Here is a 57671-nt window from a genome sequence, read left to right on the forward strand (position 1 = left end):
GCTGGGAGGAGGGATTTCTGCTTTACTTACGCCCATAGGCGGATGGCAGGCCATTTTTTATTTTGGCGGTATTATTCCGTTGGTCATCTTCTTTATCATGCTGTTTAAATTACCAGAATCATTATATTTCTTAAGCGAAAATAAAAAGAATGAGCAAACGATTCTATTCTGGCTGAAGAAGTTTTATCCGGCATTGGTACTCAACACAGCAACTCAAATAATTGGCAATAGCGGCCCTAAAATCAAAAAATCACCATTAGAGTTATTTAAAAATAAGCGTGCTTTTTTTACCTACTCGATCTGGGTGATCAGTATCTTGAATATGATCAGTCTGTATTTCCTTGCCAACTGGTTACCGACCTTATCCAAAGAGTCAGGACTCTCCTTGAACCATGCCCTGATGATTGGTTCAACCTTGCAACTGGGCGGGACCATTGGCAGTATTGTGATGGGCTTAAAAATTGACAAGATCGGTTTTTATAAGGTTTTAGTTCCAGCCTTTCTGGTCGCCGCTGTCAGTGTGGCCTTGATTGGTTATTCGGTTACTCATATTGCCTTACTCTATGTGGTTATTTTCATTGCTGGTTTTGCCATTGTCGGCGGACAACCTGCCATTAATGCCTTGTCTGCCAGCTATTATCCAGTTTCATTACGCACTACAGGTGTGGGCTGGAGTATTGGCATTGCCCGTTTAGGTTCAGTGATCGGGCCTTTATTCGGTGGATATCTGGCTAAATCACTGATCATCACTCATTTATTTGTGATTGCAGCCGTTCCATCTGTCTGTGTGATTATGATGTTACTGGTTCAAGCCAAATATCGGGTAGAGGTCTGAATTTTGAGGCCGCCTTGTGCGACTTTTTGTTTCCCAACTGAATCCGGTTATTTGGAGCAGGGTTAAATCTTTATCACTCATAAGCAATATTCAACGTTCTGTAGCTCATGGTTGAGTGGTGATTGTTTTGGTGGAAGTCATCTTATAAAACAAGGTGAATAAAAAACGATCACTATTTTGTAGTGGATGCAAGTAATCTTTACAAATTTAGTCAACAATACGCTGAAAAAAATAACTTTAGGTTGATTTTTGATCAAATTTATTTCATTTGTTTACCATCGCTAATTTGTCATGTTTTTTTGGTTAACCTAAGGAACGCAAGAACAAAACAAAGGAGTAAAGATGCTGATTTTTCACGATTATCCTGTTCAGGGAGCACTTTTTGATATGGATGGCACAATGTTTGATACTGAGCGATTACGCTTTCAGACATTGAAACAGGCCTCTCAAGAGCTCATTGGACAGGAATTTTCCGATGAATATTTAATGCAGTGTCTTGGACTCAGTGCACAAACAGCCGAACAGCTTGCCCAGCGCTTTTATGGTGAAGATGTTCCATATAAAGCCATCCGAAAACGAGCAGATGAACTTGAACTGGAATCGGTTCGTCATAACGGTGTACCTATTAAGAAAGGTCTGATTCAGGTACTGGAACGACTACGCAAATCTGGCCTGCGTATGGCTGTAGCGACATCCAGTCGCCGGGCAATTGCCGAAGAATACCTGATCAATGCCAATGTCTATAAATTTTTTGATCTGCTGGTCTGTGGTGATGAAGTCGAAAAAGGCAAACCGCATCCTGAAATTTTTATCAAAGCCGCACAAAAATTAAATTTGCAACCGCAACAATGTTTGATGTTCGAGGATTCGGAAAACGGGATCTGTTCAGCCTGTGATGCGGGCGGCATCACCATTTTATTTAAAGACATCAAAGAACCGAATGACAGCATGCTGGCCAAGGCAAATTTCTATTATCAGGATATGTATGAATGTCTGAATGCGCTGGACCAGTATATTCCTGAAATGGGCATGCCGCAGTTGCAAGAACCATTTCCGCAAAGTATCAATCAACTCACTGTCGGGATTCATGGTTTTGGCGCCATTGGTGGCGGATATATCGCACAGGTATTGTCACATTGGGATGGGTTTACCCGACCCCAGCGTATTCTCGCTTCGACCAGAAACCGGCTATATCTGGAATCGGTCAACAGCTTTGGCAGTTACAGTATTCGTTATGGACAATCCTCTTATGATGAACGGATTGAAAACCTCACGGTGATTGATGCTGACAATGAACAGCACATGCTGGAGATGTATATGCATTCCAGCCTGATCGCGCTGTGTTTGCCTGAACAGGCTATTGCATCCGAAGCCAGAACAATTGCGAGGGGGTTATTGGCACGCTTCATGTCGCAGGATACGCAGCAGCATGAGCCGATTACCTTTTTGATTATTCTGAATAAAGTCTGTGCAAAATATCTGGTCCTGAAAAATATCCGTGAAGCCTTACTTGAAATTACCGATGAGGATATAGCAGAGCACATCCTTAGTGAGCATTACTTTTGCGATACCGTGGTCAACCGAATGGTTGCCAAGCTTTCCGACCAAGCCCTGTATCGTCAGCTGAATATCAAGCATCGTTTATTCAAACAATACCAATCTGACCTGAATGAAGAAGCCATCGAGCTTTCAGATGAAACCGCATTGACCGAGAAACAGGAACAGCAAATGACTGACTGTTTATCGGATATGCGTGGACAGTTTCAGGCGGGGCAGTTTTTGCAGAATATGGATCTGATCCTATTCCATAGCGAAACCGATATGCCGATTTATGTGGAAAACCGTAGTCCGATCTTGAGTAAAATGCGGCAAATGATTCTGGTAGAGCAAATTTCTGATATCCAGATCATTAAAAACCGCTTATGGAACGGTTGCCATGCCATGACCGCCTGGTATGCCAGCATGCATGGCCATGACATGATCGGGATTGCACTGGCCGATGCCAAGATCAAAAAATATGTAGAACAGCTGGTTGAGGAAGTCAAACTCGGTTTAGCCAATATTGTGCCCAATCAGGCCAAAGAGCTGGACCGGATGGCGGAAAGCTTTCTGCATTCATGTCGCTCAGCCTATAAAGATACCTGTGAACGGGTGGCACGCGATCCGCTTAGAAAACTAAGCTTTAATGAGCGCGTATTCGGTAGTCTGGAAAATCATATTCAGCAGCAATTGCCTTATCAAAAGATTGTGCAAGGTGCAATCTATGGATATGTCTATGCCTTAAAACAGCTAGAAATTGAGGAGCTGGAGATTGTGCAGCATATTCGTAAAAATATTGAAATGATGGATATAAATACCAGTCAAAAGAAAGCAGTATTAGATATGCTGTATCAAGGTATTCAGGCAGAATTGCATGACGATACCTTTCGCTATGATCTGAATGAAAACCAAGCCAAGTCTGCGCTGGTTTAGCATTGCAATCCATAGACATGGACAAGCCAAGATCGTGAGCCCTAACACAGCTTTAAACCTATAAAGTTGTGTTAGCTTTACGGCACTAGCTTTGTCAAGTTGAACGTTGGGCCAGATCATTCAACTGACCGCGTATGCAGATATGCTTGATTGACGTTATTCCTAATAAAAAACTTGGACAATATTGAAAGAGATGCACAAATATTCCATTTTTTCCTATGCTTATGTTTTAATCCTAAACTCTATATTCTTGACTGCATATTGTTGTGTTATTGCAATCCGCTACCCAAATGTGTCCGACCATAGTTCGGGATTATCCTGAATGGCATCTGGGACGTTCAGACTATGCACTTTGGTATATTGAAGTTGATCAGCCTGAGCTGATTCAATATTTAGATGAAATTCAAACCCGGTTTTCAGACCTGCTTCTGCCGAAACAACAACGCCAATATCATATTACCTTATTCGTCTGCGGTTTCTTGCAGCCTGCTGTTAAACAATACGATGACGATTTTCAGATACAACAATTACAACAGCAGATTAAACTGCTTGAAGCATTACAGCTCACAGCTTTTCAGCTGGAAATCGCACAGATCGATAGCTTTAGCAGTGCTTTGTTCTTACAGATCCAAGATCAGCAGGGCGTACTGGCCCAAATTCGCCAACAATTTGCTCAAGTCTCCGCAGAGATTGCAGCACTTGAATATTGTCCGCATATCACTTTAGGTTTGTATCGTGAAGCATGGTCGGGTGATATCGTATTGCAGCGGATACAACAACTTCCACTCAAAAGCATTAAGATTCAGGTCAAAAAAATGACTTTCGGCTATTATAAGGCACAGATTTTACAAGGATTACTGTATCCTTATCAGCAAATTGAACTAGGTTAGATATGTTGCAACTGATTTTAGGTGGGGCACGTTCAGGTAAAAGTCGTTTGGCAGAACAAATCGCCAAGGATTCGGGGTTATCCGTCATTTATATGGCGACGGCGCAAGCCTTAGACGAAGAAATGCAGCAGCGGATTGCCCATCATCAACAACAACGTCCAGCTCATTGGCAAGTGCTTGAAGAACCGATTTATCTTGCCGACCGGCTTTTGCAATTGGACCAGCCCAATCAACTGATTCTGGTGGATTGTCTGACTTTATGGTTGAGCAATCTGTTGTTGGCTGAAGACCCAGCCTTACAGCAACAACAGGTGCAAAAATTGTTCGAGGTTTTACCGCAACTCCACTCGCAAATTATTCTGGTCAGTAATGAAACCGGGCTTGGAGTGGTACCGATGGGGGAAATCAGCCGCCGTTTTGTCGATGAAGCAGGGCGTCTGCATCAGACTCTGGGTCAACTCGCCCACAAAGTCATGTTCTGTGTCGCAGGCTTTCCAATGATTTTAAAAGATGAGAAATAACATGACTGAACAAGTGCAATGGTTTTTAGCAGCAGTACTGCAGCCCGACCTAGAGGCGAAATTACAGGCTGAACAACGTCAACTGCAATTGACCAAACCTACAGGGGCGCTAGGACTGCTTGAGCAGCTCGCCATTCAACTGGCAGGCTTACAGGGCACAGTACATCCACAGATTCAACAGCCTTGGATTACAATTTTTGCAGGCGATCATGGGGTGGTTGCAGAAAATATTTCGGCTTATCCGCAAGCGGTAACCCGTCAGATGCTTCAGAATTTTGCTTCAGGCGGTGCAGCCATCAGTGTCATTGCCAAACATCATCATGCACATTTACAGGTGGTGGATTGTGGTACGGTGGGTGAAGCCTATGAGTATGCCGGTGTTGAGCGGCATTGTATTCGTGCAGGCACTGCCAATTTTGCCCAGCAGACTGCAATGACGGAACAGGAATGCTTAGCAGCCTTGCAACTGGGTAAAGACAGCGTTGACCGCGCCAAAGCTCAAGCTGCCGATATTTTTATTGCAGGTGAAATGGGGATTGGAAATACCTGTTCAGCTTCAGCACTGGCGTGTTTATTGTTGAATGAAGATGCTGCCCAACTCACGGGAGTGGGTACAGGCATTACGAATCAACAGCTGCAACATAAAATCTCGGTCATTGATCAAGCAGTGAAGCGGCATCAAGTAAATGTTACCGGCGATGCTTTAAAAATCTTGGCTGCAGTTGGTGGTCTGGAAATTGCTGCAATGACGGGGGCTTATATCCGTTGTGCACAACTTGGTTTGCCAATCGTGGTGGATGGTTTTATCAGCTCGGTTGCCGCTTTATGCGCGGTACGCATCCAACCGCAAAGTCGAGCATGGATGTTGTTTGGACATCAATCGGCTGAATATGGTCATCAGCGTGTGCTAAAAGCCTTAGAAGCTCAGCCTATTTTAAATATGAATTTGCGTCTTGGCGAAGGTAGCGGTGCAGGAGCTGCATTGTCGATGCTGCAGCTGGCTTGCGTGTTGCATAACCAAATGGCGACCTTTGCTGAAGCTGCTGTGACCGGTGATAAAGTTGCACCTTGATTTATTGAGGCATGGTGAAACCACACTGAGCCATACCTTGCGTGGGCATCTCGATGATGCCTTGACCGAACATGGTTGGTTGCAAATGCAATCCACCATTCAGCAGTATCTCGATGCTCAGGTACACTGGGATGTAATTATCAGCTCGCCCTTGCAACGCTGCCAAAACTTTGCGGCAGCATTCGCCAAACAACTCGAATTGCCTTTATTACTCAATGCTGAAATCAAGGAAATGTATTTTGGTGATTGGGAAGGCGTTTCTACCCAAACTATTTATGAAAATGAGCCTGAGTTATTGGCAAATTTCTGGCAATTTCCAACACAATATCATGCACCGAATGGAGAGTCGTTGCATCAATTCCAGCAACGTGCCCTGCATGGTTTTAATGAAATTTATGTTCAAATGCAGCAACACAACTGGAACAAGGCATTGATTGTGACACATGGCGGGGGGATTAAGTTGCTGACTTGTCTGGCCCGTCAGCAAAAGCTGGATGATCTATTAACCATGCCCGCAGAGTTAGGCAAATTGTATGCTTTAAATCTAACTCAGGTTGATGCTCAACTTCATTTTTCTGAACGGACAGCAACTTAGTAGTCATAAAATCTTATTTTATTTCCAGTATTTGCTTGGTTGATGTAATCGAACTGTCATTGCCACTGCCTATGATACAGGACAATTTCTTGAGCAATAAATCGATCATCCATGAAGATATTATTAAAAAGCAGTATGTTATGTGCGAGTATTTTATTGGCAGCCTGCAATAACGATGACCAGCAACACCACCTGACATCCCCTGAAACCAGTACCCCATCAAAATATTATCAAACTAAAACCCCTTATCAGCCTCAGCAAGACCTAAACAAATACGAAGCGACTCCACCAGGCTTTCAGCCGGTATTTACAGAACTGGTGGCTCGTCATGGCTCACGCGGTTTATCCAGCATGAAATATGATTTAGCGCTCTATAACCTGTGGAAACAGGCTAAAGCTGAACAGGCACTCACACCTTTGGGCGAAAAGCTGGGCGCAGATTTAGAAAGCATGATGAAAGCCAATATTCTGCTGGGTTATGGGGTAGAGGGCATTCGTCAGTTTGGCTATGGTAACGAATCCATGACCGGTATTCAGGAGCATCGTGGAATTGCAGATCGCTTATTAAAACGCTTACCCGATCTATTTAAAGCTGCCTCGACCCAACCAGCTTCAATTTTAGTGCAAAGTTCAGGCGTAGACCGTGCGGTGGACAGTGCAAAGTTCTTTACTGCTGAACTGATTCAACAGCAACCACAATTAAAGACCCACATCACCCCAATTTCATACACCAGTTTAGCCAGTAGTAGTGTGCCATCGATTGAAGATGGTGGGGTGGATCGTTTTAAGCTTTATTTTCATAGTTTGAACAAAGATCAAGATTTAGCACAGCCTTTATTAGCACAACAACAGGCCATTTACGATGCCAGTCAGGCGTATCAGCATTTTGAAGAAGAGGATACAGATCTGGCCAATAAGCTGGATGAACTTGCGAAAAATAGTCGTGCTGAACAAGTGGCAAAGAGCGTATTGAATCCACTGTTCAAAGCAGAATTTATTCAAAAACTGGGAAGCACTGGCTATGTGTTTAGTAATACCGGTTCATATAGCGTCATTTCACCTAAAGGTGAAACCATCACTGAAAAAGGCAAGGGCAAAAATAGTATTGCCAGTGCGGTGGATGCTGCAGCCTATGTCTATGAGTTATATTCAATCTCAGGTGGTATGAAAACCGAATTGAAAGGTGTAGATTTTGATCGGTATATGCCTGTAGATGCAGCAAAATTTTATGCTGAATTTAACGATGCCAATGATTTTTATAGTAAAGGGCCAAGTTTTACCGAGTCGAACAACGTCACCAGTGCAATTGCGCAAGGTCTAAAGCAGGACTTATTTAAACAGGTTGATGCGATTGTAGATCAGCAGCAAGCACATCGTGCGGTATTACGTTTTGCTCATGCCGAAATCATCATTCCATTGGCGACCAGTTTAGAGTTGCTCGATATGATGCAGCCTTTACCTTTACGTCAAACGTATAGTTACACCGGCAGCGCTTGGCGAGGTGAGGTGGTGTCACCCATGGCAGCGAATTTACAATGGGATATCTATCAAAACAAGCAAGGTACCATCTTGGTGAAAATGTTCTATAACGAGAAAGAAACCTTGTTTAAGCCAAGTTGTAACTACGCACGTTATAGCACGAACAGTTTTTATTATGACTATTTGAAGCTTAAACAATGTTATCAAATTCAATAAACTAAGATATTCAGCCTTTTCATTTGGGAATCGCTTGCTATTCCCAATTTTATTTCTTCATAATCCATGCATGAAAACCCGTTGTCATTGAGAGGTTGCATGACGCCTTTTTGGATTGCCTTGCAGTTTTTGGCTGTTTTACCCATTGAACTCAAAACGATGCCAAGCGCAAAGCAGAATGGTCAGGCCATGCTGTTTTATCCTTTAGTGGGTTTATTGCTTGGTTTCATTTTGTTTACATCTGCCATGTTATTGACAAAGCTTCCGATCATATTGAGTGCAGCCTTGATTTTAGTGTTATGGATTTGGCTGACTGGTGGATTACATCTGGATGGTTTAGCGGATACGGCAGATGCATGGGTCGGTGGATTTGGTGATCCTGAACGAACCTTGAATATCATGAAAGACCCTGCATGTGGCCCAATCGGGGTGCTGAGTTTAGTTGTGATCTGCTTGCTAAAATTTGTGGCCTTATACGTTTTGCTTGAACAACAGATAGCTGCCTTTTTAATTGTCTTGCCCATGCTTGGGCGCAGTGTGCCACTGTTTTTATTCCTTACTACGCCTTATGTACGTACTCAAGGCTTAGGGCGTTCTATGACAGATTTCATGCCAAAAAAGCGACTTTGGATGGTTTTTGTCATTACAATTGCATTACTTTGTATGTTTAAATGGCTTGGTTTAATTGCCTTGCTGGTTTTTTTAGTGATGCTCTTTTATATGCGATCATTATTTATTAAACGAATCGGCGGGATTACTGGGGATACTGTAGGCGCTGCAATTGAGCTGGCTGAAACAGGTGTGCTCCTCAGTGCTGTGATTGCTTCGTTCTATATCATTTAAAAAATTAATTGCCTGAGGTGGCGTGATCCTCCCTAAAAAAGAAGGATCACTTGAGTAATGTTAGCGTTTACGCAATTGAACTCGGAAACCAAGTACAGCGAGTAAGGCAACCAGTGCCGCAATCGTGCCCAAGATGATATCTCTCAGCGTTTTATCTATCGGCAACCATGTCCATTTATGCAAATAAGCAAAACTAAAGCCTTCTAAAGCATCTTGTTGTGTGACTTGAGCGGCAATCATGCCGCTGCTCGGTTCAATATACAGTCTGAGTTGATTCTCTAACTGAGTTTCAACCTTGATCACTGGTAGCCGTTTGTTGATAAACCCATATTCTCCAGCAAAACTTGTCACCCATGAGGCTTGTTGAACCTGTTGTGGTTGTAAAGCTAAATAGCTAGCAGCTAATTGTTTGCTTTGTTCGAGAATATCAAGCGCTTTACCATTACCTGCATCTGCAAACTCAATCGCAGGAGCTACTGTTTTAGTCGCGTGATGATCATGCACTTTGCTTGCCGCCGTCATGCTGCCTTGTAAAGGGCTTTGTCCAATGGCTTGAATCATCCATGCAGCACGAGTATGTGTCTGGCTAAAGGTGATTGGAACCAGATCCAGACGTTGAATGGGCTGCTGAGTGATCTGCTGCCAAACCTCAGTACTTAAATCGGCAGTATGGAACATAGGTTGAATATTTTTTATATCAGGCTTTTTTTGCCAGATATGATAGAAACCACTGAGCACCCAAAGAAGAATAAAGACACTTAAACTGATGCCTAAATAGCGATGTAGAAAGCGGATCGGTTTTTGCCCTAGACGGTGATTGCGGCGATTATGAATCTTAAAGAATAAGCCAATCCCCATAAAAATTATGCACAGTATGCCAATCAAGGCGATCTGCATGAGAATAGCTTGGCCCGTCCAGGCCTGATCACCCCAGGTCCAGGTATGACCTAAGCGGAATATTTTTGCCATCCACATCTTTTGATCATTAGACAGCGTGGCCAGTCGTGCTTGTGCAGGGTCTATATAGGCACGTAAACCGTTCTGAAAATCAACACGCCAAACCGGCAGTAAACGATTCACGCTCGGATAATCATCACTAAATCCAGTGATCAGCTGACTGGATACAATTTCCTGTTGAGAGAGCCCCGTGTACCAGCGTGCCAAACGCTCGGCATCGTGTTGTTCGGCATCAATCAGCAATTGGCCGGTCTGACTATCATAGTATTCCGCCATCTTTTGATTGGGCTGTAATATGCGATAGGCAATCTGCTGATTTTCTAATTCAATCACCTGTAAGGCTGAAAATTGTGTTATGTGATGTAGCTTCAGAACATCTGTTGCCGCTAAGGCCTGTGTTAAATCCAGTTGTTGGGGTGGAGGCATTCGTTTCACAGGCTGAGGTTGTGTTGCACTCATCATCGGATGCAACACACCTGTTAAAGACCAAAGTAAAACGAGAACGCCCAACACCATCCCAAAACTACGGTGCAATGACAGTAGTTTTTTCAGTTGTTTGGCATTCATTGCTTATTTCCCAAAATAGTAACGTAAACCTAATAAATAGGTGCGTGGTGCAGCCGGGGTATAACTGACCTGGTTATTACTAAATGAGGTATTTTCCGCATAATGCTGATCTGTGGCATTCAGGATTTGCCCATAGATTTCATAAGCATTTTTACGGTAGTTAGCACGTAGATTCAGCAAAGTATGGCCATCATACTTTTCCGTATTGGCATCGTTAATCCAGTAAGCGCCGACATAAACCGCTTCCGCAGAGAGTAATAGCGCAGGTATTGGTTTGATCTGGTATTCAAGCGTGCCAAATGTTTTCGGCGCACTTGGCATGGTGTTGCCGCTATAATCTAAAACACTCGAAGGTTGAAACTGCTGATACTCATGTTTGGCCACACTGCCTGAGAGTTTTAAGCGCTGATCATATAAATCACTGAGCTTCCAGGTTCCTCCAATTTCAATTCCTTGATGTAAGGTTTTACCAGTATTGCGTGGCTCGCGTGTGTTATCTGGCTTGGTATAGCTCATCACTTCATCTTCACCTTCTAAGCGATATAAGGTGATTTCACCATCTAAGCGATCATCCAGTAATTTAAAGCGCAGACCTGCATCGATATTATTAAATGTGGCTTCTTTCAGGTCCGGTGTCACCAGATTCGCCCCGTATAAACTGCTGACTTCGGGTGGTACAAAACCTTGTGACCAATTGCTATAAAGGTCAATCGCAGGCGTCAGGTTCCAGACAAAACCGAGTTGAGGACTGGCTTTATGAAAATCGCGTTTCTCATTCGGTGCGCCCGTGGTTTTTGACGGAGTTAATTTGTTTTCATAGTCATAACTGATCCAGTCATAGCGTGCACCACCGACGAGATTTAAAGTCGGTAACACTTGCCAATTGGCTTGTGCATAGACCGCCTGATTATTGACGTCTACATTAAAGTCACGTAAGCGCTGGCGTTGTTGATAACCGGTATAAACCAAGCTATTCGGGTCACGAAATACTTGGATATCATTGGTTCTGGCTTGGTTGGGAGAATGCTCAGCCATCGCCCCAACAATCAGTTTGACCTGATCCAATGTTGCCGAATGCTGGGCATTTAAACCATAGGACTGAAAGGCGTTATAGGTGGTTTGTCCGCTATAGGTACCCGTCGGTTTGCCATTTTTAACATCGGTACGGATGTTATAACTTGGATTCTGTTCGGTAGTATTGTCTCGATAATACAAGGTAACTTGGCTTTGTTGCTGATCATTCCATTGATGGTTAATTTGAGAAGAAAGCCGCGTGGCATCCACTTCACGATAGGTATAGGTTTGGTAGCTGTATCCTGGACGTTTGCGGTAATCATCCAGATTTAAGCTACCGGTCATATCCGCTTTTAAATGATTATAGCTGAAGATATTTTTGATTTGGGTGGCATCAGAGATGCGCCAGTCATGTCTGAGCGTCACACTCTGTTTATTGCTTTCAGCATGATCTTGCCAGCTATCACCACGATCACTGGCATAGGCTGAAACTCTTAAACCATGCTCGCCCCAGTCGCTATCAAAGGTATTGGATGCACCGATATCGACACGGCGATATCCTTCAGAACTGGCGCTGATACCAAGATCGGCCGTGGGCGTAGCACTTGGAGCCTTGGTCAGAAAATTAAGGGTTCCGCCAATCGCATTGCTGCCATATAAGCTACTGGCAGGGCCGCGTAAAATTTCGATGCTATCAATGCCCGCCAGATTCACTTCATATAAGGCATTGTGGTTAAACACACCCACGGGGCGAATTGAGACACCATCTTCTAGATATTGATAAACGGCTGCTGTAGTCATCGGTTGGCGAATGGACATCATATGCTGTTCATTGCCCAAGTCGTTCATTAACACACCTGGAGTTTGATTCAGCACCTGTCCAATAAAGGTTGCATGTTTATCTTCGATGTCCTTGCTGTTAATTTTACTAATCGCAGCAGGGGTATTATTAATCGATTCACCTTCACGACTTGCGGTGACCACAATGGTGGCTAAGGTTTTGGTCGTATCAGGCGGTGCAGTTTCAGCAAAAGCAGCGGAACTATAGCCAACAGACAGGCACGCAGCCGTTAATACAGACAAACGGAATTGAGTATTCATGTTGAACTCTATAAAAAGCAAGAACTAAGGACGTACCAACGTTATTTACGGGGCACGAAGTAAAATTTGCGATTTATAAAGCCAGTGGCGGGGCTTGTTTGATTGGAAAAATATAGAAGATGCGGGCGATGTGCAGATCTTCTGTCCAAGAATGGCACAGGCAGCGAACGCGACTGAACCAAGCCAGTAGAAATATAATAATGAATGCAATCAGCGGGACGATCGCAGCAGCATCGAGGCCATGGGAACATAAAGGACAATGCTTCATGATCTGGCTTGCAAGCGCAAAAACTTGCTGTGCATATTCACTCAGTTGGGCATGTTTGGCATGCTGGAGCTGCGATCCGTGATGCATGTCATGCATGCCGTGTTGATGATGACCGGAATGGGTTTGAGACATCAACGAGACATGTTGAATTTCAGTGACCTGGCAATGGCTTGGCATTGCATAAAGTGCAGGTACGACGCCTGTATGGACCATCGTTGGTAAGAAGATATGCCAGAGTAAACATAGCAAAGTCACCGCGCCAAAATAGGCACGCCACTTAAGCAAATGTTGACGAAAACTGGACTTCATATCAGCGATACGTCGTAGGAGAAATGTGGCAGCAGTATAATGAAAATAAGAGTTTAGTTCAAAACATATCCGTGTAGTTCAAAACAAAAAACAGGCTCATAAGAGCCTGTTTTACATCTATTTAAAGATTAACGATTAGGTAAAACATCTTTTAATGCTTCATGCATTTCGAGTAGGGCTTTTTCTGTAGTTTCCCAGTCAATACAGCCATCAGTCACTGATTTACCATATTCAAGGTCAGATAGGTTTTCAGGAATATCCTGACGACCACCTTTTAAGTGACTCTCCACCATGATCCCAACAATTGATTTATTGCCATCAAGGATTTGTTCCGTGATGTTTTTCAAAACCAAAGGTTGTAAGTACGGGTCTTTGTTTGAATTGGCATGGCTGGTATCAATCATGATCTTGTTGCTGACTTTGGCTTTTGCCAACGCTGCTTCAGCTTCTGCAACTGAAGTGGCATCATAGTTCGGCTTACCGTTACCACCACGTAATACCACGTGTGCGTACGGGTTGCCTTTGGTATTGATAATCGCAACCTGACCATTTTCATTCAGGCCCAAGAAGCTGTGACCATGTTTAACTGACTGCATCGCATTGGTTGCAACGGTTAAGCCGCCATCAGTACCATTTTTGAAGCCGACAGGAGATGAAAGACCAGAAGACATTTCACGGTGAGTCTGGCTTTCAGTGGTACGTGCGCCAATCGCAGACCATGAAATCAAGTCTTGATAATATTGTGGTGAGTTCGGATCAAGTGCTTCAGTGGCACATGGCAAACCTTTTTCATTCAAATCAATCAATAAGCCGCGACCAATATGCAAGCCTTTTTCAATATTGAAAGAGTCATTCATGTCAGGGTCATTGATTAAACCTTTCCAACCTACTGTGGTACGTGGTTTTTCAAAATAAACACGCATCACCAGATATAAAGTATCTTTTACTTTTTCGCTCAGGACTTTCAGGCGATCAGCATATTCATGTGCAGCTTTAGGATCGTGGATTGAGCATGGGCCAATCACGACAAACAAACGTTTGTCATTGCCATCTAAAATGTTGCGTACAGTTGCACGTCCTTGTAACACAGTTTGAGACGCAGCCTCAGATAATGGAAGATCAGCTTTCAATTCTGCTGGTGTAATCAGCGTTTGAATGCTTTTAATGTTTACATCATCGATATCGGGCTGAGAAACTGGATTTGACTGTAGAGTATTCATTGCTGTCACAAATTCAATCGAAAAAAGAGGTTATTTTGTCTGCGAATATAGCATGAAATGCCGACCGGTTAACTAGCAATAACGATAATTTATGCAGAAAGCAGCGGCATTTGTTCGCTTAAACAATTGTTGTTGAATGACTTGTCTGCTGTACAACGACAGCCTGATGCGTCTCAACTGGCTTCGGTTTGGCTTTTACTGGGTTCACAATAAAGTTCACACCCAAAGCAAATAAGGTAATCCCTAAAATTTTACGAATCAGTCTTTCTGGCATACGTGAGCTGATTAAAGTCCCGACAATAATGGCCGGGATAGAACCGACCAGTAACCACATCAACAAGCTAAAGTCGACATTCCCTGAAGACATATGGCTAAGACCTGCAACTGCTGTCAGTAATACCGCATGAACCACATCAGAACCAATGATACGGATCATGGGTAAATTCGGGAACATCAGGACCAATGCCATGATACCAAAGGCACCGGCACCCACGGATGACAGGGTAACAAAGATACCTAATACGATTCCCATAATGACAATGTAATGACGTTTGTGTTGCAAAGCATGTTGCTCGCTTTCCATATTCGCTTGCTCACGGTTACGGAAACGGTCAAACAGCTTTTCAATTTTTGCACGGAAAACAATTGAAATACCCGTCAACGTCAACATAAAGCCCAAGACCATGGTCAGCACAGCTTTATAATGCGTTGATTGGCTTAAGTAATGTTCGAGTACCCAAGACGTTGCAAATGATGCAGGAATACTGCCTAAGGCAAGCCAGAGGACAATAGGCCAGACAATATTCAGTTTTTTGGCATGAACAACTGAACCGCAGAATTTAGAGATTGAGGCATAAAGCAGATCGGTACCAATGGCAATATGAGGTTCGATCTTAAACAGACTGATCAGGATAGGGGTCATGAGTGAACCACCGCCGACACCTGTGATACCGACACAGAAGCCAACCAATACCCCAGCCATAATAAATTCTATAGGACCAAACATCGACAATATGCCTAAATATGCAAAAATCAGCATATCTTATGCTTTTTTGAGATAACTCGTTGTGATGAATAATGATTTGCTTATGCAAAAAAAAGCTAAAGGAAGCTAATTTTCTGGTTTTTAGCCCGTCTTTATGCTGATCAGCTTGCGTTCTGAACTGCGAGTGGTTTATTTTGAGAGTTATACACGGATTGTATGTTTGATCATTTCGCTTATGTCTATTTTCATTCGAAGTCTTATTTCATTGCTAATTACTATGGGTTTAATCACCAATAGCTATGCGATGGCCGTGTCTACAGTTACAGTGCGTCAACCTGTTGTCGCGCAAGTCATTGCAAATCATGCGGCAATGTCTGATTGTGGTATGTCGATCAAGAATAAGCGTGACCATGCGGACAGCGCAAAAATGGATACATCGCACTGTCAAAAAAGTCTATGCTGCGTGGCACTAAACGTTGAAGAAAAACATGCTGATCTTGGGCGAAGCATACAATTTGTTAGAACCGAAAATTCAGTTTACATGGAGCAGTTGAGCTTAGGTATTTACAGCCTACCTTATCGCCCTCCAAATCATGTCCTGTTTTTATAAATTCAAATTTCTTATTTTTATTTCAAGGACATGACCATGTTTAATATTAAAACCGTATTGCTTTCAACACTATTATTGGCCACGACTGTACCCGCCTTTGCTGCAACTGATTGCTGTAAAGAAAAACAGGCCACCACAAAAAAAGACTGTTGTGAAAAGATGAAATGTTGTGATGACAAAGACAAAACTGCTTCTCAGGAAGAGCATAGCCATCACGGGCATTAATTTCTAAGTAATAAAGCTATCCTTGGCAGAAGTCGAGGATAGCTGTTGAATCAACATCATTTTAGTTTTTAGTCGGTTTAAGCTCATTCACAGATAACACCAATAAAAAGGTCACTGGTGTGGCGAAGATCCACCAACTGATAAAGCCAATGGAACTGCCATAGGCAAAGCAGAGCAAACTACCTGCAGTCAAGAAGCAGGCATAAGCTAAAGTTTTCAACTGTGTTTTAAAGCGTATGAAAGCTTGTTGTTTGGCTTTGTTGATTTGCTTGGCACTACATTTATATAGCAACAACATCCCGATCAGGGTCAATATAAGGCTCAACTGAATCATGCATTGACCTCTTGTTGTTTCGCTAACTTGGTCTTGATTTTCTGGGCAGATTTGGCTTGAATCGGCTGAATATTCCTAAAAATAAACACCGCAAATAGGGCGCAGACCAGTAGGAACAAATCAATCCGTAGAAATAGCCAGTAACTTGGCCAATCCTTAATGAGCTGGTGATTGATTAGATAAATCAGGTTATAGATCGGTAAAAGCAAAGCCACTAATCCAAACATGAAAATCTGTGATTTCCATAAATATTGCTTTTGGGTGAATAAGGCGATGATAAAGCTTAATCCCCATACGCTAAAAAACGTATAAATTTCATAATTGGGTGAGGTATCGCTCACCTGTACAAAGCGATTGGCAAATAGATAGCCCAGCATTGCGGTTGGAAGACCGACAAAAGCTGCAATATTTAAGCGGTCCACCAGATAGTAGCCCAAATGGAATTGATCCGATTTATTTTGGATCTGACGTTTTAAGCTCCATAACAAGAGGCCAGACGCAATCATCAAACAACCTAAAATGCCTGAACAGAAGAAAGCCAAGCGTAATAACGGTTGTGCAAACGTCGCCATATGCAGGCCATAAACACCTGCATTTAAGGTCGCAACTGCACTTTCATTTCGGGTATTGGCCAATATCTTACCCTGTCCATCAAAGGTAATTTGTGCCTGATTCAAGGTAATCGAACGATCTTCCAATTGTTTAAAGGTAATGATGGCCTGGTCTGTATTTGGATTTTTGACCTCGATGGATGCTAAGGCTTGATCTCCCCATTGTTGTTTGACTTGTTCTAATAAAGTGCCAATGGGTAACATCTCCGCTTTTTGCGGTTCAGCTTGATGAGGCGTACTTTTTTCCGTGGTTCGAATCTCGGTAAAGTATTGAAAAGGATTGTCTGGATAAAGTTTCTGCATGCCCCACGGCAGATACAGATAAAAGAAAATCGCCAATCCGGTAAAGGTAATGGTCAGGAAAAAGGGCAGTGCCAGTACCGAACACACATTATGAAAGTCCAGCCAGGAACGCTGCGATTTAAAGGTTCTGAGGGTAAAGAAATCGGTAAAGATCTTTTTATGGGTAATGATGCCAGAGACCAAAGCGATCAGCATAATAAAGGCAGCAAGACAGGCAATCAGCCGTCCGGCCATAATAGGAACGCCATACAGTTGAAAATGGAAGTTATAGAAGAAATCGCCGCCTTGGGTTGCCGACAATTTTAACTCTTGCCCTGTATTGGCATCCAGACTACGGCTTTCATAAGTCCCACTGGCTTGTTGCCAGTACATTTTATTGACCGGTTCTTCGTGATTGGCCACCTTGAGATACCATGATTTGGCATCTCCCGCATGCGTTTGCAGATAATTGGCCGCTGTGGTGATGGCGGTATCCTGATTGACTTGAACCTGCGCCAGTTGCGGTTGCATCCACAAATTAATCTGGTGACGATAGTACGAACTAGTTCCCATTAAAAAAATAGCAAACAAAAGCCAGCCAAAAATCAGACCCGTCCACGCATGTAACCATGCCATTGATTGGCGAACACCTTTATTTTGCATTTTTAATTTAAACCCACAGATAAGCCAAACACGGCGCCGGTCAACACCAGACTGGTCAAGCTGAGTTTCCACAGTGAATGTGCGCAAAAACTCAGAATGATAAAGCCCAGATAAAACAGAATCGAAATAAATGCGGCTAGATAGATTGCTTCTGCCTTGTCTAATATGTGGCTAAATAATGAGCTGAGTCCGAGGTTTAAATACATCATGCACAGATAACCCCCTACAAAGCTCAGTACAAAGCGATAAAAAATGCTCAGTCGGTAGACAAGCGAAACAGATGCAGATTTAGCCATAACGGGTCTTGAAGCAAAAGGAGAGAGAAATAAATCACATATGGAAATGATTCTTGTTTATATTAAGTCTTCGTTCCATCTCAATCAATTCTTCATTCATCGTAAATCTAGATTGTGTTTTTAATAATAAATGTCATCTTAGATCAGAATTGATTTTCACCAATCATGAACAATTTGCATGGTTTGGGGTGATTCGATGTAAAATCATTCTGTTAGAATCTTTTAAACATTTCTGTGGGGCGTGGGTCTTGTTAAAGCAAAAACTAAAAATTGGTATCGTGGTGGGGGAAGTTTCTGGAGATACTCTAGGCGTGAAACTCATGCGCAGTTTTCGCGAACAAGGCATTGATGTTGAATTTGAAGGGATTGGCGGCCCACAAATGATTGCGGAAGGTTTCCATAGCTATTATCCCATGGAAATCCTGTCGGTCATGGGAATTGTGGAAGTTCTCAAAGACCTGAAAAAATTATTTGCTGTGCGTGATGGTCTGGTCGAACGCTGGACCGAGCATCCGGTTGATATATTTATTGGTATTGATGCGCCAGATTTTAATTTACGTTTGTCCAAAACCATTAAAGAAAAGAATTTACCGATAAAAACTGTGCAATATGTCAGTCCATCGGTATGGGCATGGCGGCAAGGCCGTGTACATGGCATTAAACGCAGTATTGATCTGGTCCTATGTTTATTTCCATTTGAAAAAACCTTTTATGAAAATTATGAGGTTGCCGCTGCATTCGTCGGGCATCCTTTGGCGAAACAATTACCGTTAAAAAATCCAATTGCAGAAGCCAAACATCAACTGGGATTATCGGCACATATTACTCACATTGCGTTATTACCGGGTAGCCGCCGTGGTGAAATTGAACGATTACTGCCGCTATTGACGGGTGCTGCAGAAATCCTGCATCGCAAGCATCCTGAGCTCGAGTTTTTAATTCCTGCAATTAATGATGCGCGCAAGCATCAGATTGAACAGGGCATTCAAAATCTGGATGCGAGCCTGAAAGCTAAAATTCATGTGCTGGAAAATAGCGATGCAGAATCCAAGATTGGCCGTATGGTCATGAATGCTAGTGATATCGTGGCATTGGCTTCTGGTACGGCAACACTTGAAGCAATGCTATTGCATCGTCCAATGGTGACTTTTTATAAGTTGAACTGGTTGACCTATATCATTGCCAAATTGCTGGTCAAAATTCCCTATTATTCTTTGCCCAACATTATTGCCGGCAAAAAAGTGATTGAGGAGCTGATTCAGGCCGACGCAACACCTCAGCATTTAGCCACTGAAATTGAACGTCTTATGGATCATGAAACGGCGCATATTCAGATGATGCAACATTTAAGCATGCATAAGCAGTTGATCTCGGGGAATACCGAGGATCCGGTACAGGCAATTTTGAATTGTTTAACAACTGGATAAACAAAAAAGGTGGCAATTAAGCCACCTTTTTATGATTCGGATTATGCGCGAAGAATCAGCTCATAGCCTGTGTACTTACGGATATTGATCACCCCAATATCCATTAATAAATACTGGCCTTTAATGCCTTGCAACACACCACGAATTTTAGGCGTTTTATCCAGATTCAGCGATTTAATCTTTTCAGGATAAGCTTCGACTGGATAAATGAATTCCTGCTGTTTTTCGTTCTCCAAAAACTCCAGATTTTCGTTAAATTCAAGATTCTGGTTAAACTCTTCACGAATGCTCTGAATCTTTGGTGCAAACTCTTCCAGAATCTGATCACGTTTTTCAATCAGGTTTAAGGGTTCAGCTTCACCCTTAAGAAGTTTACGCCAGTCGGTTTTATCTGCAATCTGGGTACCAAACAAGGTTTCCAGATGCCCTGACAGACGGCGCGATCCGACTTTTAAAATCGGTAGCGCCTGAGTTGCACCTTGATCCAGCCAGCGGGTCGGCATATTCACGATACGAGTGATGCCGATTTTCAAGGCGCTGGAATTGGCTAAATAGACAATATGCGGCTGGAAGCAAACGCTATGGGCAAACTCATCTTCACGGCAGGTGCCCAAGTGATAATGGCAGGGTTCTGGCTTCATAATGCACAGGTCGCATTCGGCCTTGGTTTTAAAACATTTAAAACAATGCCCTTGTGAATAAGACTTCGGTGTTTTTGCGCCGCACGAGGTACAAAAGATATTACCGGTCCATTCGATCTCGATTTCCTGTCCTAATACAAATGGCAGGTCAGTTTCTGTACGATCTAATATAAATTTATATTCAACATTTGCCTTGCTTGTTGATTGATCAGTTACACTATGCGTTTTGAGCGCTGCATGCATTTTATGACAAATGCCTTGTAGTTCCATGAATAAACTCTCATCTTTCTCAATCAAGGGTTGCAGTTATGGCTGAACAAAATGTCATCACTTCTATGCTAGACGATTTATCTCAAGAACAGCCCATTCATACTGCACTTTGTATCGGTCAGCAGATTGACCAAAATGCTTCAATTCAATGGCATTATTTTAACGTAACTGACTTTTTAAGTCTGCCATTTACGCAACGTTATGATTTAGGTTTTGTATTATTTGATACAGAAGAAATGCAAAATCTGACTGAAACGCAAAAAGCACAGCTGTTGGTGAAGTTACGTGATCTGATGGCAAAGCGAATCGTGGTGGTGAGCAAGCGTGAAGATGAAAAGCTGTTACGTTCGCTCGGGTTTACCCAACTGATTGATAAGACGACGCATGACAGTGACTTTGCACTGTGGCAGTTTAATATTTTGACTTATAAGCATGTGCCGGACTGGTTCAATTCCAAATTCTGGGCCAATCCGGAAAACTGGGATAAATTCCGCTGGTAAATGACCAAAGCCGAACTTTCAATCCGATTGATATTTCAGAGCAAAGATCAGCGGCAAAGCCTTGCAAAATTTAACAATTTATCTTTGTGCTGTATTTTCAAAGCAGCGTATGCTTTTGGGATAAATAATTCCAAAAGGAACGTTTAGGTTATGACAGATTTAACCAATATTGTTGAAATTTTAGCAAAGCAAGCTTTAGGCGGTGGTCAGCAACAGTCAGGTCAGGCTGGTGGTTTAGGTGGAATTTTAGGTTCGGTACTCGGTCAACTGGGTGGACAACAGCAGAATACGCAAAATCAGCAAGGGGGCCTAGGCGGTATCTTAGGTTCGGTGCTGGGTCAATTGGGCGGTACGTCAGGTTCAACCCAAAGCAATGCAACCGGTGGCGGTAGTACAGCGCAAACTTTATTGATTGCCGTGTTACCTCTGGTTTTAGCCTGGATTCAAAAACAAGGTGGCTTACAAGGTGCCTTGGATAAGCTGAAAAATGCCGGTTTAAGCAATCAGGTACAAAGCTGGGTCGATCCACAACAGCAAAATGCCGAAGATGTTCCTGCGCAGAATATTCAAAGCTTATTTGATGATCAGGATGTTGAGCAGGTTGCTCAGCAAACCCAAGCGCCTAAACAGGCTATTTACGGTGCGATCGCTTCGGTTTTGCCACAAGTGATTGATTCATTGACGCCTCAAGGCAGCAATACCAACCCTCAAGAAGCCAATCAGGATATTCAGCAAGTGCTGAATCTGGTCAGTGGTTTTTTAAAGAAATAATTCTTCCTTCAAAAAAGCCTGCTTAAACTAAGCAGGCTTTTTTCTGGCGAAAAGTTTATGAATTCAGCTTCTATATCCAGCCAAAAATGACTTAGTTTGAAATAAATGATGAATGACATTGCTGCTTTGAACTGTCAATTGCGAATGTGGGGTCATATACCGAGCTTGGTTCCGGGAACAGTTTGAGCAGTAAAGTATAAAGGAGTGCTGCAAGTACAATACTAATGGGTAGACTGAGATCCAGACCGTTGAATAAATTCCCCCAGATCCCAATAAACTGATCCGGTAAATGCACAAAGCATAAGCCAATCAGGGCACTTGGAATCCATGCAATGATGCCACGCCAGTTCCAGCCATGATGAAACCAATAGGCACCGCCTTTTATACCAGTTGCAAATACATGTAAATCATCATTTTTATAATACCCTCGACGCGATATAAATCCGATAATCATAATGATGATCCATGGACTGGTACACACCACAATCAGCGTGGCAAAAGTCATGACGCTTTGAGTCAGATTGGCTGCAAAGCGGCCTATAAAAATAAACAGGATCGAGAGCAAGCCAACACAGATGGTCGCTTTAACACGGCTAAGGGTTTTTGGAAAAATACTCGACATATCCAAACCTGTACCATAGAGCGCCGTGGTGCCTGTAGATAAACCGCCAATCAACGCAATCAGACATAAGGGGATAAAATACCAGGCCGGTGCAATCTGAATCAGCCCGCCAATGTAATTATTCTGCTGCATAAACATCGGTGCATGAGTTGCGACAATGGTGGCTGTCATAAGACCAAATAAAAAGGGAATAAGGGTTGCAAGCTGAGAAGCAAAAACTGCGACCATGATTTTGTATGAAGATGTATCTTTGGGGATATAACGGGACCAGCCACCTAAAAAAGTTCCAAAGGAAATAGGATTGCTGAATGCAATCAATGACGCCCCAATAAAGGCAGCCCAAAATCCAGCTTGTCCCAATTGGATTTTTCCTGCATAGGCTGAATCGAATTGTTGAGAAAAAGCAAAAATACCTAAAAAGAACAGTAGGCTTGAGGCAATCACCGCAATTCGGTTTACCAGTAGCATGAAACGGAAACCATAGATACAAATCACCAGTACCAGTAAGGCAAAGCCACTATATACCAGCGCGTAAAGCCAGTTGCTTTGAGAAGAATGATCCAATAAGCGTTGCGTGGCCCCAATCAGCGCGTCACCGGAGCTCCAGACCGATAGTGAAAAAAATGCAATCGCGGTAAGTAAGGACAGGAACGAACCGACAATTCTGCCGTGAACACCAAAATGGGCAGCTGAGGCTACGGCATTATTGGTTCCCGTACGCGCACCAAAAATTCCCATGGGTGCTAAAATACATGCGCCAAATACAACGCCACATAAAATTGCCAATAAACCTGCCTGAAATGAAAGACCCAGCATAATCGGGAAACTTCCTAACACACAGGTCGAGAAGGTATTGGCACCGCCAAAACTCAGGCGGAACAGGTCGAATGGTGTCGCCGTACGGGCATATGCGGGTATTTCTTCGATACCAAAACTTTCAATGTGTGTAACTGATTTAGAATTCTGTTTATGCATATTGTTTTTCCTGCTTTATCCAAAGAACTTCCCTGTTCCTAAAATTTATAATTTAGGCGGCATCTCTTGAAACCTGCCGTTCCTGAGTCGCTAAAGAGCTATGCATTTGCTTCTTCCTGAGATGTGTAATGCCACAAATACCAATCAGAGAAAGCAAGGATAAAAAACTAAATAAAAGCGCCAAGGGTAACCATTCACCTGCATAACGTTGTGCAAGCAACGTTCCAATTAAGGGTGTAGTGCCACTTGTGATCGCTGCAATCATTTGATAGGAAATGGAAATACCGGAATAGCGTACTTGTGCAGGAAAAGCTTCAGCCATAAAACCAGCCACAACGGAATAGAGGGAAGACAGCGCAATCACAGCCAGGGTAATGCCCAAAACGATCAAATAAATATTTTTAGTGCTGACCAGCATGAACATGGGATAAGGAACGGCGATACATAAGATGGCCGCCCAGAATAAAAAACGATGCGAACCAATTTTGCTGGCATACCATGCAGCCACTGGCATCGCAATAAATTCAAATACAGTTACCCAAAATAAGGCATCCAGAATGGTTGGGCGACTGATGCCTACATATTGGGTGACATAGGTCATCATAAAGGTATTGGTAAAAAAGAAACCCGCGGTGCCGATCGTGATTGAGAGCCCTGCAAAAAGTACCTGTGGCCAGTAATGTTTGAGTAACTCTTTAATCGGGAATTTTACAATTTCCTGTTTTTCCTGCATTTGTTTAAATTCTGGCGACTCTTCAACACCTAAACGTATTGCAAGGCCGATCAACATAAAGACGAAACTGAGCAGGAAGGGAATACGCCAGCCCCAAGTGAATAAGTCCTGTTCATCTAATGAAGTAATGGCCCGAAAAACTAGCAGACAAAGGATCAGGCCCGCTGGACTACCCATTTGAGCAAAAGAAGCAAAAAAGGTTTTCTTGTGTGCAGGTGCATGCTCACTGGCCATTAACACTGCGCCGCCCCATTCACCACCCACGGAAAGTCCTTGTAAAAAGCGCAACACAATTAATAGCACAGGTGCCCATATTCCAATATGGTGATAACTCGGTATGAGACCAATTCCTGTCGTGGCCAAACCCATTAACAGCATGGTAAATAGCAGCATCTTTTTACGGCCCACTTTGTCGCCCAAATGCCCGAAAATGACCGCGGCCACAGGTCGGGCAATAAACCCAACCGCAAAAGTGGCAAATGCAGCCAGCGTACCGGTTACCGGGTCAGTTTCAGGAAAAAACACCAGACCCAGAACCAGTGCGGCGGCAGTGGCATAAACATAAAAGTCATAAAATTCGATGGTTGTACCCACGAAAGCTGCAGCAGCAGCCCGTTTTGATTGATCTATTTTCATCCTCTGAAATCCTTGAGTTTGTCTTTATTTGATTCCTATCTTTTACAAATACAGTTATTTATGTATGGTGACTCCGGGTAGAACACATAACATTTCATACAGGAGATTGGCACCTAATAGAGACGTATTGCCCGTCGTGTCATAAGGTGGAGAGACTTCAACCAGATCACATCCCACCAGATTTAAACCTTGGCAACCGCGGACAATTTCCATGGCTTGGATGGTGGTCAAGCCGCCAATTTCTGGTGTACCTGTACCAGGTGCCCAGGCAGGATCAATTCCGTCAATGTCAAAGGAGAGATAGACCGGTCCGCCATCGACTTGCTGTCTGACTTCTTCCATCAACGGTGCAAGTGATTTGTGCCAGCATTCTTCGGCCTGTACCACGCGGAAACCTTGACGTCGGCTCCAGTTAAAATCATCTGCACTATAGCCTTGAGCCCGTAAGCCAATCTGGACAACGCGCTGGCAATCGAGTAAGCCTTCTTCGGCTGCACGGCGGAAGGTGGTGCCATGCGCAATTTTTTCGCCAAACATTTCATCATTGACATCGGCATGCGCATCAATATGAACGAGGCCAACAGGGCCATGCTTTTTATAGATAGATCTGAGAATCGGTAAGGTCAGGGTATGATCGCCGCCAAGTGTCAGGGGAATAATCGGATGTGCCAGAATACGATCATAATGTGCTTCAATAATGCGTACGGCTTCAGCCAGATTAAAGGTATTAATCGGAACATCCCCCAGATCGGCGACATTCAACGACTCGAAAGGCGCAGCACCAGTTGCCATGTTATAAGGTCGAATCATCACGGACTCAGCACGGATTTGACGTGGGCCAAAACGGGTACCGGACCGTAATGAGGTACCAATATCTAAAGGAATTCCGATAAAAGCTGCATCAAGGTCTGCAAGGCCTGCATCATTGTCTACCACGGGCAGACGGAGCATGGAGGCAATCCCCCCGAAACGAGGCATTTCATTTCCACCGAGCGGTTGATTTAACGTCTTGTTCATGTATTTCTCCTTTTTCTTATTTATTCACCACCCGCAAACCGGGTTAAATCCTATTTTTAAAAAACTTAGTTCAGATTTTTCTAAACTAATCTGATCATGGATGTTTTAAAATAAGGCGAGGAAATAAGGAAAAATATGATGGAAGACGTGGCCTATTCTGATATTAAATTAATTCGGATTTTTGTCAGTGTGGTAAGGAATAAAGGCTTTGCCAATGCCCAGCAGGAGTTAAATCTTTCCACCTCTGCGATTAGTACCTATATGACTCAACTCGAACAAGTCGTGGGTTTTAAGTTATGTGAACGGGGACGTGGCGGCTTTTCATTAACAGAAAAAGGAGAGATGTTTTTACAGGAGGCTAAGCGTATCCTGCATGAACTGGAGAACTTTTCCCGACACACGGCCCAGATTAAGGGAGAGTTAACCGGGACGCTGCGAATCGGTATGTTGGATTGTATGGTAACCGATCAGAATATTCCGCTGGATCAGATGATTAGCCAGTTTTCAAAGCAATATCCGCAGATCTATATCAAAATCCAGGTGCAGTCGCCGTATGAATTGCAAATGGGGATTCTGGAAAACCGTTTTGATGTTGCGATTGGTTCATTCTTTATGAAAATGAATGGGGTCATGTACCAGCCTCTGCATCAAGAGCAACAATGGTTATTTTGCAGTGATCAACATCCCATGTTCGCACAACAGAACCTGACTGCGGACGTTATCCGGCAGGGCAAAATGGTCAGTCGGGGGTACTGGAGTCATACCGAATTGGCAAAACAGGGATTTAAGCATTCATTTGCGACAGTTGACTCCATGGAGGCTCAACTTATTTTAATTTTATCTGGGCAATATATTGGTTATTTACCGGAACATTTTGCCCAGCACTGGGTGGAACAAAAACGTTTAAAAGTTTTACTGCCTGCAACGTTTGGTTATAACGCTCCATTCTCGCTTATTTTTAGACGCGGTAGAACACAGGAGCAAGTGATTCAGAATTTTCGTAAAGTGGTAAAAAACTTTTTTAATGATCAGCCGGTCCGGCCCAAAAAATAAAAGGGCAGATCCATTGATTGCCCTTTCATTTTTATTGAAGAACTAACTTCAGATTAGAAGTTATATTCCATACCTAAACCGATGGTTGTTTTCTTATCATCTTTTACTAACCAATCACGTTTTTGTTGACCTACCACACCGTAGAAACGTGTTTGTTTGTTGATTTGATAGTCAGCACCTACACCATAAAGATCTTGTTTACGATCATCACGGCCATTAACTTCAGTTGTAGAAGAAATATATTCTGCTTTTAACTTCACCGGTGTTGAAGGGATGGTATAAGCTGCTGTTACACCATAGGCATCTTCTTGTAAGCCCTTATATGAAACAGCTGGTGAGCCTACCATCACTGTATCATCTGTTGGTTGAGCTGTTTGCCATAATGCACCAAACACAAGACCGTCAACGCCAGCTGGTGTCAGGTCGACAGAACCTGTAACACGGATTGCATCAGAATAAACACTATTGTCGCCGCTTAAGTCACTATAAGCATTGTATTTAGAAGCAACGCCAAAGTTACCCGCAACTGCTGCTGCTAGACCCCAGTCTTTATTTTCATAAGTTAAAGAGGTTGACACACCATCGCCAAATCCATCACGGCTGCCTTTTTGGCCCTTAACATCGTTTTTAACAGCTGATGATTCTTCACCTTGCTGGAACATGATGTTAAATCCTAAACCACCCAGCAGTTTTTTATCTGTTTCAAAACCAATCACGTTCTTTAAACGATCTTCACCCACAAGAACTTTGGTCATATCCAATTCATTGTGATCGTTAAAAATATCCTGATTATTACCGGCAGCAGTTTTGAAGTATGAGTCAAACTGACCTACTTTTAAGGTACCGATCCCATCAGATTTAAGACCTACAAAACGGTTACGGTTGCTGAACACATCACCGTCACCATCTGCACTTACTTGCCATTCAATCAAGTACACTGCAGAAAGTTTATCAGTCAGTTTTTCTTCACCTTTTACACCAATACGAGAAGCGTTTGAGTTTACTTTAGTTACGCTTTCGTCTTTAAAGCCATTTTTATCAATTTGATCCAAAGTCACATTGAGCTTACCATACAATGTTGGTGCTGCTTGCGCTGCGTTCATGGCTAAAGTTGCTACAGTAGCAGCAAGAAGCAATTTTTTCATTGATATTTCTCCAAAACACTTTTTTGTAAATGGCCGATGCCTTAGTTACTGTTATAAGCTTGCTTGTGTACATAAAGTTACACAGCTCACTGACTTGTATGCAGTATCGGTAAACTTTGTGACAGAGAAGTGAAAGAAAAATGACAGTTTAATGACGATTCATATTTGGTAATAATTATATTTCTTATTTATTTTTAAAGAGTTAGAAAATAAAAAAACGGAGTAATAACTCCGCTTTTGACTAAACTGACATTTAAAGCTCAGCTTTGATCTTTTCAGCAAATGCCTTGATTTTTTCCTGATCGCCCATTTGTGCCGCATGGCGACCCAGCTCATGCACAGAACTTGGAATCAGATGAAAGTGGACATGGGGTACGGTTTGACCCGCTGCGGCGCCAGACAGTTGCATCAGTACAATACCTTCAACATTCAGGGCTTTTTCAATCGCGCGTGCAACTTTTTGTACAACTTGAATGGTATAAGCCGCTGCTTCTGCAGGCAAGTCGAGTAGGGTAACTGCAGGAGTTTTTGGAATAACTAAGGCATGACCATCAGCTTGAGGCATGATATCCATGAATGCGAGTACCTGATCATCTTCATAGATTTTGATTGCAGGTAATTCACCACGCAAGATACGTGCGAAAATATTTTGGTCATCGTATGCCATGATTCATCCTTAAATAGGGAGTAGGTGCTTTAATATTGAAAATGCAGACTCTTGTTTAGAGTAAAGCGGAGTGCTTACACTCCGCGCAAACGTGCTTATTTACAGTTCAGTTCTTTTTGACGCGCCTTGATGTCATCTAGACGTTGCTGCTCTTTATCAGAAAACTTTGGCTTAGTGGTATGGCAGTTCTCGTTACCATATTTTGCCTTGGCATCAGCATCTTTAAAACAGAATCCTTTAGATGCATAGATGAGGTTATAGTCATCTTGTAACTTTTTACATTCTTGTTCTGGGGTTGCAGCGTGTACACTAACACCAGTAAGGGTAATTAGGCCTGCAAAAACTGCAACTGTTAACTTATTCATGAGGTGTTCCTCTAATCAAAAAGGTATAAACCAACGCTGTATGAGAATAGATTCATATGGCTCTTGGTCGCTACGTATATACCAATATAAGGTTTCTTAATAAAATTTCAATAAAACTCTATTATTTGAGTGTAATTTTACTCCACAATTTATCCTTATATTGATAAAAATCCTTTAATATCAATGATTTTTATAAAATACCATATAAAATAAACAATTATGAGGATATTAATCGAACATTATTACACTTAACAGAGTGCTATATAGCTATTTTTATTGAACTATTTGGATATTTGCCCAGACACCGATGTATTAACAAATCTAATCCTAAATATTGAATGAAGTATTTATTCAGATCACGATGAAAGGCTATAAAATCATTCAATCTATCGTTTTCAGTCATCTGAAAAAAATGATCTATCCCTAGATAAACTGTTTGGATGACTTTCTAAACATAGCTTTAAAATATAAATCAACAAAGGGAAATTAATCTTGAAAAATGGCCTAAACGGTCAATAAAAATTGAATTACCCAACACATTAATATCGAAATGAGAAGGTGCTGAATATTCAATCAAGAGATTATATCCGTTGTTATTTTGAACAGTGCTCATCTGACATGATGATGACACTCCCAAAGGCTGCAAAACAGCCTTTGAAAGAAAAAGGGTTAGGCAAGGAAGAGATGCACTACTGCCTTGATCGGGCTTAAGTCGCATTATATTGCGCATTACGAAAGTCAATACGCTGTTCTTTGCTGTAGCGCATTGTTTGGCTGTCAGCATTGCGTTTGATGGCACGATGGTAGTTGATAATCCTTTTCAGATTACTCTTAAGCCATTTCATGGCCAGTTCATTTGAGTGAATCGGGCGGGGCTGACTGTCTATGGTATCTTTGACCAGCACCGTATTCCATTCAAAAGGCGCAGCCTGAATCCCACCAAAAAACTCGGTATCGAATTCAGGGGTGTAGTTCAAAGAAACTTTAAGTAGATAAATTTTGGGTCCTAATCGGACATTGTAAAACCCATTTACATCTTTGCCCATATATTGGGCGAAAGGGGTTGTATAGCGTTGCTTTTGCATCACATGCTCCACAAAAATAAATTTTGAGCGGTGTGAGTTCGAAAAATGATGTCTTAAAGAAAAATAAAGTAGGGAGAGAGGAATATATTTCAGAACTCACCTTATTGATATGGTGATGGAATGGTCATATTTACAGCACGTTGAAGTGATAGTGCGTCATAACTTGTCGGTTAGATTTTATCCGGTTGATAGTAAAATTGTCGGGCTAAAACATTAAATTTGAAGTTTCATATGGTCTAGGTCAATAGAAAGAAATTATAATTTATCTAATTGAAATAAAATAAAAAACCTTTCATATTTGGGGGTTAAACAAATCTTATATGTCTATTTTTAGGCTATAATGATGCTATGCTCATTAAAATGAGTACGCTACTAAACATTCAATTTCATCAAGAAATTAAAAATGCTGAAATATATTAAAAATAACTTTCCTGTTTTTATACTGCTGGTCATTGTTGTTGCTGGGTTGGGTTCCCCTTTTTTCACTGGACGATGGATTCTGGCTCCCAGATTAGTGGAAGTGGATAGTGAGTGCTACGGTGTAGATGTTCCGCAAACGATTGAGTATTCTAAAGTACTGCATTTCTGTTCATGTATTCATACCATTGCCATTGAAGATAAAGCAGAAAAGTATCGATACTGCACACATTCCATAGAAAAATAATACAATGCGCTTAGGCGATGAAATGATTGGCTTAATGGTTTATCATAAGCTAAGTATTTATTTAAATTAGAGTTTATCTATGTACATTGTATTTATTATTTTAACGATATTTTTGGTCCTAGGCTGGATAGCGAAAATGACTAGAAAAAAATAAGCTTTGCTAGGAATCGACTAGGCAGTCAAAGTTTATATTGTGTAGCTGGGCTTTAAAGTTGCAGGCTTATTTGCATATTTTTGTTGATATGCGTCACACTTTGTTCTATATTCTCTTTGTTGTTTCATTATAACTAAACAACAATAACCCTCATTCAGCGCAAAAGAATAAAGGGCAAGCCTACTCCTCTGGAGTGGGCTTTTTTATTGATCAAAATAGACTAGAATATGGGAATGAAAAGATCCCGCCTTAAACCGACACTCGTCACCTCAAACTGGACCACCGAACAGGACTGTTTTCTGATTGAAAATAGTAGCTTGCCTATGGATAAATTAATTTTAGATTTACCTTTTTCAGAGGAAGAAATTTGGGCACGTAAAGCAGTGCTGGGATTGGTCCGTAGACAGAGACAAATGCAAAGAATCTAAAATAAATATTTAATTTATCAGTATTTTTTTATTGCATATGCTATAACAGCTCTTTATCAGGGGATGGATATGGCAATTATCACATTAAGAGATATCGAGACAAATAATAACCTCCGGGTCAAGTCAGTGATTGATCCAGGGATCAAGTTTGACGCCAGTGGTAAATTTGAAATTATTAAGAATATCAAATGGATGTTTGAAGATACAGAACTTGAAGTGCCCACAGAATTTCATGATACTTTGAATCACGCCAAACTCGACCAATATGTAGGTTTGCAATATGTGATAATCAAGATTGAAACAAACTGATTACTGTGTTTTTCATCTTCTGCAAGGCGTATTTTTAACCGGGATAACCAAAAAGTCAGCTTGTTTATCAGATTTAAGCATTCGCTAAATTAGCCGCAAGCTTAGAACCAGCTAAGTATTTTTATAAATCAGCAAGGCGAATGGTCGATATATACAATTTTTTATCCAACTGTGAATGTAACAAACTTATAGCAAATACAGTAAATCAGGCGCGCAGGCGCCTTTTTTATTGCTTAAACATACATTCTGAAGCATTGGTTACACAAATGATGTGTGTTCACTGTTGAATCTCCTGATCAATTATTCAAGCATGACAGGGTGAGTATTAATAAAGGATAGAGGTCATGATTGATGAAAATAAGCCTTTGAATTTTGATGACGATAATGAAGCGCTGGATTTTGAAGATGAAGAATTCATTGATGATAAAAAAGAGGATGAGTTATACAACAGTATTACCAAAGATGGTTCGAGTGTAGATCCGGCAGATGACGGTGAAAAACATATTCGTCCTGAAGATGGTGATCCGATTGAAATTGAGGAATAAACGGGCCCGCTTCGGCGGGTTTTTCTTGGGTTATTTACCTCGCTAAGCTGTTGTTCATGTTAGGCGTGAACGTTAATTATAAAATTTTAGTATTGAGCTGAAGTAAAAGATGGCGTCAAAGCGTGGAAAATGCAGCATGAAAACAATTTTTGATTATTTAAAAAAGATTTTTGATTACAGGTCAGTCCAACATCGTCATCACAATCCAAGTCAAGGTTCCAATATTGCTACAGTAGTGGATGTTGATGCATCAATTGGTGTAGCGGTCGATCTGGATCATTCGGAAAGATCTGTAAGTCAGGTGGGCGTTGATTTAATTACCGATTTTGAAGACTTGAAACTAACGGCTTATGATGATGGAACAGGGACATGGACCATTGGTTTTGGTACGACAGTTTATCCTGACGGCATACGAGTCAAACCCGGTGACCACTGCAACAGCGAACAGGCAAAACTGTTTTTCCAGCATGATTTAAAACGTTTTCAGGCTGGCGTCAATAATGCGGTGCTGGTCCCTTTATCTCAAAATCAATTTGATGCATTGGTTTCCCTCAGTTATAACATTGGCCAAAATGCGTTTAAGAACTCTACACTGCTCAAGTGTTTAAATACTGGAGATTATCAAGCCGCAGCAGAGCAGTTCCTCGTCTGGAATAAAGGCGGAGGACAAATTCTCAAGGGACTGGTACGCCGCCGTGAGGTGGAAAGGGCGCTTTTCCTAAAAGGATAAAATCAATTTTAGATCACCGATGCCAAACGTTCATATGGATTCTATGACTTCTCCCACACCATGACATATTCCTTTGAACCTGTGGCTGTATCTAAGCTTTCATTTAAAATCCTGAACCCGTGGGCCTGATAGAATTTCACACTATTTTTATTGTCTTGATATACATTTAATTGCAGACGCTTTCTTATTTGTTGGGCGTATTGAATCAGTTGTCTGCCTACACCTTTGGCTTGATATTCAGGGGAGACAAAAATTGCGGCGACGGTATGGTCTAGCAATGCAATAAAACCATAAATATTGTGTATATCTTCAGCTAGATAAACTTCGGACATGGGCAGATAAGTGCTTTGCATTCTGGAACTATTACTTTGCCAATAATCTGCAGGAATAAAATGATGCGCCTTGATGGAAGCGGCTAGCCATATTTCTGTTAATACGCCGAAATCATGCGCGCTTGCTTTGCGAATCTTATACAACGTATTGCCTCTGCTAAAAGATATAAAAGGCTTTTTAGCATAACATAGCTTGAAAAATGCAATTTAATGGCGTTAAAAAAGCCCTAAAAAAAGGGCTTTATCAAATAAGCATTAATTGGTGGTGATTTTCATCAGTACCACACCAAATACGATTGAAGCTGCTGCCAAAAGGCGTAACAAGCCCATTGGTTCGTTTAAAAAGAATATTCCAATCAGGAATGCACCAACTGCACCAATTCCGACCCAAACGGTATAGGCTGTACCCAAAGGCAAGGTTTTCATTGCCACGGCGAGCAGGCCAAAACTCAGGATCATAAAAACAATGGTAATGATGCTTGGCGTGAGTTTGGTAAATCCTTCGGACATTTTCATGGAATATGCCCAGATGATTTCAAAGATCCCCGCCAAAATAAGATAAGCCCAAGCCATTACAGACACCTCTTTAATAATATTTTTAGGTCGTCCTAAAGCTTGAAAAATGAAAAAAGAGGTCGTCCTCTTTGTTTTATATATAAGCACTTCTTAGAAAATGCTGCAAGTAATTTTGAATTAAAAAACTGTTTTGATCCGTTAAATGGCATTCCTGATCAAGAATGCCATCTTGCTAAAAAAGTAGATTTATTTAAGACACATAGGCTTGTACATCGTACTCGGGTTCGCCGGCCAGAACCGCCACAAATTTCTCTACAGTTTCAGCCGTTAACAGGTAAGGATTAAACTCTTCTAAATGATATTTCATGAAAAAATCAGTAATATTTTGATTAATCGGTGAAAATTTCATAGACCATTGGGAGAAAAATTTATCTTCACATTCAATGTAATAGAGAATTTCACAATTGACATGACGTTCATCTTTGACAATGCTGTTGTAAAACAGGTCATCAATAGCTGTTTTTGTACCTTCCAGACATTGTACGAAATAACCATGACCATAATATAAAACGCCCGTAATATTATGGCGGTAATTAAAGTCTACAGCCTCATCAAGGATTTCAATCAAAGTTGTTTTTAAGTTTGAGTCAATATTCTTAATTTTACTCACGTATAAAAGTCTGACAGACTCCATGACTGATATGCTCGTTTGTTAAGGATGAATACCTCTTATATAGAAAAAACAATGATTTGTATATTCTGTTGTGTAATGAACCGCAGTCTTTTGTAAGGGTAAATTGACAAGCAAACACAGGTCTGAGCCGTTTTAAATTTCTAATGGGTTTTTAGGATTTGAGTGTCTTAAATGAAGCATTTTATAAAGAGTGGTTATAAATTGTGCTTGAAATGAGGTGCTAGAAATTGTGATTTTTATAATAGTTAATGCATTGCATCGAAATGTATTGCTTGCAGTCATATCTGGAAGAAGCCTAGCAGGCTATTCTTCAATGAATGATGACTCATAGCACACGAAGCAATAACTTAGGTCCAAGTATTTAAGGAAAGGCGATAACTGAGCGTTGGAGCAACGGATGATGAGTCCGCTGCTCTAAATAACCTTTTCATACTTTTGTAATGACTTTATTTTAACCATTTGGTAAATTATAACCATGAATAAGAAAGGTTTATAAAATGAAATACATCATAATTGGCATGCTTTCAATATTAATATCAACAACACTCTTTGCCAGAGAAACCAATTCAATGCGCTCCTCTGGTGAGCTGGTTAATGTCGGGGATAGAGAAGGTGATTTGCTCAGGAAAATGGGAAAATCCTACCCGAGATATTTTATTCATAGAGAAGGGCGTCGCTCATGTGAAGCAACAGAATATGTCTATGAAATTGATTTGCAAATTTACACGGTGCTCGTCTGTAACGGAAAGATTTTTAGAATTGATGTGAATAATAAATAAGATAAACTCAAATAATGAACTCTGTTCAAGGCTCAGGAGGCCACTATCTCAACTCAACAAAATAATGCAGACGCTTTGATTGTGATTGATGTACAACGGGCATTTGTCACCGGTACAGAAGCTGTTCCTGCATCTGAGTCATTGATTGCTGCCCTGGATCTTTTAATTGCTAAAGCGAGAGCTGCAAATGCCCCCGTGGTCTTCCTGCAAAATGATGGGGAGGTTGGATCGGTAGATGAGCCCTATCAGGCGGGTTGGGAATTATTTTTTGCGCCTCAGCCTAATGAATACGTGGTTCGAAAAAGTGAGGACAATGGTTTTGATGGAACCTCACTCCAGCATATTCTGGATGAGTTAAAAATTCAGTCATTAGCCATTTGTGGTGTTTTGTCAGAAATGTGTGTGGCTGCAACAGCCCGTGCTGCTTTAGCCAAAGGTTATTCGGTATTGTTGCCCCATGATGCTCATGCCACCTATGATGTGCCGGCTGGGCCCGGATCAGAAGCTGTTCCTGCTGCTATGGCAGCCAGAGCAGCGGAGTGGTCGCTGGGTGATGAAATCAGGATTTGTGCCTCAGTGGAAGAGGTTAGTTTTATTAAAAGCAACCTCTGTTAAGGGTTAACTGATAAAACTTTTAAAATTAATACCTGTTTACTTGTTTCTTGTTGAAATAGCTGTTAATCAGTAGGTTAGTTGGTCTTTTGCATATTGCTTTTTTATGACAACTGTCCCTGCCATAAAGTCGTGAATAGCGCGTTTTCTTTTATTGAAAAGTAAAACAATAAATTCACTCCACCACCAGACTTGGCTTAGGGTACTTACTAGGCTATACCAAGCTGGATATAAAACAAGAATGTATTTTGCTCGATCAGTAAATCCTGCATTTAAGTATATTTCTGGATCAGCATATTTCAATGCAATAAGTTGCGCGATAACCGCGATTAAAGAAAAACAGATATCGACGGAAGATCTTAATAAAGCTTGTTTGAGGTTAATCGGAGTTCCATCAGGACATGTTATTTTTATACCAACTGCCATTTTTCCAAGAGTAGCTCCAAATCGATAATGGAAGTAAATGACATAAGCCGTAAATAATAAACATGAAACAACTAATGTAATCATTGAGCTGATTATCGATATACTTTGTGTAAGATGAACAATAGCCATCAAAGGAATCATTAATAGCGAATCAATAAGAGCGGCTGCTAGTCGTTTCCAAAATCCTGCGTAGACTTTTTCACTATTCATTTCAACTGGTAAAAATTCCATTTTTCCCTCAAAAAATTATGAATTATTAAAATTAATATAAATAATTGTAAATAAACTGAAGAATTTGAACAATCTAATTTGCTCATAATAATTGAGTTGGTCGTAATTTAAAAAACCGCTCAAAAGAGCGGTTTTAACATTACTTTTTACTCTGAATTTTTTCCTTATTTCAGCGTAATTTTACTCCACGACTCATATAGTTTTGCTGCTGCAGAGAAATCGCTATTGGGTTCCGCAGTTAAATTTGCAGTTTGAATCAGGCTCTGCGTTAAAGCGAGCAGAGGTGCCGGTAATTTGGCATCCTTGACCAGATCCAGTGCAATGCCAGTATCCTTTGCCAGTAATGGCAGACCAAAGGTCACTGGAAATTCACGGCTCAGGACACGTTGCGGGAAAATATTTTCGGTCACAAAGCTTTTACCGCTAGAAGCATTTACGCAGTTCAGTGCTGCATCCAGGTTCACGCCATGTGCTTTTAAGGTACTGAAACCTTCGGTCACTGACCATAAATTTACGGCAAGCAGCATATTATTAATGGCTTTTACCGCAAACCCAGCGCCAGGTTCACCGACGTGCTGAATCAATTTACCTAATGCTGCCATGGCAGGATAAGCACGTTCAAAAGCCTCCACATCGCCACCGACCATAAAGGTCAAGGTTGCATTTTCAGCACCGACTGTTTGACCACTTACGGGTGCATCCAGAAAATCAACATTTTGTGCTTTTAACTTTTCAACCAGACGGCGGGCTGAATCTGGTACGCCACTGGTGCAATCAATCCAGATTGAACCTGATTTAATCGCAACACTTTCAATCAATTGCTCAACATCATCGCTGGTGGGTAAACAGGAAAAGATAATGTCGGCTTGTACTGCCTGAGCAAGTTCTACTGCGGTGGTGCCATATTCTGCTGCATGTTGTTCTGCTTTGCTAAAATTTCGGTTCCAGACCAGAACTTTCTCAAAATATTTAGGAAGATGCGCCGCCATGCGATAGCCCATAGCGCCTAAACCGATGAATGCAACAGATTGAGTCATACTTTACCTTTTTATTTGCGTCGATCGTTCGGCTAACCATGTGGTTAAAGTTGGCCAGAACTCAATAGAACTGTTTTGACTGGACATTAAACCTAAGTGTCCACCCGGGATAAGAGTAAACGTGACATCCTGACTGCTTGTCAACTGGGTCAGCGGAAAGGCAGACTCGGAAGTCACCAGTTGATCACCTTTGCCTGCACCGACAAGAAGTGAGCAATTAATATTTTTAAGTTCAATGGTTTTGTTCTTGAGACGAATCGCGCCATGTTTTAAAGGATTTTGCAGCCAGACATTAAATAACATGTCCTGATTTACGCCGCCCGGGTAATCAATCATATTATTCAAGAAGTGACTGAGAGTGGCATCTTCCTGTACCAGCTTCAAATTATCCAGATTTTTCAACAACTGAATATTGCCATCAATCCAGCCTTTAGGATCTAACAGCTTGAATCCCAAAGAATTAAGGAAGCCCGGTGAATGGATCATCAGCTTGGGCAAACGGTTATAGATATAGTCTTTGATGGTTGGGTTACGGTTGGTGAGATAAGCCAAGGTTTTATACAGCTTGCCGATATAACCTGAAGCGTAACTGTCGATTGGACTACCCAAAACTACCAGATTTTTCACCACACTTGGTTGATGGCGTGCGGTATAAAGCGTGACAAAAATGCCGGCCATACTCCAGCCATGTAGTGAAATTTTTTCCGATTGGGCATGCTGTTGAATGGCTTCAATACATTTTGGAATAAACTTATCAATAAAAGATAGAAAGTTAATCTGATAGTTTTTATAAGTAAGCTTGCCCCAGTCAATCAGATAGACATCAAAACCGCTGTCCTGAAAATGTTTGACCAATGAACGGTAAGGATACAGGTCATAGATATCCATATTAATCGCTAAGGGGGCAACAAAAACCAGTGGTTCCTTATAACGCTTATTCTCGGAAGCGTAGAAACGGACACGGGTTTGTTTAAATTGCGCAATCACTTGATAGGGTGTTGATTGGGACAAAACCAGTTTGTCGGCATCGAATACACGCATAGCCAGATGTTTAAAATTTATTTTTTGCTGTTCCACAAGCGATTTCATCTTATAAAGTCTCGTCATGAGTCAAGATTGCACGAAGTCTAAGCGATAATTTCATCTTACGCCTTGACCTTAAATACCTTAGGCGATCAAAATATTGGCATATTTCCTCATTATGATCATAAGGCATACAAAACGATGAATCCAAGCGATGATTTAGAATACCAATTAGAAACACTGGCAATTCGCACAGGGCATGATCGTACCTCGGAAGGTGAACATAGTGAGCCGATCTTTTTAACCTCATCATTTGTGTGTGACAGTGCGGCGGATGCAGCGGCAAAATTCTCTGGACAAATTGCAGGCAATACCTATTCACGTTATACCAATCCAACCGTTCAGGCTTTTGAAAAGCGTCTAGCCGTATTGGATGGTGCAGAACGTGCCGTCGCGACCAGTTCAGGTATGGCAGCAGTTCATGCCATGTGTATGGCCTACTTAAAAGCGGGTGACCATGTGATTTGTTCGCGAGCAGTATTTGGTTCAATCATTGCCTTGTTTGAAAAATATGTAGCGAAATTTGCGGTTGAAGTGACCTTCGTTGATCTAGGTGATCTTGAAGGCTGGAAACAGGCGATTCGTCCAAATACTCGTATCTTATTCATCGAAACGCCGTCGAATCCTTTGGCACAAGTCGGTGATATGCAGGCGATTGCCGATATTGCCCATGCCAATGGTGCTTTATTTGCCGTTGATAACTGTTTCTGTACGCCTGTATTACAGCAGCCAATCAAGTTTGGTGCTGATTTAGTTCTTTACTCTGCAACCAAATATATCGATGGTCAGGGCCGTGCGCTGGGTGGTGCGGTGGTTGGTAAGCATGACTTACTTGAAGAAGTAAACGGTGTGATTCGTACTTTGGGTAATTCCATGAGTCCATTTAATGCATGGATTTTCTTGAAAGGCCTTGAAACGCTTAGCATTCGTATGAAAGCCCATTGTGAGAGTGCACAGAAACTTGCTGAATGGTTACATCAGCACGAAAAAGTGGAAAAAGTATATTACGCAGGTTTAACTGATCATCCTGGACATGAACTCGCGAAAAAACAACAAAAAGGTTTTGGCGGTGTCGTATCCTTTGTGGTCAAAGGTGAACGTGAAGGCGCGTGGACAGTGATCGATAATACGCGCTTTTTGTCGATTACCAGTAATCTGGGAGACGTTAAGTCAACAATTACACATCCAGCAACCACCTCGCATGGTAGAATGTCGGAAGAAGCTAAACAAGCTGCAGGAATTGAAGAAGGTTTAATTCGTGTGTCTGTTGGTTTAGAAGACATTGATGATATTATTCGCGACTTATCACGCGGTTTAGATTTAATTTAACGAGAGAAACTTATGAACATTAATATGCTCATGCAGCAAGCTCAGCGCATGCAAAAAGATATGGAAACTAATCTTAAAAAAGCCAAAGAAGAGCTTGCAAATACTGAAGTTCATGCGGAAGCAGGCGGTGGTTTAGTTAAAGTGACCATGACGTGCCGTAATGTCGTTAAGCGTATCGAAATTAGTCCTGACCTGTTACAAGACGAAGCAGACATGATTGAAGATTTGATTGCTGCGGCAATGAATGATGCTGCACGTCAGGCAGAAGCAATTTCAGAAGAAAAACTTCAAGGTGCCAACTCAGGTATGGGCTTGCCACCAGGTTTATCTGGTTTATTTTAAATCCCTCCCAGCCTCCCTTTTTTAAAGGGAGGAGTACCCCTCTTTTTTAAAGAGGGGTTAGGGGAGATTATGAGAGTTAATTTGTGTTTAGTGAACGATTTGAACAACTGGTTCAAGCATTACGTATTCTGCCGAGTGTTGGTCCAAAATCAGCACAGCGTATGGCATTGCATTTATTAATGAAAAATCGCGAAGGTGCTTTTGCACTGTCTTATGCTTTACATGAAGCTTCCAGCCATATTCATGAATGTCGTATCTGTCACTCTTTAACAGAACATGATGTCTGTGATATTTGTGCCTCGGTAGAACGTGATGAGCAATTGCTGTGTGTAGTTGAATCACCAGCAGATGTTATGGCGATTGAACAAAGTGGCAGTTTCCGTGGTAAATATCACGTTTTGGGTGGACATTTGTCACCTTTAGATGGCATTGGTCCGGAAGAAATCGGGATTCCTTACCTGATTCAGCGTTTGAGCGAAGGACAAATTCAGGAAGTCATTCTGGCGACCAATGCGACAGTAGAAGGCCAGGCAACCGCACATTATCTGGTTGAAGCGACCAAACATTTACCGATTCAGATGACCCGAATTGCACAAGGCGTACCGCAAGGCGGTGAGCTGGAGTATGTCGATAGTCATACCTTAAGTCAGGCTGTACACAACCGAATGCGCATGAAATAACAGCTTTCTTGGCATTTTCTTATATTTATTTTAAATTCATGCTGTTAATTTAAACAAATAATTAAATTTTACATTTTGTCTAACATTATCGTAGATCTATTTACGATGATTTGTGGCACTATGAGCTGGCGAAAAGGATTTTCGTTTTTTGATGAAATGGAGAGAGGAGTAATTTCATGTTTTATATGTGGAATACCAATTAAATTTTTTTTGTATTTTGTTTTTAGTTAAGCAATGCCTGATCTTGGTTAGATCACTCTATTGCGTATGGTTCTATATTATTTTACTTGAGCACACATGTTTCAGTTTATCCAGCAGCAACAAGATTTAGCTGTTCTCCTTAGCCAGATGGAACAGTGTTCTGTCTATGCACTTGATACCGAATTTATCAAGGTCGATACCTTATATCCCAAACTTGGTGTTTGCCAAATCAATTTAAATGGCCAGATTCTGTTACTGGACGGTGCGGCATTGGATCTGACCCATTTCTGGCCAAAGATTTTTGCTGCTCAACAGAACATTTTCCATGCCTGCAGTGAAGATATTGATCTGATCTATCATTATGCAGATCAGAAACCCTTGAATAATGTGTTTGATACCCAGGTCGCAATGGCATTTCTGGGTCATGGTTTACAGGTCAGTTATCAGAATGCATTAAAAACCTGTCTCAATATCGATATTGAAAAAGACCAGACCCGTTCTGACTGGCTGGCAAGACCACTGTCGCAGGAGCAAATGAGCTATGCGGCAAATGATGTCATCTATTTAAGCAAGCTAGCAGATACCCTCAAAACCGACCTGAAAGCGAAAGGGCTGTATCAATACGTACTGGAAGACTGTCAGAATCTCACCAAAGAGATTGCAACGGAAACACCACTGCCAGAACTTTATACCGATATTGGTAACTACCGCCATTCACGCCGTGAGTTGATGCAACTGCAGCAGTTGAGTATCTGGCGAGAGCAGATTACCAAGGCCTTAAATCAGCCACGCAGCTTTATTCTTCGCAATGGCACCATGATTGATCTGGTTGAAAAGAATCCGCGGAATACCTTTCAGCTTGCCCAGATCAAGGATATCCGGCCGAATGTGATCCGTGAGCATGGTAAAACCATTCTGGATTTATTGAAATTCTTACCGCCTGAGAATGAATGGCCTTTACGCATGGCACGTCCCGTCAAGAGTAATTCAAAAGAAGTGGCACCTAAAATCGATGCTTTAATTGCAGATGTCGTGCTTCAGACCGGAATCCCGAAAGAAGTATTGCTGCGTAAGAAATGGATGAATGCCATCTATGAGCATGTGGTGTTCCATCGGGATGAGCAGAGCTTGCCGCATTATCTGATGGGCTGGCGTTATGATCTGCTGACTCAACCCTTGATTGCCTTATTGCGGGAAGATATTGAGTATCTGGCTACTCAGATGAAAATTGCCCGTTAGTGTTTTGAAAAAAGAGCTAAGTCATTAGCTCTTTTTTTTGGCCTTGATGATCAGCATCATGGGCCGTCTTCGTTCATCCTGCCAGCCCATCTTTTCAATCATTTCATCGCTAGGCAGTGGTTCAATCAGGGCGGTGATTTCAAAACCTGCTTTGAGTAAAGCCATGACATGGGTTTCGATGGTGCGGTGATATTTCACCACATGGGTACCCAGGAACCGTGTTTCTCTTTGACCTTCTTCAAAATAATGGTCCACAGGCCAATATAGTGGCTGTTTCTCATGACTATAAATCCAGTCTTGCTGCGCACGTGCGGTAAAAATCGGGTGCTCGACAGAATAATAGAGTTCGCCCTGTGGCACGAGCAGTTGGGCCGCTTTTTCAAATACAGCATCCAGATCTTGCACGTAATGCAAGGCCAGTGAACTGATGATCAGGTCAAATGACGCTGCTTCAGCGATAAAAGTTTCAATCGAGCTATGTTGGTAAACCACTTTTTTTGCTGTATTTAACTGACGTGCTTTTTCTAGCATTTTAGTGGATAAATCAATTCCGGTCACAGAACTCGCACCTTGTTCAGCAGCATATTGACAATGCCAGCCATAGCCACAGCCCAAGTCCAGAACCGTTTTATTGTTTAACTCTGGTAGGTGTGCTTTAAATGCCGACCATTCACCAGCAGCTTGTAAGCCATATACCGAACGCGGCATTTTTGAATATTCAGTAAAAAATACAGGATCATCATATTTGTTTTGTTGCATGGCTGTTCCACCGGAAAATCAGTGTTTGATTATGGCATTCTAAGACACGGCATGGAAATAAAGGCTAAGGCGGCGAAAGAAAAAAGTCGACTCTGGCGTTAACAATCCTTAATGTATCCATTTTTATTTTCATGTATGCTGTCTTTGATTGTTAATAGATGTGAGTAAACATGCACTGCGATATTTATAGATCGAGCAAAAAAGATGAAATGTATATGTACATTGCTCGTCCAAATTATCCTGATGACAAGGAACAAGAGAACCCGTTTGAAGGTGTTCCAGAAAGCGTTTTACAGGCCTTCGGCAAAGCCACTTTTGTGATGCATTTAGAACTTCATAATGAGCGAAAACTTGCACGTGCCAACGTTTTACATGTTTTAGATTCATTGAATACCAAAGGCTTTTTTATTCAAATGCCGCCTGAAGGACTCATCAATCCGAATGCGGTAGAACCAGAGGGCTTACGCGGTGCTTGAAACTTTAACAGCAATCTGGTCGAACATTCTCTCGGTACTGGATCAGTTTCCTGAAGAAAATGTCGCGATCATTGTTTATGTTACGGGGACGCTCATTGCATTGTGGTGCTGGTATCGTTTGATGTCACGTCTGCCCAATCCGATTGGTGGCATCCTGTGGATCGTGGCTTTTGCAGTTCTTGCAACGCCAACGATTTCAGAAGGTCCGAATTCAGCCCTTGCCCCTGCAATTTTTGGTCTGATCTTTGGTGTGCTGACCAAAGAGCATGTCTTGATCTGGTCAAATCTATCATTGATTTTATTTGTCATTGGTACAGGGCTACTGATTGGCTTCTGCTGGTCAAAATACACTGCAAATAAAACTGCACGTTCAGTTTAGATACTAAGTTAAATATAGAAAAATAAGGTTTTTAAATGTCTGCTGATACACAACACTTCGCCGGTACAGATCAATATATCGCGACCGATAGCTTAAAACTTGCAGTGAAAGCTGCACGTGCCCTACAAAAACCATTGCTGGTCAAAGGGGAGCCGGGTACAGGGAAAACCTTGCTTGCAGAACAAGTGGCTGCCAGTCTGGGTTTGAAGCTGATTACCTGGCATATCAAATCGACCACCAAAGCCCAGCAAGGTTTGTATGAGTATGATGCGGTGTCGCGATTACGTGATAGCCAGTTAGGTGATGATCGTGTCTATGACATTAAAAACTATATCAAGCCGGGTAAATTGTGGGAAGCATTTACCAGCGAAGAGCGTTGTGTCTTGTTAATTGATGAAATTGACAAGGCAGATATTGAATTCCCGAATGACTTGTTGCATGAACTCGACAAAATGTCGTTTTATGTGTATGAGACAGGCGAAACCATTACTGCCACACAACGCCCGATTGTCATTATTACATCGAATAATGAGAAGGAATTGCCAGATGCTTTCTTGCGTCGTTGTTTCTTCCATTATATCGAATTCCCTGATGAAGCGACCATGCGCGACATCATTGCAGTCCATTTCCCGAATATCTCCAATACACTGGTTAGTGAAGCATTGCAGGTGTTCTTTAAATTACGTGAAATCCCGAATTTGAAGAAGCCACCATCAACTTCAGAGCTGATTGACTGGTTAAGCTTGTTGATGGCGGATGATATGCCGGAAGATGTATTGCGTAATCATGACAAATCGAAAGCGATTCCACCATTATATGGTGCCTTGATCAAGAATGAACAAGATGTGCAATTACTTGAACGTTTAGCCTTTATGTCACGTCGTTAAGAGTACTGAGCAATGTTTGTGCGACTGTTTTACACCTTACGCAAATATGGCGTACCGGTCACGACACGTGAGCTCATTGATCTCAATCAGGCAGTAGCTTCAGGTCTTGTGTTCGCAGATCAGGACGAGTTCTATCAGTTGGCGAAAACGGTTTTAGTCAAAGATGAACGCTTCTTTGACAAGTTCGATCGTGCCATGAAAGATTACTTTGATGGCATCGAAACCTTTGATCTGGATGAATTGCTAAAACAGGTTCACAAGTTACCGAAAGACTGGTTTGATCTTGAACTGCTGGAAAAGCATCTGACGCCTGAACAACGTGCGGAATTACAAAAAGCCGGTTCTCTGGAAGAACTGATGAAAATGCTGGAAGAGCGTTTGCGTGAACAGCATAAGAAACATCAGGGCGGCAACCGTATGGTTGGCACAGGTGGTACTTCACCTTTTGGCGCCTTTGGTGATCATCCTGAAGGTGTCCGTATTGGTGGGCCTGGGCGTAAACGTTCTGCGGTGAAAGTATGGGAACAGCGTAAATACCAGAATCTGGATGATGATCAGGTACTGGGAACCCGCCAGATGCAAATCGCCTTACGTCGCTTACGTAAGTTTGCCCGTCAAGGAGCAGCTGAAGAGCTGGATGTGGATGGTACCATCCGTGAAACCGCCAAACAGGGCATTCTGGATGTACAACTGGTGCCTGAGCGTCGTAACCGCATTAAAGTGTTAATGCTGTTTGATGTTGGCGGTTCGATGGATGCCTATATTGCTGAATGCGAAAAGCTATTCAGTGCAGCCAAATCCGAGTTTAAAACGCTGGAATATTTCTATTTCCATAACTGCCTGTATGACTATGTCTGGAAAGACAATCATCGCCGTAGTGCAACCCGCATGAATACCTGGGATCTGTTCCATACCTATGGTCGTGATTATCGCGTCATTGTGGTGGGTGATGCCAGTATGGCGCCGTATGAGTTAAAGTCGGTTGGTGGTTCGGTGGAGTATATGAATGATGAAGCGGGTGAAGTGTGGCTGAGACGTTTACGCCAGCATTTCGATAAAACCGCTTGGCTGAATCCTGAAATGGAAGGCTATTGGCATTACACCCAGACCATTCACTGGATTAAAGACATTTTTGAAAATCATATGTTTCCAATGACGCTGAAAGGTATCGAAGACATGACGCGCTACTTATCGCGTTAATATTTATATTAAGACGACAACTTTATAAGAACAGGAATAATGATGGAACATCAAATCAATGGGGTAGCTTTACCTAATGAAGCAGGTTTCTTTGGAAATTTTGGCGGTCAGTTCATTCCACCTCACTTAAAAGAGGCGATGGATGAGATCAATGCGGCCTATGAAGAGATTCGCCATACGGCCGAGTTTCAGGATGAGCTGAATGACCTATTCAAAAACTATGTCGGTCGGCCAAGTCCATTGTTTCATGCCAAGCGTTTATCTGAACAACTGGGGGGCGCACAGATTTATTTGAAACGTGAAGATTTAAACCATACCGGTGCGCATAAGATCAATCACTGTTTAGGTGAAGCTTTACTTGCCAAGTATATGGGTAAAACTAAAGTTATTGCCGAGACAGGTGCAGGACAGCATGGCGTCGCTTTAGCAACTGCTTGTGCATTAGTGGGTATTCCGTGTGAAATTCATATGGGACAAGTGGATATCGAAAAAGAGCATCCCAATGTCGTTAAAATGAAGATTTTGGGTGCAAAACTGGTTTCGGTGACTCAAGGGACAGCCACTTTAAAAGATGCAGTCGATAGTGCCTTTGAAGAGTATTTAAAAGATCCGAAAAACTATATCTATGCGATTGGTTCAGTGGTGGGGCCGCACCCGTTTCCTAAAATGGTACGTGACTTCCAGTCGATCATAGGCAAGGAAATCAAACAACAATCCAATGTGCATTTTGGTCAGAATCCTGATTATGTAGTGGCCTGCGTCGGTGGTGGCTCAAATGCGATTGGTGCATTTACCGCATTTTTAAATGAACCTGATGTCAAACTGGTGGGCGTAGAGCCGGCAGGTCATGGTCTGGATACCGATAAGCATTCTGCAACACTGACTTTGGGTAAGCCGGGGCAGATTCATGGTATGGCGTGTTATGTACTGGAAGATGAGCACGGTGAACCCTTACCAGTGCATTCGATTGCATCAGGACTGGATTATCCAGGTGTCGGGCCACAACATAGTTACCTGAAAGAGCTGGGCCGTGTGCACTATGAAACGGCGACCGATCAAGAATGTCTTGATGCATTTATGACACTTTCACGGGTGGAAGGGATTGTACCGGCACTGGAAAGTTCACATGCCGTGGCATGGGCTTTACGTGAAGCCCCTAAAATGGAGAAGAACATCAAGATTGTGGTCAATCTTTCGGGTCGTGGCGATAAAGACTCGGACTATGTGGCAGAAAAGCTAGGCCTATAAGTTCTGACTGAATATCTCATGTTAATAGACCGCTTCTTGTAGAGAGGCGGTTTTTTTATTGTTAAATCAATCTTAATCCCGTTAGAATAAAGCGTTTTGCAATTAGCACTTTTGGAGACGCCTAAGTGGAGCGACCGACAATCAGCCCTGAACATTTACAAGAAGCGGCTGAAAACCTAGTAACCATTCGAGATTTTATCCGTTTTGGGGTAACCGCAATGCGTCAATATGACGCACACTTAGGTCAAGGGACTCAGGACTATTTTGCCGAGAGTGCTGCATTGGTACTACAAACATTGTCACTTGAGTGGAAAGCGGATGCTGAAATTCTTGATGCGAAGTTACTGCCAAGTGAAAAAGCGGAATTCCTGAGCTTATTAGAACGTCGTATCAATGACCGTATTCCAACCTCATATTTATTAAACCTGGCGTATTTCTTCAATAAGCCATTTTATGTCGATGAGCGCGTGCTGATTCCACGTTCACCCATTGCCGAGTTGATTGAACAGCGTTTTGCACCATACTGCCTTGATGAGAATGGCCGTATGCTGGAAGCGTTAAACAACTTACCTGAAAATAATAATCCAAAAACACCACAACGTATTCTGGATATGTGTACGGGTTCAGGTTGTATCGCGATTGCCTTGGCTTATGCTTATCCGGATGCTGAAGTGGATGCAACGGATATCTCCAAAGAAGCGTTGGAAGTGGCTTCAATTAATACCGAGCATCATGACAAGCAATATCAGGTGGCTTTGCTTGAATCAGATTTGTTCTCGAAGATTCCTGCTGAAAATCAATATGACCTGATCGTGAGCAATCCGCCGTATGTTGATGCCGAAGATATGGCGGATTTGCCGGAAGAATTCTTGCATGAGCCTGAGCTTGCGTTAGCTGCGGGTCAGGATGGTCTGGATCTGGTTCGTAAAATGTTGGCTCAAGCGGCTGATTATCTAACAGAAGATGGTTTGATCGTGATTGAAGTGGGTAATTCTGAATGGGCAATGCGCCAGAACTTCAATACCGTTGACTTTCATTGGCTGACTTTCCAGAAAGGTGGTTCTGGTATTTTTGCTTTAACTGCTGAACAATGCCGTCGTTATAAAGAATTATTTCAGCAATCCGTTCAAAATTAAGAGGCGATAAAACATGGCAGGGAATAGTATTGGGCAACTGTTTCGAGTAACAACCTGTGGTGAGTCACATGGTGTTGGCTTGATGGCAATTGTCGATGGGGTGCCACCTGGTCTTGAGCTTTGTGAAGCCGATTTGCAAAAAGATCTTGATCGCCGTAAACCAGGAACGTCAAAGTTTGCGACGCAACGAAAAGAACCGGATCAGGTTGAGATTATCTCAGGTGTGTTTGAAGGTAAAACCACAGGCACATCAATCGGTTTGTTGATCCGGAACACCGATCAGAAATCCAAAGACTACGGCAATATTGCCCAAACATTCCGTCCGGGCCATGCGGACTATACCTATACGCAAAAATACGGCTTCCGTGACTATCGTGGCGGTGGTCGTTCAAGTGCGCGTGAAACTGCCATGCGTGTTGCTGCGGGTGCGATTGCCAAGAAATATCTTGCTGAAAAGTTTGGTATTGATATTCGTGGACATGTCACACAAATTGGTAATGAAGTTGCAGAAAAACTGGATTGGGCGGAAGTACCGAATAATCCGTTCTTCTGTGGCGATGTAGATGCCGTTCCGCGTTTTGAACAGCTGGTCACTGCTTTACGTGAGCAAGGCACCAGTTGTGGTGCCAAACTTGAGATCGTGGCTGAAAAAGTACCTGTGGGTTGGGGCGAACCTGTATTTGATCGCTTAGATGCAGATATTGCTCATGCCATGATGAGTATCAATGCGGTTAAAGGAGTTGAGATTGGTGACGGTTTTGCAGTTGCTGGGCAGTTTGGTCATGAAACCCGTGATGAGCTGACCACAGACGGTTTCCTTGCCAATCATGCTGGCGGTATCTTGGGGGGAATTTCCAGTGGACAGACCATCCGTGTTGCAATTGCATTAAAGCCGACCGCAAGTATTACCACGCCAGGTAAAACCATTACCATTGAACGTGAAAATACCGATGTATTGACCAAAGGTCGTCATGATCCATGTGTGGGTGTACGTGCAACGCCGATTGCTGAAGCGATGCTGGCGATTGTATTAATGGATCACTTTTTAAGACATCGTGCTCAAAATGCCGATGTGGTTGCTCCATTTAAACCCATCGAACCTTAATATAAAAAAGATTAAGCCACACAAATAATTTATTATATGTGTGGCTTACGTCTCATTATCATTCAGTTTAAAATTAAAGTAATTTAACCTGTATTTAATAATATGCATCCATTATAAAGTTTCGGAAATTATATTATTAGTTGACGCAATATGATATTGATTGCGACCATTACTTTTCGCGATATATAACGCATGATCCGCTTGCGCAATAAACTCTGACAGGCTATCTCCAATTTTCGGCATCATGGTAGCAACCCCCACACTGATGGTCACATATTTGGAAACCTGACTTTTGGGATGGGCAATCCCGATATTATTAATAATTTCCATCAACCGCTTGACTTGTACCAGTGCCTGCTCGCGATCCGTCATGGCAAACAGTAGCAGGAACTCTTCTCCACCATAACGCGCTGCAAGATCACCACTACGTGAGGCGATAGAGCCGAGCATGATCGCAATGCGCCGTAAACATTGATCACCCTGGATATGCCCCAGCGTATCGTTATAGAGCTTAAAGAAATCGATATCGATCATCATGATGGTGATTGGTAATCCATGGCGTGTGGCACGTTTCCATTCATTCTCCAGCACCTCATCCAGATAGCGGCGATTGGCCAGACCGGTTAAGGCATCCTGTTGAGACAGAATCGAAAGCTGCTGCGCCTGTCGCATCAGTTCTAAACGGTTGAGCTCAATCATGCAGTTTTGCAGATAGTTTTCACGGTGTTGCCGATCGGTGGCGTAGGCGAGTGCCATGCCCAGAAAACTGCTGAAGGTATAGGTGCGGTTCAGGAAGGTCCAGTCGATGGCACCACTGAGCCAGGTACTGGCAATAATCCCGATCAAACCGCCGACCCAGCCGGCAATGATCGCGGTATAGAAGCGCATACCGACGAAACCATAGATGATCACCACGGCATACATCATGGCGGCATGGAACAGAACGTTGTTTTGTCCTTGCTCGAGTACGTTAATGATCGTAAATGAAATGGCCACGGCGCCCATGGAACCAATGCAGACATAGTGATCAAACCATTTATTCATCATGGGCAGGAAAGACAGCATCCATGCCAAGGTAATAATGATCCCAACCCAGCCATAGGTTGCCATCCAGGTGATTCGCAGGTCTGTCGGTAGGACCTGATAGATACCGAAGCTTAGAAATAGATATAAACCTAAAATAATAGGGGCGCGATAACGGAACTCATGCGCAGCCTCATTTCTGTACTGATCACGATAGATCACTTCTAATTCTTTAGGAAACCAAACTAAATTTAGCCCGCGAGAAATTAACAAGTCGATTTGTTCTTGTCCCAATATATTGGAAGCTTTCAACTTCATCTTATCTCTCACCACTCCCAAAAATGTTCTTATAAATGTCAAAATAGGGATTATTTTTTTACTACGTTACACTGATTTAAAAGGAATGTGTATTAGATTATAAAAAAAATATTAATTTTTAAATAATAAGCATTGCCTAAAATAATGATTCAAGCTTAAATTAGATTCAAGAAATAAAAAGCTGTTACAAATTAAACGGCAATCGATTGTATCTTGCGGGTATTGAGCTACAATTTATAAAAAAGCATCGATCATGGTCAATGATTGAATTAAGTCATACGAAATAGGATGCATCGCAATGACTGCTATGAATCAATATGGAACAAAACTGGAAATCACACCTCACTCCGAATGGGCGCAACAGTTCTGGGATGACCTGTTACCTGCGAAAGAGCGAGTAAGCAAACACCCACTATTCACGGATATGGCCAATGGCTCATTAAGTCTGGAATGTTTTCGTTCGGCCTTATTGAATTTCTATCCTTTGGTGGCCCATTTTCCATCCTATATGGCCGGATCATTGGCGAAGGCCACCTCATTTGAACTGGATGGAGTGACTGAAACCCGAGACTGGCTGATCCAGAATATCAAGGTGGAAGAACGGCATTTAAACTGGTATCAGGACTGGGCGGGGGGCTTTGGTCTGACAGTTGAGATGTTGAATCAAGTAAAGCCACCTGTGGCCATGAACGCGGTCAATCACTTTTTGTGGGATGTTAACTTCCGGGGGACACTGGCCGAAAGTATTGCAGCAACCAATCTTGCGATTGAATGGGCAACAGGCGACTGGACCATTCAGGTGTATAAGGGGATTCAGGTATACACTCAACATCCGGAAGTCAATATCAACAAGCGCTCTTTGGCGTGGTTAAGAGCGCACGCCCATTATGATGATTTGCATCCCTATGAAGCGATGGAGCTGATTAAACGGCTATGCGATAAAGACCCTGTACTGCAGCAAAAGGCTTTTCTGGCTGCTCAGGAAGGTCTGGCCTATTATGAGTTGGCTTTGGATGAGTGCTATAAGTTACAGCATAAGAATTAAAGGCTGTTGAGTATTCAGTTTTTATAAATGATGGATCTCCAGAAGTGTAACCTCCTCGGTTTTGCCTACAACCGAGGAGATAACAGTCATGCTTCGAGGAAAAGTCTTAAACCATTGCGGGGTCACTGACCGAATCTTCACCTGTTTCGACTCGTCCCGCAAAGCGACGATAGAACTTGGCTTCCTGTGTGCAGGTTACAGCGAAGTCGTACCAGTGTCCTGTATCAGCCAAGTCCCAATGTTGAGTAGAGCTCTGTCCTGCTTTTACGGCGATTTTGAGGGCAGGGTCAGTGCGATATGCCACAGGGCTAATCACCAGTTCAATATCCTGCGTTCCTGAATTATTCAGGTCGACATAGACATTGCCATTGGCAATATCATAGCAAACCCGAATTTCGGGATTGATGTGTAAATCCTGATTACGATTCAAGTCACCTTTGAAATGTCGATGAAAGCCATTGGGTCCCAGCACCCACAGATCATATTGCCCTTGATTGTCTTTTTGCGCATTCCAAACATCATCCAGACTTTTACCTGCTTCTACAATATAACGGCGCGGAACCCGATTTAAATTTAATGTGTCGTAGACATGAAAGACCGCACCTTGGCTGCCTGTATTTGAAAATAGCAGCTTGACCGTTCCATCGTTCAGGCAACGTGCACTGGTATGTAGTTCATAAGGCAGTGCTTTAGAACGACGAATACCACTGGCCTGAATTGGCAATTGTAAATTGCTGGGAATAGGTACATTAGGTAGTTTTTGTTGTGCATCACGGAGTTGATCGGCTTGCTCTCTGGTTTGTTTGCCATTGAGTTGAGGTAACACATCTTCATTCGGCGTTTTAAAGTTAAAGGCGGAACTGAGATCACCACAGATGGCCCGGCGATACGGGCTGATATTGGTTTCTTTAACACCAAAACGTTTTTCCAGAAACATCAATACCGAGGTATGGTCAAATACTTGAGAGTTCACAATTCCCCCACGACTCCAGGGTGAAAGCACAAACAGGGGAACACGAGGACCTGGCCCATACACCCCCTTGTCTTTTTCAGGCTGGCTAGTACTACCCAGTGGAGCATCATGCACATAGTATTCATAACGCATATCGGTCTGGCTTAGCGTTGATTTACCTGCATACGTGTTATCCGCTTGCAATGTCGGTGCGGATGGAGATGGAACGTGGTCAAAATAACCATCATTTTCATCAAAATTGATCAGGAATACGGTTTTGCTCCACACTTCAGGCACGGCGGTTAACGCATCTAAGATTTCCTGAATAAACCATGAGCCTTGTACTGGGCTAGATGGGCCAGGATGTTCACAATAAATGGACGGGGCATTGATCCAAGACACCTGCGGCAATCTGCCAGTTTTGATGTCATTTTTAAAGGCATTTAAGAATTCTTCTGGGGAGTTACCCGGCAAAGTATTGGCAATGCCTTTATACAGTGGATTGTTGGCATTATCGGTTGTTGCATCATAGGCTTTGTACGGCAGTTTTTGTGCAGCCTTGTTATAAGGACTATTGGGTGCGCCGCCACTGGAAACCGGATAGCCCGACTCGATATTGGCTTTTCTAAAAGTGCGGAATGCACCAAGCATGTTATCGCCCCATTCATCAGGCATATTTTGATAACAAATCCAGTTGATTCCCGCTTCTTCGAGTCGTTCCGCATAGGTTTTCCATGTGTAACCGACATCAACCGTTTTGGGATCACCATCAATCCAGTCCCATTCATTATTTACAAATGCAGTACTGGTTGGGACTGCACCATTGGTTCCGGTCAAATGGAACGAACGATTGGCATCTGTACCGGTATGCATGGAACAATGGTAAGCATCACAAATCGTAAACGCATTGGCCAAGGCAAATTGGTAAGGGATTTCCTGTTCCTTAAAATAACCCATGGCATAGTCCGTTTTATAGCTTGGCCAGTGAGTCATACGACCATTGTCCCATGCTTTCTGACTATCCACCCAAGTATGGTGGGTGCCGGGCGCACGTTGGGCGTTATTGCTGGAGCCATCTAAATGGAATGGAGTTAACAGAGCACCATTACTGCGTTGTTGCTGCCAAACTGTACGCCCATTCGGTAATGGAATGGTGAGGCGATCAGCAAAGCCTCGGACCCCTTTCAGTGTGCCAAAATAATGGTCGAATGAGCGATTTTCCTGCATCAGGATCACCACATGCTCAACATCCTGAATCGTTCCGGTTTTATTGTTGGCCGGAATCGCTAGCGCTTTTTGAATACTTGCTGGAAAAGTGGTTAAAGCGGCAGCACCAAAACCTGTTTTAAGTGTGTTTGCTAAAAATTGACGGCGATTAATCACGCGATTTCCTCTTATTGTTTTTATGGTTATGGTGCACAGCGCATCACAGGTTTTTTGGCATCATCAGGTTTCACTGCAACCTGATCGTCATTTGAATCATTACAGGCGGTGAGTGCCAATAGCACGGGAACAATAGCGAGGCAGGAGAGCCATCGTTTCATTTTTTGTAACATCTGCTTCATCCAGAATAAAGATGTCAACACTCTAGGCAGTGCTGATGACAGCATGGTGTCATCCAGATGAAGATTCCTTGACGTTTCATAGTTATATGAATGAGGAAAAGAAGATGGAGCATGTGAATTTAGATGGGGGAAAATCCCCACCCATCTAAAGCGATAGGGATTTGATCAATACTAGCCATATTGATGGACAGTAACTGGCTTTGACTGTCCATAGAGAGCTGAATTTTTGAATTAAAGCGGATGCATCTTGTCATCAAAATTTTCAAGTATTGGAAACTCAAGCGGCTGTAGCGCATCGAGGTGCGACAAATAGCGCTCAAAATCAATTAGCAGTTTTTGTCGGGCTTCGTTGCTGATATAGGGCACGTGATAAGCGATAAAGGGCGGTAACACTTCAAACCCGGCATAAGCCAATGTCCCACGCTGGATCGGTGCAAGATAATGTTCAATCGGCCCGTGAATAGCATTTTCACCAAACATATGCTCACGACCACCTAACGTTAAACACAGCATGGCTTTTTTCCCACGCATACCACCGTGGTTGTAAAAGCGTTTTCCGCCATAAAATAGTCCTGATACAAATACACGGTCAATCCAGCCCTTTAAGATGGCGGGAACGGAAGTCCAGTACAAAGGAAAGCTCAATATCAGCAGGTCTGCACGTTGTACTTTTTCAAGTTCGGTCTGGATATCCGGTGAAAACTGCTGATGCTTGAAGGCATAACGCTGTTCCAAGGCATAATTTAGGTAATCAGGCTGGTTTAAGCTTTCAAAATCATCTTGAGAAGCCACAGGGTTAAAATTCATGGCATACAGGTCAGAAAGTTCAACGTGATGGCCGAGTTTTTCAAATGTTTCCTTTGCTTTATTCTTTAAGGCTGCGGTAAAGGATAAGTTTTCTGGATGGGCATGAACAATCAGTATATTCATTGGTAAGTCACATTCATAAACACATTTTAGATAAATCAACTATGCTGAAAAGCGTAAAACTGGCATAGTTCATAAGCTGCCAATATTTACCATTTCACGCCAATTTATCCTTAAGTCACGGAACAAGAATGAATCCAGAATTACCCGGAAGCTACGTCAACTTATTGATTGATGTCATAGGAAAATGGAATGTTTCACCTCAGCAAATGCTGGCTGGTACAGGCATTCAGGTCCAAAAACTGGATGCGCCATTTTGGTATGTTGACCTGAATATCTTCAATTACTTACTAGAGAAAGCAGCTACATTAACCCGGGAACCTGCAATTAGTTTATACCTTGCCCGAGACATGCGGGTGTCTTGCTATGGCAATGTAGGAATAGCGGCGACCACAGCACATACCTTAGGGGATGCGATCGAGATTTTAGAACAATTTATTGGTTTACATTGCGCCGTTTTTAAACCTCGGCTTAGGATTGACGGGGAGAGGGTGCATTTATATTTTGCTCAGCCTTTATCTCAGGAGCGATTAAATCAACATGCTACTTGTTTTCTGATATTTGGATTTGGACAAATTCTGCAAAATCTGGCTCAAGTTAATCTGGAAATTGATTATAAATTTCAGCAAGACCAGCCTGATTTTTATAAAAGAATCCATCCGGACAAGAACTTGAGCGTAGTGTTTTCTGCTGAAGCGGATTGCCTGACTTTTAAGCAAGAATACTTATATTTACCCCTCAAAACTGCAGATGCCATGCTTGCACGTTTAAGCAGACAACAGTGCCTGCAGGATGCACAGAAACTGGCACAAAAAAGGAGGGATAAGGACCGTCTGGATGCTGTCATTAAAGCCATGATTTATGATGAACATGAGGGCTTTTTATCGATCAAACAAGTTGCAGGGAAACTGCATATTTCAGAAAGATCATTACAACGGCAATTGGGACAGCAGCAAACAACGTTTCAGACGTTATTGGCTGAAGTGCGTAGACAGCAGGCCGAGTATTTATTAAAACAGCCAAAGATCACTATTCAAGAGGTGGCAAATCGTTTGGGCTATGCGGATATTTCTCATTTTTCACGTGCATTTAAACGGTGGACCAATGTGACGCCAAAATTTTATCGGGAAGTAAACAGATAACATTAAATTCTGTTTAGAGGCTAAGCTCTATCGATCAAATAATACTAATTTTTTCTAATATAATTTCAAATATGAAATAGGTTTCATAATTGAAACAATAGTTAATTTTTAAATTATTGAATTTAAATGTAAAAATAATGGCATGTAATTTGCTCCAGTAGGATTAGCTACCAGGAGTAAATAATGAATGCAAATCATATACTGCAATTGAGTGGAATATTGCAGCAGAATCTAGGGCTAATCCCGCATGAAATTCAGTTAAAAAAAATGAGTGGTGGGGCTATCCAAGAAAATTGGCTAGTTCAGTCTGAAGATTTTGCATTAGTACTGCGTAAAAATGCTGAATCTAGTGTAGAGGCTAGTTCAGATCGGGAGCAGGAATTTTTACTTTTAGATCGGTTATATCACTTTGGAATTAAAGTGCCAGAACCACTTTATTTCGAGAAGTCACCTAACTTTTTAAACAGTGATTTCTTCATTATGAAAAAAATCGACGGCGTAACAGAAGGCCATAAACTAGTACGAATTACAGAAGAAGAAAAACGTAAAAAGATTACTCAAGACATTGGTAGGCAACTTGCTTTAATTCATGCCATTCAATCAGATGAAGTATTAGAGAAACTACTTCCTAAGCCAGATAAAGATCAGTATTTGGAAAATAAACTTACAGGTTTTCTAGAACAACTGGATCACTTAAAAAGACAACGTCCAATCCTTGAGTACGCTATTCAATGGATGTTTAACAATCTTCCGAAAGTTGATGATTTGGTACTAGTCCATGGTGATTACCGCATTGGTAACATCATGGTTAATGACGATCAAATTTCAGGAATCTTAGATTGGGAATTTACGCAATGGGGTGATCGGAGAGAAGACCTAGGCTGGTTTACCTCTAAATGTTGGCGT

Annotated in this window: 62 protein-coding genes (2 of these 62 only partly in view); 35 read left to right on the top strand and 27 right to left on the bottom strand. The window is 42.2% G+C overall.

Features of this window, described 5'->3' with window-relative positions; translation table 11 throughout:
* From J699_RS16915 to J699_RS16880, 8 genes are all read left to right on the top strand, one after another.
* Window positions 1–835, top strand: partial view of an MFS transporter gene (locus J699_RS16915; RefSeq protein ID WP_032869129.1) — the 3' portion only. 476 nt of this gene lie to the left of the window's left edge; 835 of the gene's 1311 nt are visible here — the last part of the coding sequence; its start codon lies beyond the left edge, outside the window; the stop codon is at window positions 833–835.
* 342 nt (window positions 836–1177) lie between these two features.
* On the top strand, window positions 1178–3307 hold the full coding sequence (gene mtlD / locus J699_RS16910; RefSeq protein WP_032882677.1) for a bifunctional mannitol-1-phosphate dehydrogenase/phosphatase: 2130 nt from the start codon (window positions 1178–1180) through the stop codon (window positions 3305–3307).
* A gap of 266 nt (window positions 3308–3573) precedes the next feature.
* Window positions 3574–4197 carry a 2'-5' RNA ligase family protein gene (locus J699_RS16905; protein WP_032869131.1) on the top strand — a complete coding sequence of 208 codons (624 nt, stop codon included), beginning with the start codon at window positions 3574–3576 and terminating at the stop codon, window positions 4195–4197.
* A 2-nt stretch (window positions 4198–4199) separates the two neighbouring features.
* Window positions 4200–4718, top strand: a complete 519-nt coding sequence (gene cobU, locus J699_RS16900; RefSeq protein ID WP_032869133.1) for a bifunctional adenosylcobinamide kinase/adenosylcobinamide-phosphate guanylyltransferase — start codon at window positions 4200–4202, stop codon at window positions 4716–4718.
* 1 nt (window position 4719) lies between these two features.
* Window positions 4720–5790 carry a nicotinate-nucleotide--dimethylbenzimidazole phosphoribosyltransferase gene (cobT, locus tag J699_RS16895; protein ID WP_032869134.1) on the top strand — a complete coding sequence of 357 codons (1071 nt, stop codon included), beginning with the start codon at window positions 4720–4722 and terminating at the stop codon, window positions 5788–5790.
* Complete coding sequence (locus J699_RS16890; RefSeq protein ID WP_032882678.1) at window positions 5780–6385, top strand: histidine phosphatase family protein; 606 nt, start codon at window positions 5780–5782, stop codon at window positions 6383–6385. Before cobT ends, J699_RS16890 begins: the two co-directional genes overlap by 11 nt.
* A 111-nt stretch (window positions 6386–6496) precedes the next feature.
* On the top strand, window positions 6497–8080 hold the full coding sequence (locus tag J699_RS16885) for a histidine-type phosphatase (protein WP_032869137.1): 1584 nt from the start codon (window positions 6497–6499) through the stop codon (window positions 8078–8080).
* A 99-nt stretch (window positions 8081–8179) separates the two neighbouring features.
* The gene (locus J699_RS16880) at window positions 8180–8923 is read left to right on the top strand and encodes an adenosylcobinamide-GDP ribazoletransferase (RefSeq protein WP_032869138.1); all 744 of its coding nucleotides are present in this window, start codon (window positions 8180–8182) and stop codon (window positions 8921–8923) included.
* Window positions 8924–8983: 60 nt separating this feature from the next.
* Here the strand turns inward: J699_RS16880 and J699_RS16875 are convergent, their stop codons facing one another.
* From J699_RS16875 to J699_RS16855, 5 genes are all read right to left on the bottom strand, one after another.
* Entirely contained in the window at window positions 8984–10447 is a 1464-nt protein-coding gene (locus J699_RS16875; RefSeq protein ID WP_032869139.1) for a PepSY domain-containing protein, read from the bottom strand.
* Between the two features lie 3 nt (window positions 10448–10450).
* On the bottom strand, window positions 10451–12562 hold the full coding sequence (locus J699_RS16870) for a TonB-dependent receptor (RefSeq protein ID WP_032869140.1): 2112 nt from the start codon (window positions 12560–12562) through the stop codon (window positions 10451–10453).
* A gap of 73 nt (window positions 12563–12635) precedes the next feature.
* The gene (locus J699_RS16865; RefSeq protein ID WP_032869141.1) at window positions 12636–13139 is read right to left on the bottom strand and encodes a hypothetical protein; all 504 of its coding nucleotides are present in this window, start codon (window positions 13137–13139) and stop codon (window positions 12636–12638) included.
* 128 nt (window positions 13140–13267) lie between these two features.
* Entirely contained in the window at window positions 13268–14359 is a 1092-nt protein-coding gene (locus J699_RS16860) for a 3-deoxy-7-phosphoheptulonate synthase (protein ID WP_005285707.1), read from the bottom strand.
* 118 nt (window positions 14360–14477) lie between these two features.
* Complete coding sequence (locus tag J699_RS16855) at window positions 14478–15365, bottom strand: sulfite exporter TauE/SafE family protein (protein WP_032869237.1); 888 nt, start codon at window positions 15363–15365, stop codon at window positions 14478–14480.
* 214 nt (window positions 15366–15579) lie between these two features.
* On the opposite strand from J699_RS16855, the gene J699_RS16850 reads away from it, so the two are divergent.
* Both J699_RS16850 and J699_RS16845 read left to right on the top strand, forming a co-directional pair.
* A complete protein-coding gene (locus J699_RS16850; protein WP_032869238.1) occupies window positions 15580–15954 on the top strand; it encodes a hypothetical protein in 375 nt (124 codons plus the stop codon).
* A 36-nt stretch (window positions 15955–15990) separates the two neighbouring features.
* Window positions 15991–16179, top strand: a complete 189-nt coding sequence (locus tag J699_RS16845; RefSeq protein WP_032869142.1) for a hypothetical protein — start codon at window positions 15991–15993, stop codon at window positions 16177–16179.
* A gap of 61 nt (window positions 16180–16240) precedes the next feature.
* Here the strand turns inward: J699_RS16845 and J699_RS16840 are convergent, their stop codons facing one another.
* The 3 genes from J699_RS16840 to J699_RS0218315 are packed head-to-tail and all read right to left on the bottom strand — an operon-like array spanning window position 16241 to window position 18365.
* Window positions 16241–16513 carry a hypothetical protein gene (locus J699_RS16840; protein WP_032869143.1) on the bottom strand — a complete coding sequence of 91 codons (273 nt, stop codon included), beginning with the start codon at window positions 16511–16513 and terminating at the stop codon, window positions 16241–16243.
* The gene (locus tag J699_RS16835) at window positions 16510–18069 is read right to left on the bottom strand and encodes a PepSY-associated TM helix domain-containing protein (protein WP_032869144.1); all 1560 of its coding nucleotides are present in this window, start codon (window positions 18067–18069) and stop codon (window positions 16510–16512) included. The genes J699_RS16840 and J699_RS16835 overlap by 4 nt, the downstream gene beginning before the upstream one ends.
* A 2-nt stretch (window positions 18070–18071) precedes the next feature.
* On the bottom strand, window positions 18072–18365 hold the full coding sequence (locus J699_RS0218315; protein WP_032869146.1) for a hypothetical protein: 294 nt from the start codon (window positions 18363–18365) through the stop codon (window positions 18072–18074).
* 248 nt (window positions 18366–18613) lie between these two features.
* Here J699_RS0218315 and lpxB point away from each other — a divergent pair, with 248 nt between their 5' ends.
* On the top strand, window positions 18614–19792 hold the full coding sequence (lpxB, locus tag J699_RS16830) for a lipid-A-disaccharide synthase (protein ID WP_165569269.1): 1179 nt from the start codon (window positions 18614–18616) through the stop codon (window positions 19790–19792).
* A 41-nt stretch (window positions 19793–19833) separates the two neighbouring features.
* On the opposite strand, the gene J699_RS16825 is transcribed toward lpxB, so the two are convergent.
* Complete coding sequence (locus J699_RS16825; protein ID WP_032869148.1) at window positions 19834–20703, bottom strand: DUF2797 domain-containing protein; 870 nt, start codon at window positions 20701–20703, stop codon at window positions 19834–19836.
* Between the two features lie 38 nt (window positions 20704–20741).
* On the opposite strand from J699_RS16825, the gene J699_RS16820 reads away from it, so the two are divergent.
* Entirely contained in the window at window positions 20742–21203 is a 462-nt protein-coding gene (locus J699_RS16820; protein WP_005230344.1) for a DUF6231 family protein, read from the top strand.
* Window positions 21204–21353: 150 nt separating this feature from the next.
* Window positions 21354–21974: a YidB family protein gene (locus tag J699_RS16815; protein ID WP_032869150.1), complete on the top strand. Its 621-nt coding sequence runs from the start codon at window positions 21354–21356 to the stop codon at window positions 21972–21974.
* A gap of 91 nt (window positions 21975–22065) precedes the next feature.
* On the opposite strand, the gene J699_RS16810 is transcribed toward J699_RS16815, so the two are convergent.
* Genes J699_RS16810 through speB form a run of 3 tightly spaced genes read right to left on the bottom strand, consistent with a single transcriptional unit; the run spans window position 22066 to window position 25957 of the window.
* Window positions 22066–23571, bottom strand: a complete 1506-nt coding sequence (locus tag J699_RS16810) for a purine-cytosine permease family protein (RefSeq protein ID WP_032869152.1) — start codon at window positions 23569–23571, stop codon at window positions 22066–22068.
* Window positions 23572–23623: 52 nt separating this feature from the next.
* Window positions 23624–24940: an MFS transporter gene (locus tag J699_RS16805; protein WP_032869154.1), complete on the bottom strand. Its 1317-nt coding sequence runs from the start codon at window positions 24938–24940 to the stop codon at window positions 23624–23626.
* Between the two features lie 54 nt (window positions 24941–24994).
* On the bottom strand, window positions 24995–25957 hold the full coding sequence (gene speB, locus J699_RS16800) for an agmatinase (RefSeq protein WP_032869156.1): 963 nt from the start codon (window positions 25955–25957) through the stop codon (window positions 24995–24997).
* Window positions 25958–26092: 135 nt separating this feature from the next.
* Between speB and J699_RS16795 the strand changes: the two genes are divergently transcribed.
* Window positions 26093–27010 carry a LysR family transcriptional regulator gene (locus J699_RS16795; RefSeq protein ID WP_376746232.1) on the top strand — a complete coding sequence of 306 codons (918 nt, stop codon included), beginning with the start codon at window positions 26093–26095 and terminating at the stop codon, window positions 27008–27010.
* Between the two features lie 53 nt (window positions 27011–27063).
* On the opposite strand, the gene J699_RS16790 is transcribed toward J699_RS16795, so the two are convergent.
* The 4 genes from J699_RS16790 to J699_RS16775 all read right to left on the bottom strand — a co-directional run bounded on the left by J699_RS16790 (window position 27064) and on the right by J699_RS16775 (window position 30272).
* Window positions 27064–28155, bottom strand: a complete 1092-nt coding sequence (locus J699_RS16790) for a porin (protein ID WP_009515398.1) — start codon at window positions 28153–28155, stop codon at window positions 27064–27066.
* A 253-nt stretch (window positions 28156–28408) separates the two neighbouring features.
* Window positions 28409–28822 (bottom strand): HIT family protein, encoded by a 414-nt coding sequence (locus J699_RS16785; protein WP_005230351.1) that lies wholly within the window; start codon window positions 28820–28822, stop codon window positions 28409–28411.
* A gap of 95 nt (window positions 28823–28917) precedes the next feature.
* A complete protein-coding gene (locus J699_RS16780) occupies window positions 28918–29187 on the bottom strand; it encodes a YARHG domain-containing protein (protein ID WP_005230352.1) in 270 nt (89 codons plus the stop codon).
* 707 nt (window positions 29188–29894) lie between these two features.
* Window positions 29895–30272, bottom strand: coding sequence for a hypothetical protein (locus J699_RS16775; RefSeq protein ID WP_032869158.1), 378 nt, complete (start codon window positions 30270–30272; stop codon window positions 29895–29897).
* A gap of 403 nt (window positions 30273–30675) precedes the next feature.
* On the opposite strand from J699_RS16775, the gene J699_RS0218320 reads away from it, so the two are divergent.
* The 5 genes from J699_RS0218320 to J699_RS16760 all read left to right on the top strand — a co-directional run bounded on the left by J699_RS0218320 (window position 30676) and on the right by J699_RS16760 (window position 33102).
* Window positions 30676–30936 (top strand): hypothetical protein, encoded by a 261-nt coding sequence (locus J699_RS0218320; RefSeq protein ID WP_005230356.1) that lies wholly within the window; start codon window positions 30676–30678, stop codon window positions 30934–30936.
* 387 nt (window positions 30937–31323) lie between these two features.
* Window positions 31324–31518, top strand: coding sequence for a hypothetical protein (locus tag J699_RS16770; protein ID WP_032869239.1), 195 nt, complete (start codon window positions 31324–31326; stop codon window positions 31516–31518).
* Window positions 31519–31587: 69 nt separating this feature from the next.
* Window positions 31588–31827, top strand: a complete 240-nt coding sequence (locus J699_RS0218325; protein ID WP_032869159.1) for a hypothetical protein — start codon at window positions 31588–31590, stop codon at window positions 31825–31827.
* Window positions 31828–32171: 344 nt separating this feature from the next.
* Window positions 32172–32372: a hypothetical protein gene (locus J699_RS16765; RefSeq protein WP_005230359.1), complete on the top strand. Its 201-nt coding sequence runs from the start codon at window positions 32172–32174 to the stop codon at window positions 32370–32372.
* A 136-nt stretch (window positions 32373–32508) separates the two neighbouring features.
* Window positions 32509–33102, top strand: coding sequence for a lysozyme (locus J699_RS16760; RefSeq protein WP_032869160.1), 594 nt, complete (start codon window positions 32509–32511; stop codon window positions 33100–33102).
* A gap of 41 nt (window positions 33103–33143) precedes the next feature.
* Here the strand turns inward: J699_RS16760 and J699_RS16755 are convergent, their stop codons facing one another.
* The 3 genes from J699_RS16755 to J699_RS16745 form a co-directional block, all read right to left on the bottom strand.
* Window positions 33144–33578, bottom strand: coding sequence for a GNAT family N-acetyltransferase (locus tag J699_RS16755; protein WP_032869161.1), 435 nt, complete (start codon window positions 33576–33578; stop codon window positions 33144–33146).
* Window positions 33579–33689: 111 nt separating this feature from the next.
* Window positions 33690–34007, bottom strand: a complete 318-nt coding sequence (locus J699_RS16750; RefSeq protein ID WP_032869162.1) for a DMT family transporter — start codon at window positions 34005–34007, stop codon at window positions 33690–33692.
* 193 nt (window positions 34008–34200) lie between these two features.
* Entirely contained in the window at window positions 34201–34644 is a 444-nt protein-coding gene (locus J699_RS16745) for a BLUF domain-containing protein (protein ID WP_032869163.1), read from the bottom strand.
* A 497-nt stretch (window positions 34645–35141) separates the two neighbouring features.
* Here J699_RS16745 and J699_RS0218330 point away from each other — a divergent pair, with 497 nt between their 5' ends.
* Both J699_RS0218330 and J699_RS16740 read left to right on the top strand, forming a co-directional pair.
* The gene (locus tag J699_RS0218330) at window positions 35142–35423 is read left to right on the top strand and encodes a hypothetical protein (RefSeq protein WP_032869164.1); all 282 of its coding nucleotides are present in this window, start codon (window positions 35142–35144) and stop codon (window positions 35421–35423) included.
* A gap of 75 nt (window positions 35424–35498) precedes the next feature.
* Window positions 35499–36038, top strand: a complete 540-nt coding sequence (locus tag J699_RS16740; RefSeq protein ID WP_228131939.1) for an isochorismatase family protein — start codon at window positions 35499–35501, stop codon at window positions 36036–36038.
* A gap of 66 nt (window positions 36039–36104) precedes the next feature.
* Here J699_RS16740 and J699_RS16735 read toward each other — a convergent pair whose 3' ends face one another.
* The 3 genes from J699_RS16735 to J699_RS16725 form a co-directional block, all read right to left on the bottom strand.
* Window positions 36105–36692, bottom strand: coding sequence for an RDD family protein (locus J699_RS16735; RefSeq protein ID WP_032869166.1), 588 nt, complete (start codon window positions 36690–36692; stop codon window positions 36105–36107).
* A 164-nt stretch (window positions 36693–36856) separates the two neighbouring features.
* Window positions 36857–37729 carry an NAD(P)-dependent oxidoreductase gene (locus J699_RS16730; protein ID WP_032869167.1) on the bottom strand — a complete coding sequence of 291 codons (873 nt, stop codon included), beginning with the start codon at window positions 37727–37729 and terminating at the stop codon, window positions 36857–36859.
* Between the two features lie 3 nt (window positions 37730–37732).
* Window positions 37733–38818 carry an alpha/beta fold hydrolase gene (locus tag J699_RS16725; RefSeq protein ID WP_005230371.1) on the bottom strand — a complete coding sequence of 362 codons (1086 nt, stop codon included), beginning with the start codon at window positions 38816–38818 and terminating at the stop codon, window positions 37733–37735.
* Between the two features lie 135 nt (window positions 38819–38953).
* Between J699_RS16725 and J699_RS16720 the strand changes: the two genes are divergently transcribed.
* The 4 genes from J699_RS16720 to J699_RS16705 all read left to right on the top strand — a co-directional run bounded on the left by J699_RS16720 (window position 38954) and on the right by J699_RS16705 (window position 42603).
* Complete coding sequence (locus tag J699_RS16720; RefSeq protein ID WP_032869168.1) at window positions 38954–40141, top strand: O-succinylhomoserine sulfhydrylase; 1188 nt, start codon at window positions 38954–38956, stop codon at window positions 40139–40141.
* 12 nt (window positions 40142–40153) lie between these two features.
* The gene (locus J699_RS16715; protein ID WP_004772118.1) at window positions 40154–40483 is read left to right on the top strand and encodes a YbaB/EbfC family nucleoid-associated protein; all 330 of its coding nucleotides are present in this window, start codon (window positions 40154–40156) and stop codon (window positions 40481–40483) included.
* 83 nt (window positions 40484–40566) lie between these two features.
* On the top strand, window positions 40567–41163 hold the full coding sequence (gene recR / locus J699_RS16710; RefSeq protein ID WP_005230374.1) for a recombination mediator RecR: 597 nt from the start codon (window positions 40567–40569) through the stop codon (window positions 41161–41163).
* A gap of 297 nt (window positions 41164–41460) precedes the next feature.
* On the top strand, window positions 41461–42603 hold the full coding sequence (locus J699_RS16705; RefSeq protein WP_032869169.1) for a ribonuclease D: 1143 nt from the start codon (window positions 41461–41463) through the stop codon (window positions 42601–42603).
* A gap of 24 nt (window positions 42604–42627) precedes the next feature.
* Here J699_RS16705 and J699_RS16700 read toward each other — a convergent pair whose 3' ends face one another.
* Window positions 42628–43362, bottom strand: coding sequence for a class I SAM-dependent methyltransferase (locus J699_RS16700; protein WP_032869171.1), 735 nt, complete (start codon window positions 43360–43362; stop codon window positions 42628–42630).
* A gap of 170 nt (window positions 43363–43532) precedes the next feature.
* On the opposite strand from J699_RS16700, the gene J699_RS16695 reads away from it, so the two are divergent.
* From J699_RS16695 to aroC, 7 genes are all read left to right on the top strand, one after another.
* Complete coding sequence (locus tag J699_RS16695; RefSeq protein ID WP_005230383.1) at window positions 43533–43838, top strand: YcgL domain-containing protein; 306 nt, start codon at window positions 43533–43535, stop codon at window positions 43836–43838.
* The gene (locus tag J699_RS16690; protein WP_005230385.1) at window positions 43831–44217 is read left to right on the top strand and encodes a hypothetical protein; all 387 of its coding nucleotides are present in this window, start codon (window positions 43831–43833) and stop codon (window positions 44215–44217) included. Before J699_RS16695 ends, J699_RS16690 begins: the two co-directional genes overlap by 8 nt.
* 35 nt (window positions 44218–44252) lie before the next feature.
* Window positions 44253–45104: an AAA family ATPase gene (locus tag J699_RS16685; RefSeq protein WP_005230387.1), complete on the top strand. Its 852-nt coding sequence runs from the start codon at window positions 44253–44255 to the stop codon at window positions 45102–45104.
* Between the two features lie 12 nt (window positions 45105–45116).
* A complete protein-coding gene (locus J699_RS16680; protein ID WP_005230389.1) occupies window positions 45117–46304 on the top strand; it encodes a vWA domain-containing protein in 1188 nt (395 codons plus the stop codon).
* 42 nt (window positions 46305–46346) lie between these two features.
* Window positions 46347–47552: a tryptophan synthase subunit beta gene (trpB, locus tag J699_RS16675; protein ID WP_032869172.1), complete on the top strand. Its 1206-nt coding sequence runs from the start codon at window positions 46347–46349 to the stop codon at window positions 47550–47552.
* A gap of 125 nt (window positions 47553–47677) precedes the next feature.
* Window positions 47678–48688: a 50S ribosomal protein L3 N(5)-glutamine methyltransferase gene (prmB, locus tag J699_RS16670; RefSeq protein WP_009512939.1), complete on the top strand. Its 1011-nt coding sequence runs from the start codon at window positions 47678–47680 to the stop codon at window positions 48686–48688.
* A gap of 13 nt (window positions 48689–48701) precedes the next feature.
* Complete coding sequence (aroC, locus tag J699_RS16665; RefSeq protein WP_005257576.1) at window positions 48702–49793, top strand: chorismate synthase; 1092 nt, start codon at window positions 48702–48704, stop codon at window positions 49791–49793.
* Window positions 49794–49904: 111 nt separating this feature from the next.
* Here the strand turns inward: aroC and J699_RS16660 are convergent, their stop codons facing one another.
* Entirely contained in the window at window positions 49905–51134 is a 1230-nt protein-coding gene (locus J699_RS16660) for a GGDEF domain-containing protein (RefSeq protein ID WP_005230393.1), read from the bottom strand.
* 298 nt (window positions 51135–51432) lie between these two features.
* Here J699_RS16660 and J699_RS16655 point away from each other — a divergent pair, with 298 nt between their 5' ends.
* Window positions 51433–52179, top strand: a complete 747-nt coding sequence (locus tag J699_RS16655; protein ID WP_005285764.1) for a TenA family transcriptional regulator — start codon at window positions 51433–51435, stop codon at window positions 52177–52179.
* Window positions 52180–52285: 106 nt separating this feature from the next.
* Here the strand turns inward: J699_RS16655 and J699_RS16650 are convergent, their stop codons facing one another.
* The 3 genes from J699_RS16650 to J699_RS16645 form a co-directional block, all read right to left on the bottom strand.
* A complete protein-coding gene (locus tag J699_RS16650; RefSeq protein ID WP_032869173.1) occupies window positions 52286–54514 on the bottom strand; it encodes a phosphocholine-specific phospholipase C in 2229 nt (742 codons plus the stop codon).
* Between the two features lie 26 nt (window positions 54515–54540).
* Window positions 54541–54741, bottom strand: coding sequence for a hypothetical protein (locus tag J699_RS0218335; RefSeq protein WP_032869174.1), 201 nt, complete (start codon window positions 54739–54741; stop codon window positions 54541–54543).
* Window positions 54742–54927: 186 nt separating this feature from the next.
* On the bottom strand, window positions 54928–55626 hold the full coding sequence (locus J699_RS16645; protein WP_032869175.1) for an NAD(P)H-dependent oxidoreductase: 699 nt from the start codon (window positions 55624–55626) through the stop codon (window positions 54928–54930).
* A gap of 128 nt (window positions 55627–55754) precedes the next feature.
* Here J699_RS16645 and J699_RS16640 point away from each other — a divergent pair, with 128 nt between their 5' ends.
* A complete protein-coding gene (locus J699_RS16640) occupies window positions 55755–56765 on the top strand; it encodes a helix-turn-helix domain-containing protein (RefSeq protein ID WP_032869176.1) in 1011 nt (336 codons plus the stop codon).
* Window positions 56766–56948: 183 nt separating this feature from the next.
* Window positions 56949–57671, top strand: the 5' portion of a protein-coding gene (locus J699_RS16635; protein WP_032869177.1) for a phosphotransferase family protein. The gene runs 267 nt beyond the window's last position; 723 of the gene's 990 nt are visible here — the first part of the coding sequence; the start codon lies at window positions 56949–56951; the stop codon falls past the right edge of the window.

The sequence above is a fragment of the Acinetobacter sp. 1000160 genome (genome assembly GCF_000588715.1).
GTDB lineage: Bacteria > Pseudomonadota > Gammaproteobacteria > Pseudomonadales > Moraxellaceae > Acinetobacter > Acinetobacter courvalinii.

What these genes read in the sequence shown, in the direction of transcription:
- J699_RS16770 (WP_032869239.1), top strand. Translation starts at nt 31,324, where the DNA reads ATGAAAAGATCCCGCCTTAAACCGACACTCGTCACCTCAAACTGGACC.
- J699_RS16885 (WP_032869137.1), top strand. Translation starts at nt 6,497, where the DNA reads ATGAAGATATTATTAAAAAGCAGTATGTTATGTGCGAGTATTTTATTG.
- J699_RS16840 (WP_032869143.1), bottom strand. Translation starts at nt 16,513, where the DNA reads ATGATTCAGTTGAGCCTTATATTGACCCTGATCGGGATGTTGTTGCTA.
- trpB (WP_032869172.1), top strand. Translation starts at nt 46,347, where the DNA reads ATGGAACATCAAATCAATGGGGTAGCTTTACCTAATGAAGCAGGTTTC.
- J699_RS16760 (WP_032869160.1), top strand. Translation starts at nt 32,509, where the DNA reads ATGAAAACAATTTTTGATTATTTAAAAAAGATTTTTGATTACAGGTCA.
- J699_RS16810 (WP_032869152.1), bottom strand. Translation starts at nt 23,571, where the DNA reads ATGCATAAACAGAATTCTAAATCAGTTACACACATTGAAAGTTTTGGT.
- J699_RS16825 (WP_032869148.1), bottom strand. Translation starts at nt 20,703, where the DNA reads ATGGAACTACAAGGCATTTGTCATAAAATGCATGCAGCGCTCAAAACG.
- J699_RS16680 (WP_005230389.1), top strand. Translation starts at nt 45,117, where the DNA reads ATGTTTGTGCGACTGTTTTACACCTTACGCAAATATGGCGTACCGGTC.
- cobT (WP_032869134.1), top strand. Translation starts at nt 4,720, where the DNA reads ATGACTGAACAAGTGCAATGGTTTTTAGCAGCAGTACTGCAGCCCGAC.
- J699_RS16850 (WP_032869238.1), top strand. Translation starts at nt 15,580, where the DNA reads ATGTCTATTTTCATTCGAAGTCTTATTTCATTGCTAATTACTATGGGT.
- J699_RS16660 (WP_005230393.1), bottom strand. Translation starts at nt 51,134, where the DNA reads ATGAAGTTGAAAGCTTCCAATATATTGGGACAAGAACAAATCGACTTG.
- J699_RS16745 (WP_032869163.1), bottom strand. Translation starts at nt 34,644, where the DNA reads ATGGAGTCTGTCAGACTTTTATACGTGAGTAAAATTAAGAATATTGAC.
- J699_RS16750 (WP_032869162.1), bottom strand. Translation starts at nt 34,007, where the DNA reads ATGGCTTGGGCTTATCTTATTTTGGCGGGGATCTTTGAAATCATCTGG.
- J699_RS16865 (WP_032869141.1), bottom strand. Translation starts at nt 13,139, where the DNA reads ATGAAGTCCAGTTTTCGTCAACATTTGCTTAAGTGGCGTGCCTATTTT.
- J699_RS16640 (WP_032869176.1), top strand. Translation starts at nt 55,755, where the DNA reads ATGAATCCAGAATTACCCGGAAGCTACGTCAACTTATTGATTGATGTC.
- cobU (WP_032869133.1), top strand. Translation starts at nt 4,200, where the DNA reads ATGTTGCAACTGATTTTAGGTGGGGCACGTTCAGGTAAAAGTCGTTTG.
- J699_RS16730 (WP_032869167.1), bottom strand. Translation starts at nt 37,729, where the DNA reads ATGACTCAATCTGTTGCATTCATCGGTTTAGGCGCTATGGGCTATCGC.
- J699_RS16715 (WP_004772118.1), top strand. Translation starts at nt 40,154, where the DNA reads ATGAACATTAATATGCTCATGCAGCAAGCTCAGCGCATGCAAAAAGAT.
- J699_RS0218315 (WP_032869146.1), bottom strand. Translation starts at nt 18,365, where the DNA reads ATGGCTAAATCTGCATCTGTTTCGCTTGTCTACCGACTGAGCATTTTT.
- J699_RS16655 (WP_005285764.1), top strand. Translation starts at nt 51,433, where the DNA reads ATGACTGCTATGAATCAATATGGAACAAAACTGGAAATCACACCTCAC.
- J699_RS16880 (WP_032869138.1), top strand. Translation starts at nt 8,180, where the DNA reads ATGACGCCTTTTTGGATTGCCTTGCAGTTTTTGGCTGTTTTACCCATT.
- J699_RS16870 (WP_032869140.1), bottom strand. Translation starts at nt 12,562, where the DNA reads ATGAATACTCAATTCCGTTTGTCTGTATTAACGGCTGCGTGCCTGTCT.
- J699_RS16720 (WP_032869168.1), top strand. Translation starts at nt 38,954, where the DNA reads ATGAATCCAAGCGATGATTTAGAATACCAATTAGAAACACTGGCAATT.
- J699_RS16705 (WP_032869169.1), top strand. Translation starts at nt 41,461, where the DNA reads ATGTTTCAGTTTATCCAGCAGCAACAAGATTTAGCTGTTCTCCTTAGC.
- J699_RS16775 (WP_032869158.1), bottom strand. Translation starts at nt 30,272, where the DNA reads ATGCAAAAGCAACGCTATACAACCCCTTTCGCCCAATATATGGGCAAA.
- J699_RS16695 (WP_005230383.1), top strand. Translation starts at nt 43,533, where the DNA reads ATGCACTGCGATATTTATAGATCGAGCAAAAAAGATGAAATGTATATG.
- J699_RS16845 (WP_032869142.1), top strand. Translation starts at nt 15,991, where the DNA reads ATGTTTAATATTAAAACCGTATTGCTTTCAACACTATTATTGGCCACG.
- J699_RS16700 (WP_032869171.1), bottom strand. Translation starts at nt 43,362, where the DNA reads ATGCAACAAAACAAATATGATGATCCTGTATTTTTTACTGAATATTCA.
- J699_RS16815 (WP_032869150.1), top strand. Translation starts at nt 21,354, where the DNA reads ATGACAGATTTAACCAATATTGTTGAAATTTTAGCAAAGCAAGCTTTA.
- J699_RS16725 (WP_005230371.1), bottom strand. Translation starts at nt 38,818, where the DNA reads ATGAAATCGCTTGTGGAACAGCAAAAAATAAATTTTAAACATCTGGCT.
- J699_RS16735 (WP_032869166.1), bottom strand. Translation starts at nt 36,692, where the DNA reads ATGGAATTTTTACCAGTTGAAATGAATAGTGAAAAAGTCTACGCAGGA.
- J699_RS16875 (WP_032869139.1), bottom strand. Translation starts at nt 10,447, where the DNA reads ATGAATGCCAAACAACTGAAAAAACTACTGTCATTGCACCGTAGTTTT.
- J699_RS16785 (WP_005230351.1), bottom strand. Translation starts at nt 28,822, where the DNA reads ATGGCATACGATGACCAAAATATTTTCGCACGTATCTTGCGTGGTGAA.
- J699_RS16795 (WP_376746232.1), top strand. Translation starts at nt 26,093, where the DNA reads ATGATGGAAGACGTGGCCTATTCTGATATTAAATTAATTCGGATTTTT.
- J699_RS0218325 (WP_032869159.1), top strand. Translation starts at nt 31,588, where the DNA reads ATGGCAATTATCACATTAAGAGATATCGAGACAAATAATAACCTCCGG.
- J699_RS16645 (WP_032869175.1), bottom strand. Translation starts at nt 55,626, where the DNA reads ATGAATATACTGATTGTTCATGCCCATCCAGAAAACTTATCCTTTACC.
- J699_RS0218335 (WP_032869174.1), bottom strand. Translation starts at nt 54,741, where the DNA reads ATGCTGTCATCAGCACTGCCTAGAGTGTTGACATCTTTATTCTGGATG.
- J699_RS16790 (WP_009515398.1), bottom strand. Translation starts at nt 28,155, where the DNA reads ATGAAAAAATTGCTTCTTGCTGCTACTGTAGCAACTTTAGCCATGAAC.
- J699_RS16855 (WP_032869237.1), bottom strand. Translation starts at nt 15,365, where the DNA reads ATGTTTGGTCCTATAGAATTTATTATGGCTGGGGTATTGGTTGGCTTC.
- mtlD (WP_032882677.1), top strand. Translation starts at nt 1,178, where the DNA reads ATGCTGATTTTTCACGATTATCCTGTTCAGGGAGCACTTTTTGATATG.
- J699_RS16835 (WP_032869144.1), bottom strand. Translation starts at nt 18,069, where the DNA reads ATGCAAAATAAAGGTGTTCGCCAATCAATGGCATGGTTACATGCGTGG.
- speB (WP_032869156.1), bottom strand. Translation starts at nt 25,957, where the DNA reads ATGAACAAGACGTTAAATCAACCGCTCGGTGGAAATGAAATGCCTCGT.
- J699_RS0218320 (WP_005230356.1), top strand. Translation starts at nt 30,676, where the DNA reads ATGCTGAAATATATTAAAAATAACTTTCCTGTTTTTATACTGCTGGTC.
- J699_RS16765 (WP_005230359.1), top strand. Translation starts at nt 32,172, where the DNA reads ATGATTGATGAAAATAAGCCTTTGAATTTTGATGACGATAATGAAGCG.
- aroC (WP_005257576.1), top strand. Translation starts at nt 48,702, where the DNA reads ATGGCAGGGAATAGTATTGGGCAACTGTTTCGAGTAACAACCTGTGGT.
- J699_RS16780 (WP_005230352.1), bottom strand. Translation starts at nt 29,187, where the DNA reads ATGAATAAGTTAACAGTTGCAGTTTTTGCAGGCCTAATTACCCTTACT.
- J699_RS16820 (WP_005230344.1), top strand. Translation starts at nt 20,742, where the DNA reads ATGGCTGAACAAAATGTCATCACTTCTATGCTAGACGATTTATCTCAA.
- J699_RS16805 (WP_032869154.1), bottom strand. Translation starts at nt 24,940, where the DNA reads ATGAAAATAGATCAATCAAAACGGGCTGCTGCTGCAGCTTTCGTGGGT.
- J699_RS16860 (WP_005285707.1), bottom strand. Translation starts at nt 14,359, where the DNA reads ATGAATACTCTACAGTCAAATCCAGTTTCTCAGCCCGATATCGATGAT.
- J699_RS0218330 (WP_032869164.1), top strand. Translation starts at nt 35,142, where the DNA reads ATGAAATACATCATAATTGGCATGCTTTCAATATTAATATCAACAACA.
- J699_RS16685 (WP_005230387.1), top strand. Translation starts at nt 44,253, where the DNA reads ATGTCTGCTGATACACAACACTTCGCCGGTACAGATCAATATATCGCG.